The sequence below is a fragment of the Salicibibacter cibi genome, assembly GCF_016495865.1.
Classification (GTDB): domain Bacteria; phylum Bacillota; class Bacilli; order Bacillales; family Marinococcaceae; genus Salicibibacter; species Salicibibacter cibi.
This window is the reverse complement of sequence record NZ_CP054706.1, coordinates 977,428-1,035,098: the sequence shown is the minus strand read 5'-3', so window position 1 is coordinate 1,035,098 and position 57,671 is coordinate 977,428. Positions and strand designations below refer to the sequence as shown.

The 57,671-nt window shown below is 45.8% G+C and carries 58 protein-coding genes and 1 riboswitch (2 of these 59 only partly in view); of the genes, 16 read left to right on the top strand and 42 right to left on the bottom strand.

The genetic code is table 11. The annotated features are described in order from the left end of the window. Positions 1–465 carry the 3' portion of a GntR family transcriptional regulator gene (locus HUG20_RS05210; protein WP_246476545.1) on the top strand. Its footprint begins 168 nt before the window's first position, so 465 of the gene's 633 nt are visible here — the last part of the coding sequence; its start codon lies off the left edge, out of view; its stop codon occupies positions 463–465. 46 nt (positions 466–511) lie between these two features. On the opposite strand, the gene HUG20_RS05205 is transcribed toward HUG20_RS05210, so the two are convergent. From HUG20_RS05205 to HUG20_RS05185, 5 genes are all read right to left on the bottom strand, one after another. Further along, positions 512–1,120: a malonate decarboxylase holo-ACP synthase gene (locus HUG20_RS05205; RefSeq protein WP_246476655.1), complete on the bottom strand. Its 609-nt coding sequence runs from the start codon at positions 1,118–1,120 to the stop codon at positions 512–514. Between the two features lie 9 nt (positions 1,121–1,129). Further along, a complete protein-coding gene (rlmD, locus tag HUG20_RS05200; RefSeq protein WP_200088827.1) occupies positions 1,130–2,524 on the bottom strand; it encodes a 23S rRNA (uracil(1939)-C(5))-methyltransferase RlmD in 1,395 nt (464 codons plus the stop codon). Positions 2,525–2,602: 78 nt separating this feature from the next. After that, a complete protein-coding gene (locus tag HUG20_RS05195) occupies positions 2,603–3,736 on the bottom strand; it encodes a glycerate kinase (protein ID WP_200088825.1) in 1,134 nt (377 codons plus the stop codon). 390 nt (positions 3,737–4,126) lie between these two features. Then, a complete protein-coding gene (locus HUG20_RS05190; protein WP_200088823.1) occupies positions 4,127–5,398 on the bottom strand; it encodes an SLC13 family permease in 1,272 nt (423 codons plus the stop codon). Positions 5,399–5,625: 227 nt separating this feature from the next. Beyond that, positions 5,626–5,820, bottom strand: coding sequence for a hypothetical protein (locus HUG20_RS05185; protein ID WP_211200006.1), 195 nt, complete (start codon positions 5,818–5,820; stop codon positions 5,626–5,628). Positions 5,821–6,082: 262 nt separating this feature from the next. Between HUG20_RS05185 and HUG20_RS05180 the strand changes: the two genes are divergently transcribed. Together HUG20_RS05180 and HUG20_RS05175 are read left to right on the top strand one after the other, a co-directional pair. Continuing rightward, complete coding sequence (locus HUG20_RS05180) at positions 6,083–7,189, top strand: tartrate dehydrogenase (RefSeq protein ID WP_200088819.1); 1,107 nt, start codon at positions 6,083–6,085, stop codon at positions 7,187–7,189. Further along, on the top strand, positions 7,137–7,973 hold the full coding sequence (locus HUG20_RS05175; RefSeq protein ID WP_246476544.1) for a GntR family transcriptional regulator: 837 nt from the start codon (positions 7,137–7,139) through the stop codon (positions 7,971–7,973). The genes HUG20_RS05180 and HUG20_RS05175 overlap by 53 nt, the downstream gene beginning before the upstream one ends. Before the next feature lie 19 nt (positions 7,974–7,992). Here HUG20_RS05175 and HUG20_RS05170 read toward each other — a convergent pair whose 3' ends face one another. The 8 genes from HUG20_RS05170 to pcrB all read right to left on the bottom strand — a co-directional run bounded on the left by HUG20_RS05170 (position 7,993) and on the right by pcrB (position 18,565). Continuing rightward, positions 7,993–8,286, bottom strand: coding sequence for a hypothetical protein (locus HUG20_RS05170; RefSeq protein WP_200088817.1), 294 nt, complete (start codon positions 8,284–8,286; stop codon positions 7,993–7,995). A 658-nt stretch (positions 8,287–8,944) separates the two neighbouring features. Continuing rightward, positions 8,945–10,378: an Asp-tRNA(Asn)/Glu-tRNA(Gln) amidotransferase subunit GatB gene (gatB, locus tag HUG20_RS05165; RefSeq protein WP_200088815.1), complete on the bottom strand. Its 1,434-nt coding sequence runs from the start codon at positions 10,376–10,378 to the stop codon at positions 8,945–8,947. Between the two features lie 12 nt (positions 10,379–10,390). Next, positions 10,391–11,842, bottom strand: a complete 1,452-nt coding sequence (gene gatA / locus HUG20_RS05160) for an Asp-tRNA(Asn)/Glu-tRNA(Gln) amidotransferase subunit GatA (RefSeq protein WP_425504097.1) — start codon at positions 11,840–11,842, stop codon at positions 10,391–10,393. A gap of 13 nt (positions 11,843–11,855) precedes the next feature. Continuing rightward, positions 11,856–12,146: an Asp-tRNA(Asn)/Glu-tRNA(Gln) amidotransferase subunit GatC gene (gatC, locus tag HUG20_RS05155; protein WP_200088813.1), complete on the bottom strand. Its 291-nt coding sequence runs from the start codon at positions 12,144–12,146 to the stop codon at positions 11,856–11,858. A gap of 111 nt (positions 12,147–12,257) precedes the next feature. Next, positions 12,258–13,487, bottom strand: a complete 1,230-nt coding sequence (locus HUG20_RS05150) for a CamS family sex pheromone protein (RefSeq protein ID WP_200088811.1) — start codon at positions 13,485–13,487, stop codon at positions 12,258–12,260. A 40-nt stretch (positions 13,488–13,527) separates the two neighbouring features. Then, complete coding sequence (gene ligA / locus HUG20_RS05145; protein ID WP_200088809.1) at positions 13,528–15,525, bottom strand: NAD-dependent DNA ligase LigA; 1,998 nt, start codon at positions 15,523–15,525, stop codon at positions 13,528–13,530. 102 nt (positions 15,526–15,627) lie between these two features. Next, positions 15,628–17,841, bottom strand: a complete 2,214-nt coding sequence (pcrA, locus tag HUG20_RS05140; RefSeq protein WP_200088806.1) for a DNA helicase PcrA — start codon at positions 17,839–17,841, stop codon at positions 15,628–15,630. A 13-nt stretch (positions 17,842–17,854) separates the two neighbouring features. Beyond that, complete coding sequence (gene pcrB / locus HUG20_RS05135; protein ID WP_200090394.1) at positions 17,855–18,565, bottom strand: heptaprenylglyceryl phosphate synthase; 711 nt, start codon at positions 18,563–18,565, stop codon at positions 17,855–17,857. 264 nt (positions 18,566–18,829) lie between these two features. On the opposite strand from pcrB, the gene HUG20_RS05130 reads away from it, so the two are divergent. After that, positions 18,830–19,813 carry a GntG family PLP-dependent aldolase gene (locus HUG20_RS05130; protein ID WP_246476543.1) on the top strand — a complete coding sequence of 328 codons (984 nt, stop codon included), beginning with the start codon at positions 18,830–18,832 and terminating at the stop codon, positions 19,811–19,813. 255 nt (positions 19,814–20,068) lie between these two features. Here HUG20_RS05130 and HUG20_RS05125 read toward each other — a convergent pair whose 3' ends face one another. From HUG20_RS05125 to hisD, 5 genes are read right to left on the bottom strand one after another with little or no spacing between them, the layout of a single operon-like run. Further along, on the bottom strand, positions 20,069–20,830 hold the full coding sequence (locus HUG20_RS05125; protein WP_200090393.1) for an SDR family NAD(P)-dependent oxidoreductase: 762 nt from the start codon (positions 20,828–20,830) through the stop codon (positions 20,069–20,071). A gap of 23 nt (positions 20,831–20,853) precedes the next feature. Continuing rightward, on the bottom strand, positions 20,854–21,513 hold the full coding sequence (locus HUG20_RS05120) for an aspartate/glutamate racemase family protein (protein WP_200088796.1): 660 nt from the start codon (positions 21,511–21,513) through the stop codon (positions 20,854–20,856). Further along, positions 21,513–22,343 carry a sugar phosphate isomerase/epimerase family protein gene (locus tag HUG20_RS05115; protein ID WP_200088794.1) on the bottom strand — a complete coding sequence of 277 codons (831 nt, stop codon included), beginning with the start codon at positions 22,341–22,343 and terminating at the stop codon, positions 21,513–21,515. The genes HUG20_RS05120 and HUG20_RS05115 overlap by 1 nt, the downstream gene beginning before the upstream one ends. A gap of 14 nt (positions 22,344–22,357) precedes the next feature. Next, positions 22,358–23,413: an Ldh family oxidoreductase gene (locus HUG20_RS05110; RefSeq protein WP_200088792.1), complete on the bottom strand. Its 1,056-nt coding sequence runs from the start codon at positions 23,411–23,413 to the stop codon at positions 22,358–22,360. Between the two features lie 54 nt (positions 23,414–23,467). Then, the gene (gene hisD, locus HUG20_RS05105; RefSeq protein ID WP_200088790.1) at positions 23,468–24,742 is read right to left on the bottom strand and encodes a histidinol dehydrogenase; all 1,275 of its coding nucleotides are present in this window, start codon (positions 24,740–24,742) and stop codon (positions 23,468–23,470) included. A gap of 222 nt (positions 24,743–24,964) precedes the next feature. On the opposite strand from hisD, the gene HUG20_RS05100 reads away from it, so the two are divergent. Both HUG20_RS05100 and HUG20_RS05095 read left to right on the top strand, forming a co-directional pair. After that, positions 24,965–25,975 carry a LacI family DNA-binding transcriptional regulator gene (locus tag HUG20_RS05100; protein ID WP_200088788.1) on the top strand — a complete coding sequence of 337 codons (1,011 nt, stop codon included), beginning with the start codon at positions 24,965–24,967 and terminating at the stop codon, positions 25,973–25,975. Between the two features lie 335 nt (positions 25,976–26,310). After that, positions 26,311–27,663, top strand: coding sequence for a CitMHS family transporter (locus tag HUG20_RS05095; RefSeq protein WP_200088786.1), 1,353 nt, complete (start codon positions 26,311–26,313; stop codon positions 27,661–27,663). 24 nt (positions 27,664–27,687) lie between these two features. Here the strand turns inward: HUG20_RS05095 and HUG20_RS19380 are convergent, their stop codons facing one another. Then, complete coding sequence (locus HUG20_RS19380) at positions 27,688–27,819, bottom strand: hypothetical protein (protein WP_281392436.1); 132 nt, start codon at positions 27,817–27,819, stop codon at positions 27,688–27,690. Positions 27,820–28,064: 245 nt separating this feature from the next. On the opposite strand from HUG20_RS19380, the gene HUG20_RS05090 reads away from it, so the two are divergent. The 3 genes from HUG20_RS05090 to HUG20_RS05080 all read left to right on the top strand — a co-directional run bounded on the left by HUG20_RS05090 (position 28,065) and on the right by HUG20_RS05080 (position 30,805). After that, positions 28,065–28,934: an AEC family transporter gene (locus tag HUG20_RS05090; protein ID WP_200090392.1), complete on the top strand. Its 870-nt coding sequence runs from the start codon at positions 28,065–28,067 to the stop codon at positions 28,932–28,934. Between the two features lie 341 nt (positions 28,935–29,275). After that, a complete protein-coding gene (locus tag HUG20_RS05085) occupies positions 29,276–30,166 on the top strand; it encodes a YitT family protein (RefSeq protein WP_200088784.1) in 891 nt (296 codons plus the stop codon). 81 nt (positions 30,167–30,247) lie between these two features. Continuing rightward, positions 30,248–30,805: an NADPH-dependent FMN reductase gene (locus HUG20_RS05080; RefSeq protein WP_200088782.1), complete on the top strand. Its 558-nt coding sequence runs from the start codon at positions 30,248–30,250 to the stop codon at positions 30,803–30,805. A 49-nt stretch (positions 30,806–30,854) separates the two neighbouring features. Here HUG20_RS05080 and HUG20_RS05075 read toward each other — a convergent pair whose 3' ends face one another. The 3 genes from HUG20_RS05075 to HUG20_RS05065 all read right to left on the bottom strand — a co-directional run bounded on the left by HUG20_RS05075 (position 30,855) and on the right by HUG20_RS05065 (position 33,312). Then, on the bottom strand, positions 30,855–31,040 hold the full coding sequence (locus HUG20_RS05075; protein ID WP_200088780.1) for a CotD family spore coat protein: 186 nt from the start codon (positions 31,038–31,040) through the stop codon (positions 30,855–30,857). A gap of 217 nt (positions 31,041–31,257) precedes the next feature. Continuing rightward, a complete protein-coding gene (locus HUG20_RS05070; RefSeq protein WP_200088778.1) occupies positions 31,258–31,551 on the bottom strand; it encodes a YerC/YecD family TrpR-related protein in 294 nt (97 codons plus the stop codon). A 99-nt stretch (positions 31,552–31,650) separates the two neighbouring features. After that, on the bottom strand, positions 31,651–33,312 hold the full coding sequence (locus tag HUG20_RS05065) for an adenine deaminase C-terminal domain-containing protein (protein WP_246476541.1): 1,662 nt from the start codon (positions 33,310–33,312) through the stop codon (positions 31,651–31,653). A 449-nt stretch (positions 33,313–33,761) separates the two neighbouring features. Between HUG20_RS05065 and HUG20_RS05060 the strand changes: the two genes are divergently transcribed. Together HUG20_RS05060 and HUG20_RS05055 are read left to right on the top strand one after the other, a co-directional pair. Next, positions 33,762–35,171 (top strand): hypothetical protein, encoded by a 1,410-nt coding sequence (locus HUG20_RS05060; protein ID WP_246476540.1) that lies wholly within the window; start codon positions 33,762–33,764, stop codon positions 35,169–35,171. Positions 35,172–35,578: 407 nt separating this feature from the next. Beyond that, positions 35,579–37,168 (top strand): Vga family ABC-F type ribosomal protection protein, encoded by a 1,590-nt coding sequence (locus tag HUG20_RS05055; protein WP_425504096.1) that lies wholly within the window; start codon positions 35,579–35,581, stop codon positions 37,166–37,168. A gap of 100 nt (positions 37,169–37,268) precedes the next feature. On the opposite strand, the gene purD is transcribed toward HUG20_RS05055, so the two are convergent. From purD to purE, 12 genes are read right to left on the bottom strand one after another with little or no spacing between them, the layout of a single operon-like run. After that, positions 37,269–38,531 (bottom strand): phosphoribosylamine--glycine ligase, encoded by a 1,263-nt coding sequence (purD, locus tag HUG20_RS05050; RefSeq protein WP_200088774.1) that lies wholly within the window; start codon positions 38,529–38,531, stop codon positions 37,269–37,271. Positions 38,532–38,546: 15 nt separating this feature from the next. After that, complete coding sequence (gene purH / locus HUG20_RS05045) at positions 38,547–40,076, bottom strand: bifunctional phosphoribosylaminoimidazolecarboxamide formyltransferase/IMP cyclohydrolase (RefSeq protein WP_200088772.1); 1,530 nt, start codon at positions 40,074–40,076, stop codon at positions 38,547–38,549. Then, on the bottom strand, positions 40,077–40,646 hold the full coding sequence (purN, locus tag HUG20_RS05040) for a phosphoribosylglycinamide formyltransferase (protein WP_200088770.1): 570 nt from the start codon (positions 40,644–40,646) through the stop codon (positions 40,077–40,079). It lies immediately after the preceding gene. After that, a complete protein-coding gene (purM, locus tag HUG20_RS05035) occupies positions 40,643–41,665 on the bottom strand; it encodes a phosphoribosylformylglycinamidine cyclo-ligase (RefSeq protein ID WP_200088768.1) in 1,023 nt (340 codons plus the stop codon). The genes purN and purM overlap by 4 nt, the downstream gene beginning before the upstream one ends. Positions 41,666–41,677: 12 nt before the next feature. Further along, positions 41,678–43,096 (bottom strand): amidophosphoribosyltransferase, encoded by a 1,419-nt coding sequence (purF, locus tag HUG20_RS05030; RefSeq protein WP_200088766.1) that lies wholly within the window; start codon positions 43,094–43,096, stop codon positions 41,678–41,680. After that, positions 43,072–45,300, bottom strand: a complete 2,229-nt coding sequence (purL, locus tag HUG20_RS05025) for a phosphoribosylformylglycinamidine synthase subunit PurL (protein WP_200088763.1) — start codon at positions 45,298–45,300, stop codon at positions 43,072–43,074. Before purL ends, purF begins: the two co-directional genes overlap by 25 nt. Further along, positions 45,284–45,970 (bottom strand): phosphoribosylformylglycinamidine synthase subunit PurQ, encoded by a 687-nt coding sequence (gene purQ / locus HUG20_RS05020; protein WP_200088761.1) that lies wholly within the window; start codon positions 45,968–45,970, stop codon positions 45,284–45,286. The genes purL and purQ overlap by 17 nt, the downstream gene beginning before the upstream one ends. Further along, on the bottom strand, positions 45,967–46,218 hold the full coding sequence (gene purS, locus HUG20_RS05015; RefSeq protein WP_200088759.1) for a phosphoribosylformylglycinamidine synthase subunit PurS: 252 nt from the start codon (positions 46,216–46,218) through the stop codon (positions 45,967–45,969). The genes purQ and purS overlap by 4 nt, the downstream gene beginning before the upstream one ends. After that, the gene (purC, locus tag HUG20_RS05010; RefSeq protein ID WP_200088751.1) at positions 46,211–46,921 is read right to left on the bottom strand and encodes a phosphoribosylaminoimidazolesuccinocarboxamide synthase; all 711 of its coding nucleotides are present in this window, start codon (positions 46,919–46,921) and stop codon (positions 46,211–46,213) included. The genes purS and purC overlap by 8 nt, the downstream gene beginning before the upstream one ends. Positions 46,922–46,933: 12 nt before the next feature. Beyond that, positions 46,934–48,226 carry an adenylosuccinate lyase gene (gene purB, locus HUG20_RS05005; protein WP_200088749.1) on the bottom strand — a complete coding sequence of 431 codons (1,293 nt, stop codon included), beginning with the start codon at positions 48,224–48,226 and terminating at the stop codon, positions 46,934–46,936. A gap of 18 nt (positions 48,227–48,244) precedes the next feature. Continuing rightward, positions 48,245–49,360, bottom strand: a complete 1,116-nt coding sequence (gene purK, locus HUG20_RS05000) for a 5-(carboxyamino)imidazole ribonucleotide synthase (RefSeq protein ID WP_200088747.1) — start codon at positions 49,358–49,360, stop codon at positions 48,245–48,247. Further along, positions 49,357–49,848: a 5-(carboxyamino)imidazole ribonucleotide mutase gene (purE, locus tag HUG20_RS04995; protein ID WP_200088744.1), complete on the bottom strand. Its 492-nt coding sequence runs from the start codon at positions 49,846–49,848 to the stop codon at positions 49,357–49,359. The genes purK and purE overlap by 4 nt, the downstream gene beginning before the upstream one ends. Before the next feature lie 166 nt (positions 49,849–50,014). Continuing rightward, positions 50,015–50,116, bottom strand: a riboswitch (purine riboswitch). A gap of 252 nt (positions 50,117–50,368) precedes the next feature. Between purE and HUG20_RS04990 the strand changes: the two genes are divergently transcribed. From HUG20_RS04990 to HUG20_RS04975, 4 genes are all read left to right on the top strand, one after another. Further along, positions 50,369–50,578 (top strand): hypothetical protein, encoded by a 210-nt coding sequence (locus HUG20_RS04990; RefSeq protein WP_200088742.1) that lies wholly within the window; start codon positions 50,369–50,371, stop codon positions 50,576–50,578. Positions 50,579–50,643: 65 nt separating this feature from the next. Next, positions 50,644–51,171, top strand: a complete 528-nt coding sequence (locus HUG20_RS04985; protein WP_200088740.1) for a GNAT family N-acetyltransferase — start codon at positions 50,644–50,646, stop codon at positions 51,169–51,171. A gap of 184 nt (positions 51,172–51,355) precedes the next feature. Beyond that, on the top strand, positions 51,356–51,781 hold the full coding sequence (locus HUG20_RS04980) for a MarR family winged helix-turn-helix transcriptional regulator (RefSeq protein WP_200088738.1): 426 nt from the start codon (positions 51,356–51,358) through the stop codon (positions 51,779–51,781). Then, positions 51,766–52,095 carry a DUF3147 family protein gene (locus HUG20_RS04975; protein ID WP_200088727.1) on the top strand — a complete coding sequence of 110 codons (330 nt, stop codon included), beginning with the start codon at positions 51,766–51,768 and terminating at the stop codon, positions 52,093–52,095. Before HUG20_RS04980 ends, HUG20_RS04975 begins: the two co-directional genes overlap by 16 nt. A gap of 108 nt (positions 52,096–52,203) precedes the next feature. Here HUG20_RS04975 and HUG20_RS04970 read toward each other — a convergent pair whose 3' ends face one another. The 8 genes from HUG20_RS04970 to HUG20_RS04940 form a co-directional block, all read right to left on the bottom strand. After that, on the bottom strand, positions 52,204–52,782 hold the full coding sequence (locus HUG20_RS04970; RefSeq protein ID WP_200088725.1) for a histidine phosphatase family protein: 579 nt from the start codon (positions 52,780–52,782) through the stop codon (positions 52,204–52,206). A 151-nt stretch (positions 52,783–52,933) separates the two neighbouring features. Next, positions 52,934–53,302 (bottom strand): hypothetical protein, encoded by a 369-nt coding sequence (locus tag HUG20_RS04965; RefSeq protein WP_200088723.1) that lies wholly within the window; start codon positions 53,300–53,302, stop codon positions 52,934–52,936. Then, entirely contained in the window at positions 53,303–53,683 is a 381-nt protein-coding gene (locus HUG20_RS04960) for an alpha/beta fold hydrolase (RefSeq protein ID WP_200088721.1), read from the bottom strand. A 107-nt stretch (positions 53,684–53,790) separates the two neighbouring features. Then, the gene (locus HUG20_RS04955) at positions 53,791–54,162 is read right to left on the bottom strand and encodes an alpha/beta fold hydrolase (protein WP_200088719.1); all 372 of its coding nucleotides are present in this window, start codon (positions 54,160–54,162) and stop codon (positions 53,791–53,793) included. 198 nt (positions 54,163–54,360) lie between these two features. Continuing rightward, complete coding sequence (gene purU / locus HUG20_RS04950) at positions 54,361–55,260, bottom strand: formyltetrahydrofolate deformylase (protein WP_200088711.1); 900 nt, start codon at positions 55,258–55,260, stop codon at positions 54,361–54,363. 52 nt (positions 55,261–55,312) lie between these two features. Further along, a complete protein-coding gene (locus HUG20_RS19375) occupies positions 55,313–55,444 on the bottom strand; it encodes a hypothetical protein (protein ID WP_281392436.1) in 132 nt (43 codons plus the stop codon). Positions 55,445–55,621: 177 nt separating this feature from the next. Further along, positions 55,622–56,023: an RpnC/YadD family protein gene (locus HUG20_RS04945; RefSeq protein ID WP_211200005.1), complete on the bottom strand. Its 402-nt coding sequence runs from the start codon at positions 56,021–56,023 to the stop codon at positions 55,622–55,624. Continuing rightward, entirely contained in the window at positions 56,020–56,625 is a 606-nt protein-coding gene (locus HUG20_RS04940) for an Rpn family recombination-promoting nuclease/putative transposase (protein ID WP_200088707.1), read from the bottom strand. Before HUG20_RS04940 ends, HUG20_RS04945 begins: the two co-directional genes overlap by 4 nt. 295 nt (positions 56,626–56,920) lie before the next feature. On the opposite strand from HUG20_RS04940, the gene HUG20_RS04935 reads away from it, so the two are divergent. Then, a protein-coding gene (locus HUG20_RS04935; RefSeq protein WP_200088705.1) for a dicarboxylate/amino acid:cation symporter crosses the window boundary here: on the top strand, positions 56,921–57,671 show its 5' portion. The gene runs 464 nt beyond the window's last position; the window shows 751 of its 1,215 coding nt (coding positions 1–751); its start codon is at positions 56,921–56,923; its stop codon lies off the right edge, out of view.

Genomic DNA, 57,671 nt, shown 5'->3' with positions numbered 1-57,671 from the left:
AAGTTAGAGGGACTTGTAGAAAAAATGCCTAGGAAAGGCGCGATAGTGCGTGAATATACGCAGACTGAGATTTTTGATCTTTTAGAGATCAGGAACTTTTTAGAATCACTGGCGATGAATCGAATTGCTACTTTTGGCATCAATGATCATATTTTAAAACAGATGAATGAAAAGCTTGAAGATATGCAAAGTGAGCAGAATCCCGTTAAATACTCAAAGCTCAATCATTTATTTCACCAATCCATTATTGATATGAGTAAAAGTCAAATGATTCAAGATATGTACCGTCGTCTTGGTATACCATTATTAATGATACAAACCGCTTCTTTTTCCAAGGAGGGAAATATAGATAAATCTGTGGAAGAGCATCGTTTACTTGTTTCCTACTTATATAACGATAAATTAACTAATGCACATCAGCTGCTTGAACGGCATAACGCTGATGTTCTAGAAGGCTATAGGTGAAATTGCTTCGTATTTTCCGTTGAACACACATAAGAAATCCATTATCTTACCCTATACTCCACGGATCGTTTACAAGAAGTGGGCCATTTGTTGATTTGAGCATCACTTCTTTTCCTTTTGCCCACTCTCTAAGGGAAAAAGATCCACGTGATACTTTCACCTGTGTATCCACGTACATCGGAAAAAAATCCATTTTCTCGACCAAGGTTTGGGCTTCTTTTATTCCTAATGGTTTATGTGGGTCGATCACAATGTCAAAATCACTTTCTGCGTTCATTATTATTTGTCTAGATGCTATTTCATAACCTGCGCTTCCGGCTGGCCCCCAATTTAACTTTTGATCGAACAATGATTGTATTTTTTGAAATGTTACCCTTGCTTGAGGAAGATATAGGTATTCAGAACCCAGCTGTAGCAAATCAGAGGGGCGATAAAGAATTTTCACGCTCTGGGGTGATACATATGTTGCAAAACGCTCCCTTCTTTTGCAACCACGTACTCCAACTGGTATATTATTTGCAAATGTCTTCGCTCTTCTTACAACGACAATTGGTGCAGTATCCAAGGATGTTTTCACCCACATTGGGATTGGTTCATTTTTTTTAGTCTGTAGATCTTTCCAACTGGATATTACTAATAGGTCATGAGGCTCCATGGCAAACACCTATCTTTCTTTTATTTTACGCACCAACCGCGTCACACACTCGATGTGTGTCGTCTGCGGAAACATATCGACGGGTTGCACTTCTTGCACTTCATAACCGCCATCCGAAAGAATGCCGAGATCACGGGCTAGCGTTGCCGGGTTGCAGGAAACGTAAATGATGCGCTCAGGTTTCATTTCGATCATCGTCTGCAAGAGTTTTTCGTCACAACCTTTACGCGGGGGATCGACGACGATGACATCGGCTTCAACCCCAAGAGCTGCCCGCCACCAAGGCACGACTTCTTCCGCTTTTCCGACCGAAAATTCAACATTTGGGAAGTGGTTAAGTTTTGCGTTTTTACGCGCGTCACTGATCGCTTCCCCGATGACTTCGACTCCATAAACCTTCCTTGCTTCTTCAGCTAAAAACAACGAAATTGAGCCAATGCCACAATAGGCGTCGATGACTGTTTCATTTCCGCGCAATCCTGCGAATTGGCGTACTTTCTCATATAAAACTTCCGTTTGGACCGGATTCACTTGAAAAAAAGACCGGGGAGATAGGGCAAAACGCAGTTTGCCGATGCGTTCTTCAATATATTTTTCTCCCCAAAGAATTTCCGTACGCTCACCATAGACCACATTTGTTTTTTTCTTATTTATGTTTTGCACGATGGAATGAATGCCGGACACTTCACTGCGTATGGCTTCGACCAATTTCTTCTTATGGGGTAATTCTTCACCATTCGTAACGAGCATCACCATCGTCTCTCCGCTCAAACGTCCGTTACGGGCGACGATATGGCGAATGACACCGCGGCCGCTTGCTTCATCATAAGGTTCTATCTCGTAACGCTTTAGGATGTTTTTCACGACTTGTATCGCCGCGTCATTTTGATCGCCTTGAATCAAGCAGTGATCCATATCGACAATGTGATGGGAGCGTTTGGCAAAAAAACCGGCGATGAGCTCCCCGTCCCGCTCAGCCACCGGCACTTGCGCTTTATTGCGATACGCCCATGGCTCGTTCATTCCGATCGTTTCCTGGACGGGGATATCTTCTCTGCCCATATATTTATGGAGTGCATTTATGACTTGTTCACGTTTTAATGACAGTTGCGCTTCCTGATCCATGTGTTGCAACTGGCAACCGCCGCACCAATGATAAATCGGGCAGGGCGGGTCGACGCGGTGTGTGCTTGTCGTATGTCTCTCCATTAGACGCCCGAATCCAAAGTTTTTCCCCGTCTTTACGACTTTAACGTCTGCCTTTTCCCCTGGTAGGGCATCAGGGACGAATAACGGATACCCATCTACTTTCGCCACGCCAGCACCTTCATGAGTGAGATCTTGAAACGTGACCTCGAGCCGCTCATTTTTTTGTACGGGCAAGTGCGTTCGTTTTTTAGTCATGTGTATTCCCTCTAACGTGATTGATCGTAACTATGTATCGTACAGAACAGCTACAAATAAATAAAGAAGCAACGAAGCTCACTTCTCATTATAAACGTTAGCAATGTTCCGCGCCACTTTCCGTAAATACGTTCCGCCGTGCTCCATCGCATCCTGCACGCTTATTGCTCCAGGTACGAGGCTAAAGACTGCGTCAATGCCATGGTCATACACTTCCTCATAACCTTCTCCGAGCTGCCCACAAATCGCGATCACAAATGTACCGGTTTCTTTTCCTGCTTTCGCAACACCGACCGGTGTTTTTCCGTACACCGATTGACCGTCAATTTTTCCTTCGCCGGTAATAATCACATCGGCTTTTCGAGCGTAGGCACGGAAATTGCTCTCTTCCAACACGAGATCGATGCCGGGTTTGAGTTCGGCATTCAGATAAGCAAGTAGCGCATACCCCAAGCCACCTGCCGCCCCGGCGCCCGGTGTCTTTTGTTGTTCATTTCCGGTTGCTTCTACTGTTCGCGCGTGAAAATGGGCGAGCGCATGATCAAGCCGCTGCACCATTGCCGTGTCCGCCCCTTTTTGCGGACCGAAAATAGCACTGGCGCCCTTTTCGCCCAACAAAGGATTGGTTACATCGCACGCGACGACGATTTCCGTTTTTTGCAAGCGGGGATCTAATTCCGAAACATCAATGGTTGCCAAATGTTCAAGCCCCACGCCGCCTCGCGCAATCGGTCTCCCTTGATCATCCAAGAGTTTCGCACCAAGGGCCTCGATCATTCCTGCCCCGCCATCATTCGTTGCGCTCCCGCCGATTCCGAGGATGATTTTTTGTACACCTTGATCAAGGGCGGCACGTATCACTTCGCCCGTTCCATACGTTGACGCCGTCCCGACATCGCGATGCTGTGCCGCGACACGATCAAGTCCCGACGCCTGGGCCATTTCCATAATGGCCGTTTTTCCATCTTTCGATACCGCGTATGTTGCTTCGACTGGATGGATATTCGGCCCTTCCACTTGTAGCTTGTGGTATGTCCCATCGAGATTGGCGGTGAGTGCCTCCATCGTCCCTTCTCCGCCATCGCCCATTGGAATCAAATGATAGTCATGGTGGACGCCTGATTGTTGGAAGCCTGATTGAATCGCTTCTGCTGCCTGTCTCGCGCTCATACTTTCTTTGAAAGAATCCGGTGCGATGATGATGTTTGGCATTGGAATTTCTCCTTATTCGTTTTTATATAGAATGATATCTAAATATAATCGTCTATCGTAAAACATTAACGGACGAGGAACCCAAAAATAAAGACCACTGATTTTTCTTTGACTACTATTATAATACCAAATGTCAGAATAACACAGCCACATAAACTGAGTTTATGCTTTATGCTAAGAAAGTTTAATTATTTGTGCCACGACTTCCGAATACAAGACACTTCCTTTCTTAACCCGAGCGAGAGACAACCCTTTTTGCACATCGCACCGAGCACCTACCAAAATTGTATAAACAAGGCTACACTATTTCAGCATTAAACTAACGCTATCTTGTCAAATGTAATGAAGGTTCGTGTAGCAATACAAAACTATAAATTTTGGTGTTAATTCCTAGTAGAAAGGAAAGAAAATTGGTAACAAAATCATGCTTACTACTATAGCAACTATAATTAACGGAACTCCAGCTTTTACGTAATCATTAAACTTGAATCCACCTAAATAATACACCATTGTATTTGCCGGCATTCCTATTGGTGTTGCGTAAGCCAAAGAACCCCCAATGACTGTTGCCATTAAAACAGCTCTTGGATCAGCTCCAAGACTATTAGCAATGGAAAAAGTTATTGGCACCAATAGTGCAGTTGTTGCAGTATTGGATATAAAATTTGTCATTACTGCAGCGATGATTAATATCACAAACAGTAAAAGGTGTGGTGAAGGGTCACTGCCAAAAGCCCCGATCACCGTTTCTGCTATTAACAATCCCGCGCCAGATTCTTCGATTCCTCTCGCTAATGCAAGTGAACCCACAAATAAAAAAATCGTATTCATATCAATTGATTTCATTGCACTATTTCCTGAAATCACCCCAATAGCGACTAAAATCAACGCTCCTGTCCATGCAGAAATATGTAAATCTACTCCAATCTGATCTTCAAAGACCATTGCTAGAACAGTTAGTACAAGAACTACCACTGACATAATTTGTTTCCATTTTGGCACATTTGAATCATCAGTATTATCGTTAAAAACCGAGTCAGTATCCGGAAGGGAACCCTCTCCTTTTGGAAGAAGCTTATATCCAAACAAACTAAAATAAATAATACCGATAATTAGAATAGGCAATCCCACATATGCATATTCAAAAAAACCGAATGACATACCGTGTTCTTGAAGTTCTGATTGAGCGATCATATTCCCAGGTGCTCCAATCAGAGAAAGACTACCTCCCATTGCAGCCGCAAAAACTAAAGGTAAAAGCAGCCTTGGTCGTGCGAACCCTGATCTCGCAGCTATACCAATAATAACTGGTATTAAAACAGCTGCAGTCCCGGTATTAGAGAGAAGGCCGGACATTAAAGCAGTAATAACCATAATAGAAATGATTAACTGTCTCTCGGTTTTGGCAAATCTGGTAACCAATCCCCCAATTTTCTTAGCCATGCCCGTTTCAAAAACAGCTGCACCAATGATAAACATCGCCATAAAAAGAAGGACATTGTCGTCTACGAAACCAGCAAAAGCCTCTGGAGGGTCTAGAATACCTGTTAGCACAAGCCCAATAGCAACAATCATTGCTGTAATTGGAAGGGGTATTTTTTCCCAAGCAAACATAGTTATAGCAAATACTAAGAAAATCAAGGTTATAACTGCAGAACTCATGCAGCTTCATTCCTCCTTAAATAGTCACAGACCACACGTCCAACTTCCCATACATAGTTGGGGTGTTAAGTGCTATATGATTTAATTGATAGCGGTTTCAAAATGAAATTATATTATATAAATACAAAACAAATTTCTACATATATCAGGTATAGAAACCCAATATCTATAGCTTTTAATAATTTCAAATAGCACTAAGTTAGGGATTGCTGAACAACGTGCAGCTATCAGCTGAAGCCGGGATGCCGCTTCCATGGCTTCGCTTTCCGCGGACGAACGGTCAAGCCTCCTCGCGCAAAACCGGCGCTGCGGGGGCTTGACGCGTCCGTTTTTCCGCTGGAGTCTCGCCATTGCAGCACCATCCCTCCGTACGTTGCCAGAAGGGCAAGGGTTTTTTGCTTATAGGATGGAATTCCTTGCATCCAACTTTGACAACACCAACGGAAAATGCTTATGTGCCAGTCTTTTTCCATTATTAAGCAGTCCCTAAGTTAGTGACGTCATTTTCATACCTTCTTTCTTAATGATGATAAGGCTTTCAAAATCTACTAATAATAGATTAATCAATGTATACATAAAAGTCAAATATATGCCTTTAATTTATATTTTAAGCCTTTACATTGACAATAATGTATACGTAATTGATAATGGGTGAAGATCACAATTAAAATAGGAGGTATATTGATGAACGCCAAACAGCATTTTCGTTTAGCCGCCATACCAGGGGACGGAATAGGAAAAGAAGTCATTGACGAAGGATTACGAGTACTCGATTATTTAGAAAAAAAATCAAATGGAAAATTCTCATTTGAAACCGATTATTTTCCGTGGGGATGTGAATACTATCTGGAAAATGGAAAAATGATGGCTGAAGATGGACTGGAGCAGATTAAGAATCATGATGCCATTTACTTCGGCGCCGTGGGCTTCCCTAATGTACCGGACCATATAAGTCTTTGGGGATTACGTATCGCAATTTGCCAAGGGTTAGATCAATGGGCCAACATTCGCCCAGTTGACTTCTTACCTGGTGTGGAAAGTCCATTAAATCACCCAGACAGAGACCAATTAAACTGGGTTTTAATCCGTGAAAATACCGAGGGAGAGTATTCGGGAATTGGCGGCCGTAATTTCACAGGGAGAGGACCCGGAAAAGAAGTGGCTGTACAATCGTCTATCTTTACCGAAGAAGGGTGCGAACGAATTATTCGTCACGCGTTCGAACTCGCAAGAACGCGGAAAAGAAAAAAGGTTACTAGCGTCACCAAAAGTAACGCACAACAATATGGGATGGTGTTATGGGATGAAGTGTTCGAACGTGTGAGCAAAGATTATCCAGATGTTGAAACGGATCAGTGGCTCGTTGATGCAATGGCAGCGCAATTTGTTCTACATCCAGAGGATTTAGAAGTCGTTGTTGCTTCTAACTTATTAGCAGATATTTTATCTGATTTGGGTAGTGCTTTAGCCGGCAGTCTCGGAATAGCGGCGAGCGCTAATTTGAATCCTGATCGCAGGTATCCTAGCATGTTTGAATCCGTTCATGGCTCAGCACCCGACATTGCCGGTCAGGGCATTGCCAATCCCATCGGAGCGATTGGAAGTGCGGCGTTGATGCTCGAGAACCTAGGTCTTCAAAAAGAAGCTGATCTTATAAATAAAGCAATTAGAGAAACCACCAAAGAAGGGTTATTAACGGCAGATATCGGTGGTACAAATTCCACAAAAGAAGTTACCGATGGTATTATTAGCCATCTCAGCAAAATGCATGATAAGATTAAAGCTAACTAAGTATAAACTAAAGGATGAGAAGGAGTTCTCCTTCTCTCCATTCATTTCAGGGTCGGTGAACGTTATGAAAAAAAAGCCTAACTCAGAAGAGCTTACATTTATGCATGCGGATGACGTTAAAAATGCTACAAAGGGTTTGGAAAATGATGTATCCGAAACACGTTTACCGCAACAAGCTTATCAAATAATACGATTGGCGATTAGAAATCTGTATCTTCCACCCGGAAAAATGATTTTGGAACGAGAGATGGCAGAAGGTTTGCAAATGAGTAGAACTCCTGTCAGAGAAGCGTTAGTCCGTCTGCAAACAGAGGGATTGATTGAAGTAATCCCAAGGCGAGGTTTTATCATTAAGACCATTGCGAAAGAAGATTTGCAAGAGATCTATGAAATCGTTGAAGCTCTAGATGGTTTAGCGGCTGAAATAGTAACCACAAAAATTAGTGATAAAGAATTAGAAAAACTGGAAGATTTGGTTGCAAGCCAAGAAGAAACTTTACATGAGAAAAACTTATCCGAATGGGCCAGATTAGATGATAAGTTTCATACTGATATCATTACTTCAGCCGGCAACCTCAGGCTCTCAAGTGTCATTGAAACCCACGCAGACCAAATCTTTCGGGCTCGTTTATTTACCATTGAAAACAGGCCGCTACCATTCCGATCAATTATAGAACATAAAGCTATTCTTTCTTGTATGCGAGCACAGGATAAAAATGCAGCACGAATGCTTATGCAGTCACATCGAAAAAGAGCCCGAAATGAAATACTGGAAGCACTTTAATCCAAGCATACGAATTCTTTCACCATATAAAACTCCAAAAAATAAGCCCAAGCACAAGAACAATCGCCATCATAAGGAATGTGTGCCCCAATATTTTTCGATACGATGCCCCTGCTTTGATAATATAAGCATGGGCGGCAATGTTAAGCGCCGCCAGTAATAGAAAAAAGAACAAGAGTACAATAATCGTAACAATAATTGTTAGTGTAATATCCAAAATGAACAACCTTTCATATCCATTAGGACTTGTATCCTCATTATAAAAAGAAACCATACATATGTACAAACAAGCAAAATGTGATGAACCAATCATTCGAAAGGTTCCACCCTTGCATTAATCCCACTTTGGCTGATAAAGCGTTTGTTTTGGCTGATATATTGATTTTTTTGGCTGATATCGAGGCGGTTTCGGCTGATAAACGATACAGCGTAAAATCTTTGCATCTCTTGACGCAAACAAAAAAACAGCTTATCCTTTATTTAGTAGGTAAGAAAGTATAAATCAACTTTCTTGCCTACATAAGTGCAACTAAGGCTTTCGCCATAAACGCTTGGTGAAAAGCCAAGTTTTCTAAGATTTTGTTAAGGTGAACGCTGGCAGGAGGGACAAAACAGATGGACATTCATTGGATGGAACCATTGACGGTGATTATTGCAATTGGCATATTCGCCTGGTCCGCATTTTCGATGGTAACGGCAAAGAAAAAAGCTTAAGGCACGAGGGGACATTCCCTCGTGTTTTTTAGTTTGTTTAGTCTGTTTCCACATCCCGACTCTCGCATCATATCATGGAGTTCTCATAAAAACCGGCAAATCAATAGCACCTGGTTGATCGCATAAACAGCCAGATATCTATGCAAAACATGTTAAGCGTTGCGTTGGATTTGTCATCGCTCATTTGTTCCTGCAAAAAGCACGAGTCCTATAAGCAAAGCCAACCCGTCCCGGATAAAGGATAGGTTGGCCTTGCTTTATCGTGCGTCAATGCCTTCTTTAATCAGTTTATTCACGACTTGCGGATTGGCTTTCCCTTTTGTTTCTTTCATCGTTTGGCCAACGAGGAAACCGAAGGCTTTGTCTTTGCCGTTTTTATAGTCGTCAATGGATTGTTGATTTGCTTCCAAAATGCCTTCGACGATGGATTTTAGTTCACTTTCATCGGAAATTTGCACAAGCCCTTGATCTTTAACGATTTGCTCGGGACTTCCGCCCTCTTCAATCAACGTCTTGAACACTTTTTTGGCAATTTTACTGGAAATTGTTCCCTTTTCGATCAAATGGATCAACGCTGCGAGCCCCGACGGCGTCATGGCCACATCTTCAAGCTCCAAATGATTGGCGTTCAAATGGGCATTCACTTCGCCCATCATCCAGTTGGCGGCCTGCTTCGCATCCGCGCCCGCTGCCACGGTTTCTTCAAAAAAGTCCGCGCTTGCCTTCGCTTGCGTCAGCACGCCGGCATCATAAGCGGGGATTTCCCATTCGGATATATAGCGTCTTTGTCTTTCATCAGGGAGTTCAGGGATTTCTTCCGCAATTCTTCCTTGCCATTCTTCATCGATAAAAAGATTGACGAGATCCGGTTCCGGAAAATAGCGGTAATCATCGGATCCTTCTTTCACTCGCATGAGCGTCGTTTCTTTGCGCTCATCATTCCAACGCCGTGTTTCCTGCAAAAGTTCATTGCCATCGCGAAGTTCTTGTTCCTGACGCTTCTCTTCAAAAGCAAGCCCTTTTTGCACGTTGGCGAATGAGTTTAAATTTTTCAGTTCCGTCTTCGTCCCGAATTCCTCTTGCCCGCTCGGACGTAAGGAAATATTCGCGTCACACCGGAGCGAACCTTCTTCCATTTTACAATCGGACACTTCCGTATATTGAAGGATTGCCTTCAATTTTTCCAAATAAGCATACGCTTCTTCCGGCGTGCGAATATCCGGTTCGGAAACGATTTCGATGAGTGGCGTTCCCGCGCGGTTAAAATCAACGAGCGACGTATCCTCTTCGTCGTCATGGGTTAATTTTCCCGCGTCTTCCTCTATATGAATGCGAGTGATGCCGATCGATTTTTTCTTGCCGTCCACTTCAATCTCAATCGACCCATGCTCACCGAGAGGTTGATCGAATTGGGAGATTTGATATGCTTTCGGGTTATCTGGATAAAAATAATTTTTACGATCAAATTTTGTATGCTCCGAGACCGAACAATTTGTCGCCAGTGACGCTTTAATGGCAAAATCAACGGCACGTTTGTTAAGCACCGGCAAAACCCCCGGGTGCCCAAGGCAAACCGGGCACGTTTGTGTATTTGGCGACGCTCCAAACGATGTGGAACATCCGCAAAATATTTTCGTATCCGTTTTTAATTCGGCGTGCACTTCCAAGCCGATTATCGTATCGAATGTCATCGTTTTGCCCCCTTATAGTCCCGGTTTTTCTTTGTAATGTCCTGTTTCTTGTTCGTAAGCGTGGCCGACACGGTACAGAATGCGCTCTTCAAACGGTTTGCCGATCAACTGCAATCCGACGGGAAGTCCATTTGAAAAACCGCATGGGATGGATAGGGCCGGGTTTCCGGACAAGTTCACCGGGATGGTTAAGATATCATTTAGGTACATCGTAAGCGGATCATTTTTTTGTTCGTCGATTTTAAAAGCTGTCGTCGGTGCTGTCGGGCCAAGAATGACATCATAACTGTGCAACACTTGGTTAAAATCTTCACGAATCAGCGTTCGGACTTTTTGTGCTTTTTTATAATAAGCGTCGTAATATCCGGTACTAAGGGCGAACGTGCCCAACATAATACGGCGTTTCACTTCATCGCCAAAGCCTTCGCTTCTCGTCTTTTTATAGACATCCATTAAATCATCGCCGGCTTTTTGAACGCCGTAGCGGATACCGTCAAAGCGGGCGAGATTGGCGGATGCTTCCGAGGAAGCAAGCAAATAATAAGCGGCCACTGCATACCTTGAATTGGGCAATGATACTTCCTCACATGTCGCCCCCATTCCCTCCAATGTGCGGATCGCTGCTTGAATCCGTTCTTTAACGCCGGCATCGACCCCTTCATCCAAAAACTCTTTCGGAATGGCAATTCTTAAACCGTTAATGTTACCTTCAAGTGCTGAGTGATAATCGGGCACGGTCACATCCACGGATGTGGAGTCGCGCTCATCATGACCGGCAATTTCCTGAAGCACGTAGGCGTTGTCTTCGACCGTTCGGGTAATCGGGCCAATTTGATCCAATGAAGAAGCGAACGCCACAAGTCCGTAACGGGACACTCGTCCATATGTAGGCTTTAACCCAACTACCCCGCAAAAAGAAGCGGGCTGTCGAATGGAGCCACCGGTATCTGACCCTAACGCAAACGGCACTTCTCCTGCGGCTACCGCTGCAGCAGAACCCCCGCTTGAACCACCGGGGACGTGACTTGTATTCCAAGGATTTTTCGTACTGTGATATCCGGAATTCTCGTTGGAAGAGCCCATTGCAAACTCGTCCATGTTTAATTTCCCGACGGTTACGATATTTTGTTCACGCAAACGTTTCATAACGGTTGCATCATAGACGGGATTAAAATTATCCAGAAGCTGACTTCCGCATGTGGTTTTCAATCCCTCAGTCATGATATTGTCCTTAATACCCGCAGGAATTCCGAATAAAGGCTGTCTTTCACTTTGCTCCACTTGCTCATCAAGCGCCTTGGCTTGAGCCATCGCGCCTTCTTCATCCAAAGTGAGAAACGCCTGCACAGAATCATCGACATCCCGAATTCTTTCGTAGGCATTTTCTGTTAGCTCTGACACTTTTACTTCTTTATTTTTAATTTTGCTATGCATCGATGCTATCGTTTCATCCATGAATGACACGGCTTTCACTCCCTTAATCCAGGACAGATGGAACTTCAAATTGTCCATCTTTCGACGCTGGCGCATTTTTTAGCACATCTTCCCTTTTCATCGACGGACGCACTTCATCTTCACGCAAAACATTTCGTACGTCCATGACGTGCGTCGTCGGTACGACATCTTCGGTGTCAAGTTCATTGAGACGTTCTGCATATTGAATCACATCGTCCATTTGTTTGGCAAATGTTTCTAAGTCATCATCACTAAACGTTAGTCGTGCAAGGTCCGCCACATGTTTCACTTGTTCTTTTGTGATCTCGGCCACTGCTGTTCACCTCTCAATCATTGGACTCAGCAACACTATGATCATATCAAAACACAGGCACGCGAGCAAAAACTCCCCACGTGCCAAACGTTCGACACAACTTGCATCCCCTTATTCATAAATGTGCACATTCACCTCTTCTCCGCTCTCTCTCGTAATCAATGCTTCTGTCCGGTCATTCGTTGTGACGGTAAGGCTGATGTCAATGTCCGTCGGAAAATGTTCCTCTACCTCGCTTGCTGCCTGCTGGGTTACCGCGATTGTCTCCGTTTTGGTATGAAACCGGATTGGCACTTCGATAGAGAGACGATCGAGTTCATTGCTCTGATAATGACCCCGGGCGGTGACACCTATATGGTTTCTAAAATAACTGTTTAACGCTTCGGTGAATTGGTTAAAGCGCTCAGCATCTTCAGGCACATGATCAAATGCTCGATCGGATGGAAAAAAATAATGCTCCTCATTCAACGTCTCCCAGCTACCAAGGTCGCTTCCTGCTTCAGCGGTTGCTGTTGCGATGAATTCCCCCGGCGTGATTGAATTCCGCGGGGCTTCCCGGAAGAGGCTGATGACGATCGGAACGTCATTCAATATCCCTTCTTCCCGTTCATCCGAACGCAACCGGTTAACGACTTCCGCCGCCATTTCCTCGCCGGATTCGATCGCCTCTTCTTCTGAAATTTCTTCATCAAACCAGGAACCATACGACCCATCTTCGTCTTGCTCACGGAAATAATAGATGCTATTCAAAGATAACGCTACCCCTACGCCGCCCAATTGCAGGTCTCCATCGTCATTCTCGGTGTGATAGTTTTGTTCGACAACATGAGAAAGAACACATGGATGATTGCTATGTTGATCTTCAAAACCATCCCCCTCTTCGAGTTGCGGATTTAGCCCCAAGCCTGCATATTCCTCTTCATCATCCTCATCGGACTCTTCATAGCGGGCCAGCCAAGCATTCATCTCATCGCTTCCTATATACTGCCCTTCTTGAATAAAATAATCTTCAGGCGGAAACGTCTCCGAAACGATTTCACTAAGCCCTATTTCCAGCCTTTCCAAGTCCAAACGGTTATAGGCGGTGCCCGAATAGCAACCTTCTCCCGAAGTAAAGCCTCTGACTTCTCCGGCTTCATATTCTCCATCCGGGAAAATGCTTCGATAGTATTCCGACAAACTGGGAACCGGCTCCCCCACATCTGCCGCTGCTCGTTGTTGCTCCTCTTCGCCTTCCTCTGTCTCTGCCGTTTCCTCTGTTGCGCCCGGATCCAAAAAATCTGCACATCCGGAAAGGGCAAGAAGCAAAGCTAACCCTACCGCCAATACCCTTGTTTTCATCCAACTTCCCCCTCTCTCGGAAAGCGCCATCCCCGGGTCACTATATTTCTTCCCGCGCTCGATTCTCATCCCATATTTCCACACCCAACTGCTCGGCTTTGTCCCGTTTGGAACCGGCATCTTCACCGGCGATGAGCACGTCTGTGTTTTTGCTGACGCTTGAAGTCACTTTCCCGCCGTTGGCTTCTATGATTGTTTTTAATTCATTGCGTGTCCAATGTTCCAGCTTACCCGTAAGCACAAACGTTTGATCTTGAAACTTATCCGATTCGTTTCCGCCGCTTCCTTTAAACGTCATATTCACGCCTGATTCCTTTAAACGCTTGAGCATGTCCCCCACTTCGGGTTGCAGGAAATATTGCTCAATCGCCTCTGCCATTTTGTGGCCGATTTCCGGAACTGCCTGAACATCTTCCGATGACGTATTTTGCAAGGCTTCCATTGTTTTATAGTGGCGGGCAAGTGTATCTGCCGCTTTCACCCCAATAAAACGAATGCCCAATCCAAATAGTAATCGCTCCAATGAATTGTCTTTCGACGCTTCAATCGCTGCCAGTAAATTGTTCACCGATTTATCGGCCATCCGTTCAAGCTTGATTAGTTCTTCATATTGAAGGGTGTATAAATCGGAAATATCAGCAACGAGTCGATGGTGAAAAAGTTGTGTAATCACTCGTTCCCCGAGCCCATCGATATTCATGGCGTTTCTAGAGACAAAATGAATCAATCCTTCCCGAATTTGCGCGGGGCACCGTGGGTTGATACAACGTAGAGCGACTTCCTCTTCCAAATGGACGAGCTCGCTCCCGCATTCAGGACACGACGATGGCATCAAAAAATCAGTTTCTTCACCCGTGCGCGCCTCTTCCACTACACGTACAACTTCCGGAATAATGTCTCCTGCTTTTTTTATCACTACTTGGTCTCCGATTTTAATGTCTTTTTCCCTGATAAGTTCCTCATTGTGAAGCGAGGCTCGTTGGACCGTCGTCCCGGCAACTGTCACCGGGGCAAGATGAGCGGTCGGTGTAACAACTCCGGTCCGCCCCACCGACAGTTCAATATCGGTTAACGTCGTCATTTTTTCTTCCGCCGGAAATTTGTAGGCGGTTGCCCAACGAGGGTTTTTGGCCGTAAAGCCAAGTTCATCTTGCTGCCTTAAGCTATCCACCTTAATGACGATGCCGTCAATTTCATACCGGAGGTCTTTGCGCTTCTCGATCCAGTGCTGAACATAAGCGATGACTTCTTCCATCGAACCGACGTGCCGGTTTTCGGGGTTCACTTTTAATCCTAACTTCTTCATATAAGCAATCGCCTCATGATGAAATGCTAAACCGGCACCGCGATCGTCACCGATGGCATAGAGAAAAATATCGAGGTTCCGGGCAGCCGCAATTTTGGGATCCAACTGTCTAAGGGAACCTGCCGCCGCGTTACGTGGATTAGCGAATAACGCTTCTCCGCTTTCCCCTTTTGCTTCGTTTAAACGTTGAAACGAATGTTCCGGCATGAAAACTTCTCCGCGAACCTCAAGGCTCACCGCTTCATTGAGATGCAGGGGGATCGAACCGACCGTTTTCAGATTTGACGTAATATCTTCGCCGATTTGCCCATCGCCTCTTGTCGCGCCGCGGACGAGGCGTCCTTCCTCATACGTAAGGGCGACCGCGAGGCCATCGATCTTTAATTCACAGCTATACGTCACATCGTCTTCTGCCGACAATCCTTGGCGCACACGACGGTCAAAATCCCATAATTCCTGTTCATTAAACGCATTCCCGAGGCTTAACATCGGCCGCTCATGACGAACTTTTTGGAACCCGGAGAGCACTTCCCCGCCAACACGCATGGTCGGAGAATCATCACGTTTCAAAGCAGGGGACTTTGCTTCAAGCTGTATTAGTTCCCGTATGTCTTCATCATAATTCGCATCAGGAACGATGGGATCATCGAGGACATGATAATGGTAATTGTAGCGATGGAGCCGTTCACGCAGTTCCGCCGCACGCGTTTCTGTATCTTGATCTATAGCCATAGCCGGTCTTCCTTTCCTGCTAAAGGTTAGAGGTTTTTTCTTGCCGGTTGCTACTCTCCCCTTCCAAGTCGGATCTTCTCTTTTTTTGAACACAACACGCACTTATTGGCGTGTGATTGGGGCGAATTTGGCAACGAGGCGTTTAATGCCCTCAGCGGGAAATGCAATATCCAATTCCTGGTTTTCATCCTCCCCGTTGACAGCGACCACCGTGCCTGTCCCCCATTTTCGATGATCCGCTTTGTCTCCAACCTTCCAAGCATGCGTCTCTCCGCCCGTCCGGGTCGTCGTAGTCCCCTTCCGATGTTTTCGAGCGCTTTTCGTTTCGCCGGCGTCGATGGAAACATTTCCGGCTGCTTCCGGTTCGGATTCAAATAAATGGCCCGGCACTTCGTTGATAAACCGCGAACCCGGATTCATTTGCGCTCGCCCGTAGAGGCGCCGTGATAAAGCTTTTGTCAAATGCAACTGTTCTTCCGCTCGCGTCATCCCCACATACGCGAGCCGGCGCTCTTCTTGCATTTCTTCTTCCTCGAATAAAGAACGGTTATGAGGAAAAATTCCTTCCTCCATCCCGATTAAAAAAACAATAGGAAACTCTAACCCCTTGGCGGCATGCAATGTCATCATCGTTACCGTCCCTTGCTCGTGACCTTCCTCTTCATCATCGAGGCGATCAATATCTGCGACCAATGCAAGGTCCGTCAAAAAGGTAATCAAAGATTTGTCATCGTCCTGCCTTTTTTCAAACTCTTGGGCGACGGTGAGAAGCTCGTCAATATTTTCGAGACGGCTTTGTGCCTCCAATGTGTTTTCGTCGTTGAGTGCGTCCCGATAGCCGGATGTTTCCAACACTTCCTCGAGGAGATTAAGCACCGATAAATATTCTTGTTGGCGTATCCAGTTGTTCAAATGTTCCGCGAAGCCGAGAAGCTTCTTCGTCACCGTTGCCGAAAGGCCGATCTCCTCGGCTTCCAGAAGGGCGCCATACAAGCTTATATCCTGATTATTCGCATAGGCAGCCACTTTATCCACTGTTGTCGCTCCAATTCCTCTTTTAGGGACATTAATTATCCGCGACAAACTAATATCGTCATCCGGATTGGCAATCACCCTTAGATAGGCAAGCACATCTTTAATTTCTTTACGGTCATAAAATTTTGTGCCGCCGACCATTTGATAAGGGATATTCGACTTGACGAACAATTCTTCCATCACACGGGACTGGGCGTTCGTTCGATAGAGGATCGCGAAATTTTGATAGCCTATCTGTTGCGTTTGTGTCGCTTTTTTAATCTGATCAATGACGTAAAACGCTTCCTCCCGTTCATCCATGGCTTCATGAAAATGAATGCGCGTTCCTTCCTCATTTTCAGTCCATAGATTTTTCGGTTTGCGTCCGCTGTTATTTTTGATCACTTCATTGGCCGCCAATAAAATCGTTTTCGTCGAGCGGTAATTTTGTTCCAGTAAAATTACTTCGGCTTCTTCATAATCTCCTTCAAAAGAAAGGATATTGCCGATATCCGCTCCGCGCCATTTATAAATGGACTGATCCGAGTCACCGACGACACAGATGTTGCGAAAACGATCAGCGAGTTGCTTTACAAGCATATATTGCGCCTTGTTCGTATCCTGATACTCGTCCACATGGATGTATTGGAACTTGCGTTGATAGTATTCCAACACCTCGGGCACCTCGCGGAAAAGACGGATCGACATCATAATCAGATCGTCGAAATCGAGCGCGTGATTAATCCGAAGGCGCCGCTTATATTCTTTATAAACATCGGCAGCCACTTCCTCAAATGGGCCGCTTGCATTTTTGGCGTATGCTTCGGCGGTGATCAACTCATTTTTGGCACCGCTGATCATGCCGAGCAATGCGCGTGGCGGGAACTTTTTAGCGTCCAAATTTTGGTCTTTTAAGATCTGTTTGATGACCGATTGCTGATCGGTAGCGTCCAAGATGGAAAAATTGCGGTTAATCCCGATGCGATCGGCATCTCGCCGCAATATCCGCACGCATAAGGCGTGAAAGGTGGACATCCAAATGCTGTCGGCCACACCGCTGATTTGCTGTCCCACACGTTCTTTCATTTCTCGCGCTGCTTTATTCGTAAAGGTAATCGCGAGAATATTCCAAGGCGCCACCCCTTTTTCCCGGACCAAGTAAGCGATCCGACAGGTGAGCACACGTGTTTTTCCGCTTCCGGCACCGGCCATGATCAAGAGCGGACCTTCCGTCGTCTTCACCGCTCGCTGTTGTTCCGGGTTTAACCCCTCGAGTAATTGTTCCATCCTATTTCGTTGCATGACACGCACATCCTTAGCGCTTGTTGATTTGCCTTTTTGTCTCTTTCACTGCTTTAACAGTCTTCAATGCTTCTTCTGTATTTTCATAGAGGGCGTTGCCAACGACAACTGTATCCGCCCATGCGGCCATTTCCGTCGCTTGTTCCGCCGTTTGTATCCCCCCGCCGTAAAATAGTCGGGCATGCGCAAGCGTTTGGCTTACTTTTTTTACAACTTCAATGTCGCCATATGTACCGCTGTATTCAAGATAAAAGATTGGCATGCGCAAAACGCTTTCGGAAAATCGGGAAAAAGCGACGATATCTTCCATATCCATTGCCGCATCCGCAGCTGTTCGTCTCGCCGCGCTGGAATGTCGATTCAAAATGCAGTATCCTTCGCCCCAGACTTCGGCCGATTTCAGGAACTGGCCGTGGGCTTTCAATGCTTGTTGGTGCAGGCCGCTAATAAATGCCGAGTGATGAGCATTTAAAACAACCGGAATCAAGTAAGCGTCAAATCCGGGCGTAAGTGCTTCCAATTCTGTCACTTCCAACACACACGGTACTGAAAAACGCCTGACAGCTGCTAAACATTCCGTTACATTGTCGATGGTCGTTCCTTCTGTGCCCCCAACGATAACCACATCTGTTCCCGACTCACAAATCTCTTCAAGCCACTTTTCCGAGTGTGGTCTCGCCGGATCCACTTTAAACGCGTGACGCCAAGCTTTCATTTCTTCGATCATTTTAAGAGCGCCTCCACTTCAGATTGATGAGGGGACCCTACAACCTCAATCATTTTTCACGTTCATTCGACCCCGGGATAAATTCTCCGGCACTTGTAAACTGCTCCTCAAGCTTATATTATAGCAGATATTCACTATTTTCTTAAGCTGGAAAGGAAAAATTACTTAAACGGAAAACTCGGCCAAATTGGAGGAGGAAATCAGATCATAGATTTAAGAAGTGACACATTAACGCAACCGACCGAAAAAATGAGAAAGGCGATGTATGATGCGGAAGTAGGGGATGATGGCAGAACAGATAAATTAGGAAGAGGGGAAGATCCGTCCGTTAATAATCTGGAAGACGTTGCTGCTGAAGTAATGGGCAAGGAAGCTGCTCTTTTTTGTAATAGCGGAACGATGGCCAATCTCATTTCGTTATTAACGCATGGCACCAGAGGAGACAACGTTCTGGCAGGAGAAACATGCCATATAAATAAAAGCGAGAAAGCGCCTTTTATGGAAAACATAGGAGGCTTAATTCCGCGCTTTTTCGAAACAGACGTATTTGGAGCCCCTGACATGGATAGTATTCATCAGTTGATGAACGATTATGAGATTAAGCTTCTTTGTTTGGAAAACACGAATAATTTTATGGGCGGAACTTGTCTTTCAAAAGAACAGATGAATACGCTCTGTAACGTTGCCCATGAAAACGGCATTCCCGTTCATTTAGATGGAGCAAGAATCTTTAATGCATCCGTCTATTACGATATTCCGGTCAAAAAATTAGTCAAGCCAGCGGACTCTGTGATGTTTTCTCTTTCCAAGGGATTAGGAGCTCCGATGGGGTCTGTGCTTTGCGGACAAAAAGCATTTATCACACGCGCAAGAAAAATAAGAAAGTTGTTGGGAGGATCCATGCGGCAATCAGGCGTAGTCGCGGCTACAGGAATTACTGCAATTCAACAAGAAGTGGATAGATTAAAGGAAGATCATGAGAATGCTTATCTATTGGCAGGTATGATCAAGGACAACGCTAAAATAAATATTCGCATGGATGCAGTTCAAACAAATATCGTCAATGTTGACGTTTCTTCAAGTGGCCGATCGGCAAAAACCATTGAATCTGATCTTTTAAATAAAGGACTCAAGGTGAAGAGCATTTCCGACTATAAAGTTAGAATAACAACGTACCGAGGAGTAACGAGGGATGACATCATAAGAGCGGCAACGATTATTAATGCGTATTTTAGGGAATGCTGAACAACTTGCAGTTATCAGCTGAAGCCGGGATGCCGCTTCCATGGCTTCGCTTTCCGCGGACGAACGGAAAATTCTTATGTGCCAGTCTTTTTCCGTTATTCAGCAGTCCCTGTTTTAACGAATTTTAATGGAAAAAATATTAGAAAAATTGGATTTTCACCAAGCTTTTATGGCGAAAGCCTTCGTTGCACTTATCTACCCAAAAAGTTAAATCCCGCGGTATAAAATTTTGCGGGATTTACACGTATATCATTTTTACCAAGCCGTCCATCCTCCATCAACGAATAATGTTTGGCCTGTTACCATATTCGAAGCGTGGGAACTTAAATAAAGCACTGCTCCAAATAAATCATCCGTTTTTGCCAACCGTCCAAGTGGGATCCTGCTGTATACGTCTGCTTTAAAATCTTGATCCTCGAACATTTTCTCTGTTAACGGCGTTTCAATAAAAGTTGGCGCCACTGCATTTATATTGATCTGATCTTTTGCCCACTCAATCGCCAAAGATTTGGTTAACTGTTTTATTCCTCCTTTACTGGAACAATATGCCGAACGTTTGTAATAACCAACCTCTTCCATCTGAGAAGACATATGAATGATTTTTCCGGATCCCTGCGCCTTCATAAAAGGATAGACGGCCTGATTAAAGAAAAAAGCACTTTTTAAATTGATGTCATGGACCGTATCCCAATCGTTCTCAGTAATTTCTGTTGCAGGTTTGGTTATATTGGTCCCGGCATTATTGATAAGGACATCAATCCTGCCAAACGTTTGGTATATCCGGCTGGCTAAATCCGGGAGGTTCTTTTTTTCGGTAATGTCGCATGGGAAAATCTCGACATATTTGGAGGAAAGACCTACATCTGCTTTCACTTGATTCAATTTTTCCTTGTTTCGTGCCACAAGCGCAATTTTTGCTCCGTTTTCGGCAAAGGTACGTGCGAGGTCCTTCCCAATTCCTTGGCTTGCCCCTGTGATAATCACCACTTTTTCTTTTACCGAGAATAAATTTTCTATTTTCACGCTTTATTCCCCTCTTTTCATTTGTTCTCAAGTGCTTTTTGAATAATCGATTGGGCGCTGATGTGCGGACCTGTTAAAACGTTTGGAAGGTCGAAAGATTCAACGGCACGCGCCATGGAATATTGGGCCAGAACGATCGTTTTATCATCTTTATGCTCATGTATTTTTTCTTGGATGATTTGATCATGTGCCAAAACGTCCCCTTTTTGCAATGCTTGAAATGCTTCCGGCAAAACAAAAATTTTAATACGGACAGTTTTATTCCTTTCAGCCGCGATATCCTTTAGCATCCTTTCCGTCGTCGGACCCGCTGCTTTTACCGTTGCGATTACCGTGATATCCGAACTATGATCAACGGCTTTCTCCAACATGCTCATGTCGGAGCTTAATACAGGCACAGGCATAAGTTCGGCAATTTTAGCTACATAAGGGGTAAAAGATGAACAGGTAAATAAAATAGCATCGACATGGCTTTCAACCGCCTTGCCCGCTAACGCACTCAACCGCATAATCATTCGGTTTGTAACGGTATTTGTCTCATTCAACTCGTAAATTAATCCTTCATCCATAAAGTTCACAAGGTCAGCCTTTTCATCCAATTGCGAGAACGCGTGAAGAATCGGTGACACTGAATTCATTGTAGCGTGAACGAGCCCAATTCGGATGTTACCGGACATCAATATCCCTCATTTTCTGCATAGATGGATTTTACACGTTCAAGCGCTTGTTTCGACACCGCCATTGATGAATCTTGTTGTTTAATTTCAAAGCTTACAAAAGGCGTCCGTGGCATTTGACGAATAGCATTTATGATTTCATTCATATCAAACGTTCCTTCTCCGGGCATCAAACGGTCGCTATCCGTGAGATGAATGAAGCCTAATTTATCGATCGCTTCATGAAACAGATGAACAAAATAAGGCTCACGGCTTTCTGCCTCCATATGAAGACAATCGAGCATAATGCCAAAATTGGCAGACGTAAATGATTGAATAAAAGTCATTGTCTCCTTTGTGCGATTTAAGTTATTCATCTGATTTTTATTTTGTGGTTCGATTAAAATGGTTACGTTCCTTTTTTCAGCAGCTTCAAGCACACGATCGCAAGACTGTCTCATATGTTCCCAAGATAAAGCAGGGTGTTCATCACTCATTTGTCCGCGCAGCTTCCCTATTGTAACGGAGCAATCAAACACTTCCGCCCATTCAATCAGGTGAATGGTTCGTTTTATCGCTTCATCTCGGCAGCTTTTATCCAAAGATGAAAATGACAGTCGATCGTCTGCAGCCATAGGACCTGTTCCAAACGAGGCTACCTTTAACCCTTCATCAGTGACTATTTTGGATACATAAGGCAAATTGGCTTCACGTCCATCCCGTACTAACAATTCAACTCCATCATAACCAAAGGATGCCAGGGAAGGAATGATTTCTTTTGCGGAACCTTTTGCACTAAACATTGGTTTGATCGTTTCTTCTGTTTGGTAAGGATAAGCAAATGGAAACATACAATCACCCTTTATCATATAGACGCGTGTACGCCACTTTCTTTTATTTCTTTGCGTAGGCCGGCAACGACGTTCTCGCTAATCGGAATACCTGTACGAAGACGTTCTTGTACTTTTTTTTCTTCCGGCTCGCCGGGGATTAGAATGTCATCAAAACCTTCGGCCCGAGGAAGTGATTTCGTCTTCTTCACAAAATCATCCATCCGATTCTCAAATTCTTCTTTTGATACGAATAAGTCAGGACGGATAGCAATGAACAAGTGACCTGCATTTTGAGGTTCTGAATGATCAAAATATAAACTTTTTACATCTCCGCCATAGTTGGCCCCCGTCAAAACACCGGATAAAAGTTCCACAAGCATGGCAAGGGCTGATCCTTTCGCTTCCCCAAATGGAAGGCACACGCCCTCAAACGCTTCATTCGCATCCGTTGTTGGCACCCCGTCTTTATTCAACGCCAACCCTTCTGCAATTGACTCGTTATTCGTAGCAGCTAACCTAATTTTGCCCCTCGCAATGACTGTCATCGCCATATCTAACACGTAAGGAGATTCATTGCCGCCAGGAACAGCGGCAGCGAATGGATTCGCACCCAAATATGCCGTTCTCCCACCCCAAGGCGGAATTGCAGGGGAAGAATTCGTATACGCCATTGATATAAAGCCTTCTCTCATTGCTTGCATAACGTATAAGGCTGCCATCCCATAATGGGTACTATTATGAATGCCTACTAAGCCAATGCCGCTCTCACGAGCCAGGTTCATCGCTTCATCCATGGCACGATGACCGGCTAAGAATCCCATGCCAGCATCTCCATTTATTTTTGATACCGCACTCGTTATTTTTTCAACCTTTATCTCCGGTTTCGGATTGACGACTTCTTTTCGAATACGTTTTAGATACATCGGGATGCGTGACACACCGTGAGAATCCAAACCTCTTAAATTAGCAGCTACCAAGTCTTTTGCAATGGTATCGGCATCTTCTTTTTTCATTCCCTCATTCTCGAATAATAGAGAGGAAATTTCAGTTAAATGAGAGGCTTCTATATAAGTGAAACTGTCTGACATCATGATACCCCCTTGAGTATACATCGTTTAGTGAAGGTTATTGGGTTGCGTTCTTTACCTTTCGTACCTCTCAACACGCAGAGAAGCTTGTCGTTTGTGCCCCATAAACCCTTCTAGTTCACATAGCCTTTCTGCATATTTTCCTATCTCGACGCTTGCTTCCTTCGTGACTTTCTGATAGGTGCAGTTTTTCAGGAATTTACCAACCCAGAGCCCTCCTGTATATTTCGCCGCTTGTTTGGTAGGCAAGGTATGGTTGGTACCGATCACTTTATCCCCGTAAGCAACGTTCGTCTCAGGGCCAAGGAATAATGCGCCGTAGTTTTTCAGATTATCCAAGAAATAATCCGGATCATTTGCAAGCACTTCAACGTGTTCAAATGCTAGTTTATCCGCTTCACGTACTGCTTCTTTTTTATTTTCTGCGACTATGATGATCCCGTTATCTCTCCAAGCGATTTCTGCAACTTCTGCAGTTGGCAAGATTTGTAACTGGCGAGAAATTTCACCCTCCAATGATTCGGCCAACGCTTGGGACGTTGTAATCAATGCACCGGGAGAGGTAGGCCCATGCTCAGCTTGCCCAAGTATATCGGTTGCAACCATTTCTACGTCAGCTGTCTCATCAGCGATAACGAGGGTTTCTGTCGGCCCTGCCAACAAATCAATGCCTACACGACCGAAGAGTTGCCGTTTCGCTTCCGCGACAAAGGCGTTTCCGGGTCCGACGATCATGTCGACCTGATCCATGGTTTCTGTTCCAATTCCCATTGCTGCCATGGCTTGCACACCACCTAACAGATAAATTTCATCTGCGCCTGCCATATGCATGGCCGCAACCGTTGCTTTCGGAATTTCACCATTTGCGGGAGGCGTGCACGCAACCACACGTTCAACACCGGCCACTTTCGCAGTAACAATACTCATATGAGCGGATGCCACCATTGGATAGCGACCGCCGGGAACGTAGCAGCCAACGCTGTTTACGGGGATATTTCTATGCCCAAGAATGACGCCCGGTCGGGTTTCTACTTCAATATCTTGAATGGATGCCCGTTGATGGCGAGCAAAATTTTCAATTTGACTTTGCGCAAATTTAATATCTTGAACCACATCGTCCGACAGTGCATCAATTGCAGCTTCGATCTCCTCCTTGGAGAGACGAAAGCTTTGCGGAGACCACTGATCAAACTTTTCCGAAAGATCTCGGACAGCTTCATCGCCTCGATCTTCTATACTTTGAATGATTTCGCCTACCGACTGTTGAACTTTTAGGTCAGCTGTTTGTTTTTCTTCATTTGTCTTTCCTTTTTTTAGAAAACTCGCCACTATACGACACTCCCTAGATAATAGTTGTTTTTGAATACGTATTCATCATAGTATAAAATTTCTCTCTTGTAAACGTTTTCTCAACATAATAAGTTAATGTTTTCATATTAGTGCTTTAGCAACACAAATCATACGTATAAAGAACAGAAATTCATATTGACGTCGGATATAAAACCGCTTACAATGAATACGTATTAGTCACATGGAAGAGGGTTGGGAACAATGGTATCGTCTAAAGATGTCGCTCGCGAAGCCGGCGTCTCGCAGCCAACGGTTTCAAGAGTGTTAAATACGCCGGAACAAGTAAAAAAAGAAACAGTCGATAAAGTTCAAAAGGCAATCGAAAAACTAAACTATCGGCCGAACGTCGTGGCACGCAGTTTAAAACAAAAAAAAACCAAATACATTGCTTTAATCTCCGGTCCTTTACACAATCCATTTTTTGTCGATTCAACGACAACCATTGTGAATGATGCCAAAAAGCACGGGTACCATACGCTTGTCTATTTTGAAGATCAGGGGGACAATCTCGCTATTTATGAGGAGGTGCTGAAGCAACAAGTAGATGGAATTATTCTGTCTTCTATTTTTATTGATGATCCGATTTATCAAGATCTCGTAAATGCTCAAGTGCCTTTCGTTATGTTCAACCGTCGACATCAATCAGGCGGGAACTATGTGGAAATAGATAATGAAAAAGCTGGCCAATTGGCCACCAATCATTTATTGAAACTTGGGCATACAAAAATTGCTTGGATTGGGGGGGCGACGTATACCTCAACGTTTAATGGGAGGTTATCCGGATACCGAACAGCCATGAAAGCCACCAACCACACTATCGAACCCGGATGGATTAAAGAAACGGATACGACAGAACGATCGGTGGTTCAAGCAGTGGATGAGTTGTTGCTGTTACCTGACAGGCCGACTGCCATATTTGCCGCTACAGATTCAATGGCATTATTTTGTCAAAACTATTTAATGCACATGGGGTTTCAAATTCCGGAAGATTTCAGTATATGCGGGATGGACAATATTGATATGACCGCGCACGCCGCTATTCAAATGACCACGTTGACCCATCATTCCGACAAGCCGATGGGGCTATATGCGATTGAACATCTTATTCATATGATGGAGGTGGATGCACATGAACACAAAGACCTGCAATTAACGTTGGAACCTAAACTCATGATTCGAAAGACAACAGATTTAAATCGTTCTACCATATAAGGAACAGAAAGCAGCAACTAGAAGAACGGCAACCCCGTTCTTGTCCCTCTAAGGGAAGAATAACACTGACAGTGCTTCATTCCTCCAATTGGATGGATCTGCCTTGGACGAGCCGGTATGATCGCTTGATAGGAGTAAATCCGATCCGCTTTTTGCCCATGCTTGCATAGATTTATGAAGTCAAATCGGATTTAATCATCTTGCCACGCAACTAGAAAAGCTATCAGAACTTTTGAAACATGGCACTATCGATATCCCATCAGTATTCATTGATATCAACGATAGATTTGGGCAAAGAGCCACTATATAATTTAAATTTTAAGGAGGTTCCATAAATGGACCCATATTTAGCTATTAGCGGATTTTTAATCATTTTAGCGGTTATTGGCCTCCTAATGTGGGGAAAGGTTCATCCAGTAGTTGCGATGGTCCTTATTCCGGTTATTGGGGTACTCATAGCCGGTTTTGGATTTGACGACCTCGCGGAATTTTTTAGCGGCGGGATTGATCAAGTCATGGACGTCGCCGTCATGTTTATTTTTGCCATTATTTTCTTTGGCATCATGAACGATGTCGGTTTATTTAATCCGATTATAAAAAATATGATTATCCTCACAAAAGGGAATGTGATTGTTGTTACTATCGTTACCATTATCATCGGAGCGATCGCCCACCTCGACGGTGCCGGCGCAACCACGTATTTGTTGACGGTTCCTGCCCTTATTGGCTTATACAGGGCACTAAATATGAGTCCAATGTTACTTTTAATGCTTGCCACTTTTAGTCTCGGGTTTATGAACGTCGTCCCCTGGGCCGGACCGGTAGGGAGACTTGCTTCGGTACTTGGTTATGATAATCCTGCCGACCTATGGTTTCCATTGATTCCTTGGCAAATAGCCGCGTTCGTCGTGGCCATTGGTTTCGCGGTAGTCCTTGGACTGAGGGAAAAGAAACGCATTGAGAAACGCATAAATAATGGAGAAATTGAAGCCCAAAAAAATGTCAACGCGAGAGCACTGGCTGATGACTTCATGAAACAGCAAAAAGATAATGAAGCAGCAGCCGAGGAGACGCCCAGAAAACACCCTGCCATGCTTTGGCTCAATGCTGCCGTGTTACTCGGGGTTTTGCTCTTAATGCTTTTGGATATCGCACCTCCGGGGCTTGCCTTTATGATCGGGTTGGCGATCGTTTTACCTTTGAACTACCATAGTGTGAATGATCAAATGGGACGTATTCGCGCGCATGCGCCTGCCGCGCTCATGATGGCTTCGATCATCCTTGCCGCCGGACTCTTTTTGGGCGTGATGACTGAATCAGGTATGTTGGACTCGCTTGCTATGTCTATCGTAGGGATCGTCCCTGATGCTGTTGGCCCTTATACGCACGTGATCGTGGCATTTTTTGGAATTCCCTTGGATATCATCATGAGTACAGATGCTTATTATTTCGGTATCTTTCCGGTTGTTGAGAGTGTTGCCGCCAACTTTGGCGTCGCTTCGGAATCTACCGCTTTTATGATGTTAGTTTCAAGTACTTTTTCACAAGGGTTTTTATCCCCAGCTATGTGGTTGGGCGTTGGGCTCGCCGGTGTACAAATAGGCCGATTCATGAAATACGCTTTCTTCTGGTTCTGGGGTTTCGGTATCATTGGATTAATTTTAGGTTTCATCCTCGGTATATATTAGGGAATGCTGAACAACTTGCAGCTATCAGCTGAAGCCGGGATGCCGCTTCCATGGCTTCGCTTTCCGCGGACGAACGGTCAAGCCTCCTCGCGCAAAACCGGCGCTTCGGGGGCTTGACGCGTCCGTTTTTCCGCTGGAGTCTCGCCATTGCAGCACCGTCCCTCCGTGTGTTGCCAGACGTGCAAGGGTTTTCTGCTTTTAGGATAGATTTTCTTGCATCTAGCTTTGACAACACCAACGAAAAATGCTTATGTGCCAGTCTTTTTCCGTTATTCAGCAGTCTCTATATTAGATTTAAAAATTCATCCTCCGGTGCCGGGGGATGATTCCTAGAATGGAGTCTTTATGTGAATTTAATCAGCGTTGTATTTCTGGACGTTATTCTTCCTATTTTAATTGTGATGACCATTGGAGTGCTGTTGCAGAAGAAGTTTAACTTTCAACTTACTCCGATCGTAAAACTTATTACCTATTGTTTTATGCCAGCAGCCGTTTTCTTAAATATTTATCAGGCTGAGTTTGATTATGGACTGTTGGGTCAACTTCTTCTTTATTTGTTTTTATTTACTTGCAGTACCATTCTACTTGGCAATTTTTTGTCCAAGTTATTAAACCTTAAGCGGCAAGAAAGCGCAGCTTTGAAAAACAGTATTTCCCTTATGAACTCAGGCAATTACGGTTTACCTGTCAGTCAATTGATTTTTAGTGCGAATCCTTTAGGGGTTTCCATTCAAATTATCATGATTGTTTTCCAAAATTTACTTACCTATACATATGGCCTTTATAATTTAGTCTCTGCATCAAAGTCAGCCGTTGATATTCTAAAAGCTATTTTTCGGTTGCCCATTGTTCATGCTTTACTCTTTGGAATCATCTTTCAATTTTTCGATATTCCGTTGCCCAATTTTGCACTTGTGCCACTAGAACAACTTGCCAATGCTTTTTTTGCCTTAGCGCTTTTCCTATTGGGCGCTCAACTGGCCCACATAAATATCAAGTCATTTCATAGCGTCATTGTCTGGAGTATTCTCGGAAGGTTAGTTGTCGGTCCTGTGTTTGCTTTCCTTATTATATTCATCCTTGGCATTGATGGGGTAATGGCGCAATCGTTACTCATCGCAAGTTCGTTTCCGACGTCAAGAAATACAGCGACCATCGCACTTGACAATCAGGTAGCGCCGGAATTGCACGCACAGATTGTCCTGTATTCAACGGTTCTAAGTGGTATAACTGTAACGATCGTTATCTATGTGGCAATGATCCTTTTTTAAATAGGGATTGCTGAACAACTTGCAGCTATCAGCTGAAGCCATTGCAGCGTCGTCCCTCCGTATGTTGCCAGAAGTGCAAGGGTTTTTTTGCTTATAGGATGGATTTCCTTGCATCTAGCTTTGGCAACACCAAAGGAAATGCTTATGTGCCAGTCTTTTTCCGTTATTCAGCAATCCCTAAATACCTTTTGTCCTCATTCTCCTTGGATGAGGACAAAATCACGTTTTCGGCCTGTTTTTATCTTTTTACCTTCCCACTTTTCTTGTGTCCCATTTAAAAATATGGTATTGGTGAGATTATCGCACAGAAAAAAAGGACATAACGGTAAGGGGGGCTTACTTTGAAAAATCTATTGTTTTTAACGTTCGGGACGTTTTTATTTGCCTTGTCGATCACACAATTTGCCATGCCCAACAACTTGGCGGAAGGGGGCATCGCCGGGCTTGCTTTATTGCTTTTCTATGCACTAGGATTTTCCCCAGCGATCGTCACCTTCATTTTTAATGCTATATTGCTGGCAATTGGCTACCGGGTATTGCCGAAGCATATGATTTATAAATCTCTATTAAATGTACCGTTATTTTCCTTATTTGTTTATCTGATGGAAGACTGGGGCCAACCGATGGCAGATCCGTTATTGGCTGCAATTTTCACCGGTGTGTTCACCGGCGCCGGTTTCGGGTTCATCTTTCAGGCAGGAAGCACAACCGGTGGCACCTCAACCGTTGCCCGCATGCTTAATCATAAGTTCGGTTGGGAACTCACAGGTTCGAACTTCGTCCTCGATGCAACGATTGTGGGAATCGGAATTTTTATCATCGGTCCGCTCCATACGATGTACACCATTGTTGCGCTATACATCGGCAAAAAAATCACCGATTACGTATTGGAAGGTTTTCAATCAAGGAAAGCCCTCAACGTCATTTCCACAGAAGGAAACGACATCGCAGATGCTGTCATTCGTTTAATGAATTCAAGCGCGACCATATATGAAGCGTATGGAAGTTTTTCGCAAAAGAAAAATCAAATGGTTTATATCGTCATTGAAAAACAACGATTGTTCCATCTAAAACAAATGATCTACGATATTGACCCAAACGCCTTTATCGTCGTGTACACGGTCAAAGACGTCTCCGGGGGAACGTTTTTAAATCAATACCATCCTTCCCAAAAAACTTTTCCTACGAAGGACACTTTTGAGAATGAAAATTTTGGTGAATCAAATGACTAGCGATCTTCACCTTCATTTGATTATAATGGGACGTATGGTTTTTAATTAATATTTATTCACATCACGACGGAGGGATTTTTAATGAACATCGTTGCCATTGTCGGAAGCACACGGCAAGACTCGTATAACTACAAAATCGCAAAACATATGGAAAAACGGTATGCCAATCGATTTAACCTGGAAATTCTAAACATCGGGAGCCTTCCGTTTTACAATCAAGATATCGAGAACAACCCATCACAGGAAGTCACAGCATTTAAGAAAAAAGTGGAGGAAGCAGACGGCGTTCTGTGGGTGACGCCCGAATACAACGCGACGATTCCCGGTGCGCTGAAAAACGCCATCGATTGGCTTTCACGTGTTGATAAAGTAATGATCGGAAAACCGTCATGGATCGTGGGCGCTTCCATGGGAACGCTCGGCACGGCAAAAGCCCAATCTCACTTGCGTGATATTCTTTTTGCTCCGGGCCTCTCTTCGCCTCTCCTCCCCGGGAATGAAGTTTGCATCGGACAAGTGCACACGAAGCTTGACGAGGATGGCAATCTCGTTGACGAAGGCACTATCGCGTTTCTGGATACCGTCACCGATGCCGTCATCCCTTGGATCGAAAACCAACAGGCGACCGTCAAGATTTAATTCTTGAAAACCCATGGAGGACCGCCATCCTTCTATGGGTTTTTTCGTATCAATTAAATCGATTCTTTTTATTTTGATGTGAATACGTGTGTGGATAATAATGGACAAATTTGTAAACATGGTGCTTAATAAAATGTGTTTGGACCGTTTGAACTTCCGGGACCACATACGTTTGCACAAATGGTGCCGAATATGGAGAATACGGGCCAAATGATTTCGGATGCCTTCCAAACATCGTATAGCCTCCTTTAAACCGATTACCTATATTTTATGTGAAAATAAGTTGCGTCGTACTGGTTCTTTCGCCTATGAGGACAAACAATGTCAGCTAGACACGGACACTGGCCAATAATGTCTGATACTAATCTTTCATTTTTGGGATGTCATCAGCATAGCAATGATCGGACGAACGAAGCCCCGGGCAGACAGGTGTCTGTTCCCGGGGCTTCTCATTATTCGCCGTGCACGCGGCTGAGTGCCAATTGATAACTATCGTTTCCGTAATTAAGGCAACGCTTCACGCGGCTGATGGTAGCGGTACTTGCTCCCGTTTCCACTTCAATTTTATGATAGGTTTTTCCATCCTGCAGCATACGAGCCACTTCCAGCCGCTGAGCAAGCGATTGGACTTCGTTAATAGTACAAAGATCATCAAAAAATTGATAACATTCCTCGATATCTTTTAAGGATAGAATTGCATTAAATAGTTGATCCATTTCTTTGCCGCGTAATTTATCGATTTGCATGGCAATCCTCTCTTTCACAAAAAGTGAAACTTCCATCAAAGGAGGTTTTTCATCTTCGATGAGATACGGCTTACGCCCGCAAAATCATCCTTTTCTATTTTAACGCATTATCGTAGGAAAGAGAACGCTTTTTTTGTGAACGTCATAAATCCCTTTTGCTGTCGTGCGTACATAAGGCAAGTGGGTTGATGAAAAGAAAAAAATGCTGTACAAAGGATCGTCATACGGATAGCCACATGCTTTCATAACATCATCGAAAGCTGCATGCCTCTCCATGACCTCCTCCATTGACAAATCAGCCATTATGCCGAAGTAAGGGAGCGGGAGGTGAAAGCGACGATCTTCCCGATCATTTTCAATAAATATTCCGCCGCCGGCAGCCTTTAAGTGTTCAAACGCTTTTTTCATGGCCGATTTCTTTTTCCCAATCATAATGACATCGCCGGTAATCGAAACTGTCGTTGCCAATCCATCCAATTGGGTGGCAAACCCTTTCAAAATCGTGTTCATTCGCCATTTTCCTTCTTTATCAATCATGGCAAAGTAACATTGATCGTGTCCCTCATCGAGGCTGTCTTTCGTTGCGTCAATATCAATATGATAAGGCTTCAATAGAACATTATTGACAAGATGAATGCCCATCGGCATAGAAAAATGCATGTCTTCTTCTACCAATCGCCAAGAGATGCCCTTTTGTTCAGAGACGTACGGACTCCAATCGAAAGGCTTCAGATCATTCACGACACGTCCTTCTTGAACAATCCACTCGCCTTTTGCCATAACCGAAATTGGGGTGGGGTCTTGCACGTCCATCAGAAAATTGAGATGCGCCACTCTCCCGGGGGCGATCATGCCATGCATGTCTTCGATCCCGTAATGACGGGCGACGTTATACGAGACCATTTCATATGCTGCTAATGGATCAATGCCGGCTTCAAGGACAATTTTTAAGAGCGAATCTATGACACCCGGTTCATAAAACGTCGGGCTTCCTCCATCAGTTGTGAGGAGAAAACGGCTGAAATCTGTAATCCCCGCTTCTTTCAAATCATTGATCAAATGTGGCAAATCAGGACGTAATGAAGAATGCCGAAGCGTCGTTATATAGCCGGCATCAAGCCTGCGCAACACTTCCTCTCCCGTTATCGCCTCATGGTCACTCATAACGCCGAGTAATGCGAGCTGGGCCAATGTTTTTTCCGAGGCTCCCGGCAAATGCCCTTCCATTGGTTTATTTGCTTTTTTCAATTGTTCAACCCAATGAAGCATGGTGTCATCCCCTGCGATGACGCGGGGCCAGCCGCTGAACTCCCCACCCTGGACAACAAGTGGATGATTCACCCATTCATCAATGTTTTGCGGGCTGAACAAACGGTTTTCATCATTGGTTTCCGTTTGTGCGTCCACCCGAGTAGACCAATACAGTGAGGAAGGCCCTTCTCCCATATCACTGATAAAAGAAAGCGCTTTCTTTTTTTCCAAGTGGATTAACAGGATTAGATTATCATTAAAGATTGTGCTCGTTCCGCGTTTCAACGCATAATCCGCAAAAGCACGAGGATGGTATAACATAAATGGGTGCGCGTGATGTTCGATATATCCGGGAACGATAAATTGTCCACGGGCATCGTACCAATTTATTTTCGGAGATTTCGCCGGTAAAGCGTCTCCGACATAGACGATGCGATCATGGTAAATCCATATGTTTGCTTTCATCCATTGTTTGCGGCCGCTGTTAAGATACGTGGCATTTGTGATCACTTGCGTCGGGGCTTTTTCGCCGCGAACGACACTGATTTGTCTTCGTTTTGATTGCTTGTTCCATAGCGAAAATGAAGGATGGATGGTTCATCACCTGCTCTTTTCTATTCAAACGATCCTTATTTTTTAATTCTAATCTTATCCTAACATATTTTCGGTATTTCATGGGAAAAGCGGGGTGACAAGAATGCAACAAGTTTTCCTTGAATAAAAGGAAATACCACAAAAGGAGAAAGCAATGAGCAACACTTCCATGGGGGTGTTGCTTTTTTTAGTAGGTAAGAAAGTATAAATCAACTTTCTTACCTACATAAGTGCAACTAAGGCTTTCGCCATAGAAGCTTGGCGAAAAGCCAAGTTTTCTAATGACCGTAACATACCCAACCTCCTCAATCATACATTATCGTATAGACGCGGAATGGTGAACTCGTCTGCTGAGGGGGTTTATATTGGGTTTCACACACGTATTTTTTCTTATTGTCATTGTCACGGTGTTTATTTTTATTCTTTGGAGAAAAAATGTTGTTTTTCCGGTCGTGCTCGGGACGTTTTTACTTGCCTTCTTTTACTATACAGACTTGGGCGTTATCGATCGTTTGATTTCATCTGCGCAAGCTGTCTTTCTAGCTTTTATGAACGCAGGCATTGAGCTGTTTGACATCATGTTGATTATTACGTTAATGGTCGCGATGTTGCAAGCGTTGCGAGCGGTCGGTGCCGCTGAATTGATGTTTTCCCCTCTGAAAAAGTTGATGCTTAATCCAACGACTTCCTTTTTTGTTCTTGGAATCACGATGTACATCGCCTCGTTATTCTTTTGGCCGACGCCTGCAATTGCCCTCGTCGGCACAGTTTTGATCCCCATTGCCGTCAAATCCGGGTTACCCGCCATCGGGGCAGCAGTCGCCGTTAACTTATTCGGACACGGGATGGCGTTATCAGGCGATCTCGTCGTTCAAGGCGCAGGAAATTTAACAGCTACTGCCGCCGGGTTGGGGATAGGTGAAATTTTACCCTATACAGCATTATTTTCTTTCGTGGTCGGTTTGGTCGCGATTCCTATCGCGTTTTTCACGATTATAAGAGGGATGAAAAAAGGGAAATGGAAAGCGGATGAGACAGCACTCGATCTCAAGACGACGGATACGTATCGAGGGCGTCCAAAAACCTCGAAAACGATGGCCCTGGTCGTCCCACTCATGTTGCTGACGGTTATCGGTCTCATGCTGTATCGTGCCGTCTTTCATCCGGAAGAAGCAATTCAAGGCCAAGAAGCAACCGCCCTTCTTGGCGGAACCGCTGTCTTTCTCATGATGATTGCGACGTTTGCCAAAAGCGGAATTCAAGGAATGAGCAACATTGTAGAGTATATGAAAGAAGGCTTTTTCTTTGCACTGAAAATCTTCGCACCAATTATTCCATTAGCCGGTTTCTTCTTTCTGGGTCATCCGGATCATGCGGAAGCCGTCTTGGGAGAAGGAGCACCGGGGTTTCTCTTCGACATCGGCGAATCACTCGCGCAATATATTGACGGCAGTCCTGCCATGCTTGTTGTAGGCATTGGGCTGATCGCCATACTTGCCGGTTTAGATGGATCCGGATTTTCGGGATTGCCGCTCGTCGGAAGCCTATCGGCAGCACTCGGGCAAGCAACAGGGGTTGATGTTGCCATTCTCGCTTCCTTGGGGCAAGTGATTACGATCTTCGTTGGTGGCGGAACACTCGCTGCCTGGGCATTTGGTGCTGCGGCAGATGCCGGAATCGCCGGTGTGAAACCCGCTGAACTCGTAAGACAAAATTTTATTCCCGTATTGATCGGGATTGTCGTCGCTTCGATTGTGGCTGTTTGGATGCTTTGACGCCAGGCAGCCTCTAGCCACTGTTGACTTATCTTATCCATAAGATATATGATAAGAGTAACCATTTAAAAAAGAGGGTGAACTGTAGGACGATGAAGTACTAATCCTATTTTTGCGGAACAGACGAACATAGTGTAATGATCGACCTTCAATGGGAAGGTTTATTTTGCATGTTTTTCGTCATCGTTCAGAATAGGGTTGGTCTGCTATTATTATGTAGCCTGCGGTTTATATAGCTATTTGGCCTCCTATTCTGAACGTCTGTCTATGAATAGGGGGCTATTTTTGGTAGGTAAGAAAGTATAAATCAACTTTCTTACCTACATAAGTTGGGCGAAGGCTTTCGCCATAAAAGCTTGGCGAAAAGCCAAGTTTTCTCATAGTCTCCATCTTTAAAAGAAATGGAGATGATCGACTTGGCATTGGTTCAATTACAAAACGTCCATTTTAACGTAAAAGATCGAACGTTATTCCATATCAATGATTTAACCATCCACCAAGGAGACCGGATCGGCTTAATCGGTCGCAACGGTTCGGGAAAAACGTCTTTGTTGCAGGTGATTAACGGAGAAATTCCACCTGCTTCCGGAACGATAACGAAAAATGCCTCCGTCGCCCTGCTTCCACAGATTAAGCCGCGGATGGAACAAAAAAGCGGCGGTGAAATTTCTCAGGCCGTCATTAATCAAACACTCGCTCAAGCGCCTGAACTGCTATTAGCTGATGAACCCACGACACACCTTGATACAGCGCACATGGAAAAACTGGAGAAACAATTGCAACGGCGCCAGGAAGCGTTGGTATTGGTCTCCCACGACCGTGCTTTCATGGATGCGCTTTGCACAAAAATATGGGAAATCGAAGATGGACAGATTCGTGAATTTACCGGAAATTATTCGGATTACGCCCAGCAAAAAAAAGAAGCGCGTCAGCATCACGAAAAAGAATACGAAAAATACGCGCAGAAGAAAAAACAATTGGAAGAAGCGATGCAACAAAAAGAACAGAAAGCCCAACGTGCCACTAAAAAACCTAAAAACGTCTCGAAATCGGAGGCGAAAATCACCGGCGCAAAACCCTATTTTGCCAAAAAGCAAAAGAAATTAAACCAAGGCGTAACCTCCATTCAATCACGGATTGACCAACTGGATAAAGTGGAAAAAATAAAAGAGCTGCCTCCCATCAAGATGCAAACAACCCACGAAGAATCTCTTCGTAATCGCACGATCATACGCGGCGAACAAGTGACCGGAACCGTAGGAGACCACCTTTTATGGAAGGCTTTTAATTTCTCCGTGATTGGGGCCGATAAAATTGCCGTGATTGGTCCAAACGGCAGTGGGAAAACCACTTTCCTTCGGATGATGATGGATGGGCATCCTTCCATTCAAGTCTCGCCATCTGTTTCTTTTGGCTATTTCAGCCAAACATTGGATGTCTTGGAAACAGACATTTCCATACTGGAGAACGTAAGCTCTACCTCGCCGCATGACGAATCGCTGATCCGCACGGTATTGGCCCGCCTAAGCTTTTTACAGGACGATGTCTTTAAACCTGTTCATGTCTTAAGCGGAGGAGAACGCGTAAAGGTTGCTTTCGCCAAGTTATTTGTGAGTAATGCGAACACATTGGTCCTTGACGAACCTACCAATTATTTGGACATCGACGCCATGGAAGCGCTCGAATCTTTACTCGTCGATTACTCGGGAACCGTCCTTTTTGTATCTCATGACCGACATTTCTTGCAAAACGTAGCAACAAGAATTTTCGCTATCAACAACACGGCAATCCATACGTTTGACGGCTCCTATAATGATTATATGCAAACGACGCCGCAGAAAAATCACGACCCACTGCAAGACGAATTGCTTAAGGTAGAAACCAGAATTTCCGACGTATTAAGCCGTCTAAGTATCACGCCAACGGACGCGTTAGAAGCAGAATTCCAACAGTTGCTCCGTCAAAAAAAAGAAATAAATGAACGATTACAGCATTGAGTTAGGAAAATTATCTCCCCAAAACGAAATAGACTTTTAAACCGCATTTTCCATGGAAAATGCGGTTGCTGAAAATGGTCATTTCGTTGTTTATGGAACGCTATTCTTTTTCAATCCCACGGTTGCCAATATCGTTGCGATAATGGTAGCCTTCAAGATTCAAAGTATTCATCTTTTTATACACACGCTTTTGTGCTTTCGCGACCGTATCTCCGTATGAGGCTAGTAAAAACACACGGCCGCCGTTGCTGTGCAGCTGCTTCACATCGCCATCAACCCCGGCGTAAAACATCAGGCTGTCTTCCGGGTCGAACGAGAGGTTGCCCGGCACTTCCAGTCCTTTTTGGTAAGGTCCGGGATATCCAACTGCAGCCCCTACCACCCCGACCAACACTTGCGGTTTCCAGGAAAGCATAGGCATGCGGTCGTCGAGTACTTCCAAAAGCAATTCGGCCAAGTCATTGTCCAGGCGCGGCAAAATTACCTGGGCTTCCGGATCACCGAAACGGGCGTTAAACTCAATCACTTTCGGCCCGTCTTCGGTTACCATTAAACCGGCGTACAATACGCCCGTAAACGGGACACCTTCCGTCACCATCGCCGCTGCCGCCGGTTGAAGAATCGAATCGACTGCTTCTGCAACCATGTCCGCCCTGACGTGAGAAACGGGGGAATAGGCGCCCATCCCTCCGGTATTCGGTCCCCGGTCATTATCATAAACACGTTTGTGATCCTGGGATTCCGCGAGCGGTACGACCGTGTCCCCATTTACAAGCGCCATCAAAGAAATCTCTTCTCCTTGCAAATATTCCTCGAGCACAACTTTCGCACCTGACCCGAAAGCATCGTCCAATAAAACATCTGCCAACGCATCAAATGCTTCCTGCATCGTCATGGCGACCGTCACCCCTTTCCCGGCCGCCAAGCCATCCGCTTTGACAACGATCGGCGCTCCTTTGTCTGCCACATAGGCACGTGCCTCTTCATAATCGCTAAATACTGCATATCCTGCCGTAGGGATGCCGTACCTTTTCATTATATCTTTTGCGAAGGATTTACTCCCTTCGATGCGGGCGGCATCCTTTTTTGGTCCGAATACATTTAACCCTTCCCGTTCGAAAACATCGGCAACACCCGCAAGCAACGCCGCTTCCGGGCCGATGACGGTCAGTTCCGCCTCGTGTTTTTTCGCAGCTTCCACCAAGGCTTCTCCATCTGTGGCATCGATGGGCAGCCGCTCAGCCACATGCTCCATTCCCGGATTTCCCGGTGCAACATATACACACTCCACATTCGGACTGTCACTTAATTTCCAAGCAAGCACATGCTCGCGGCCACCGCTGCCAACGACTAAAACGTTCATCTTATCGTTTCCCCCTCAGGCGTGTCTGAAATGCCGCATGCCGGTGAACACCATCGTGATCCCTGCTTCATCGGCGACGTCGATCGATTCTTGGTCTCGCTTGGAGCCGCCGGGTTGAATAACCGCCGTTACGCCTGCTTTCACCGCGGCTTCCACCGTATCTTTCATGGGAAAAAATGCATCGGAAGCAAGCGCACTTCCTTGCGTCTCGGATTCGGCTTGCGCAATCGCAATTTCCGCGGCGCCTACCCGATTCATCTGTCCTGCTCCCACACCGACGGTGCGGTTGCCTTTCGTTAACACAATGGCATTGGATTTCACATGTTTCACAACGCGCCATGCAAATTCCAGGCTACGCCATTCTTCAGATGTGGGCGTTCGTTTCGTCGCCACGTTTACATCTGCATCCGCGAGCTCTTTCACATCTGCATCTTGCACGAGCACCCCGCCACTCACCGACGTCAGGACATGGGAACCTTTCCGGTCTCCGGCCATGTCCACTTTCAAAAGACGGATGTTTTTCTTTTTTTGCAAGATTGCAAGCGCTTTATCGCTAAAATCCGGCGCAATAACGACTTCCAGAAATATCTTCGCCAACTGCTCTGCCGTATCGGCGTCCACCGTGTCATTAACAGCGACAATCCCTCCGAAAATAGAGACAGGGTCGGCGGCATAAGCCTCTTCGAAAGCGGACGGCAACGTATCGGCAATCCCTACCCCGCACGGGTTCGTATGCTTTACTGCGACTGCTGCCTTCGTATCGCTGAATTCGGAAATAAGAGCGAACGCGGCATTCACATCATTGATATTGTTGTAGGAAAGTTCCTTTCCGTGCAACTGCTCGGCAGCCGCCATCGATGAAGCCATCGGCAACGGATGTTGATAAAACGAAGCGCCTTGATGAGGGTTTTCTCCGTAACGCAATGCCTGTTTTTTCTCGTACGTAAGCGTCATCGTTTCCGGAAACGCTTCTTCCGTCATATAATCGGCGACTAATGCATCATACGCCGCGGTATGCCGGAAGGCTTTAGCCGCCAAATGCCTGCGGGTATCAAAACGGATGCCGCTGCCACGGGCTTCTTCCAACACCCGGGTGTAGTCATCGGGATCCGTCACGACCGCTACATGGGCATGGTTTTTTGCGGCCGCCCGCAACATGGCCGGACCGCCGATATCAATATTTTCAATCGCGTCCGCGTCCTCCACGCCCTTTTTACTGATCGTTTCTTTAAAGGGATAGAGGTTCACGACAACGAGATCAATCGGGTTAATCGCTTGTGCTTGCAATGCTTCGCGATGTGCTTCCTTCGCCCGGTCAGCCAGCAGGCCGCCGTGAATCGCCGGATGCAACGTCTTCACCCGTCCGTCCAAAATTTCCGGGAAGTTCGTCACTTCGGAAATGCCGATAACCCGTACACCTGCCTCTTCCAGCGCACGTTGAGTCCCACCCGTCGAAACAATCTCAAAATCCATTTCTATTAGTCCTTTTGCAAAGTCGGATATTCCGCTTTTATCACTGACACTTATCAAAGCCCGCCGTTTCATCTAGAACCCCTTCCTGAACAATTGTTGCAACGTTTCCGGATATAATTGATGTTCGGCCTGTTTTATTTTTTCTCCCAATGATTTTTTCGTATCATCCGTTGTGATTGACACGGTTTTCTGTCGAATGACCGTTCCCGTGTCCATGCCAGCATCTACGTAATGAATCGTTACACCAGTTTCTTTCGCCCCTGCATCCAATGCTTGTCCGACCGCATCGAGTCCCGGATACGCCGGCAACAGGGACGGGTGAATATTTACGATTTGATGGGCGTAAGGCTCGACGATCGTTGCTCCCAAGAGGCGCATATAGCCGGCCAAAATAACCCATTGCACATCGTTTTTTTCCAGAAGCTGCAGCAACGACTCTTCATATTGCTGCTTGCTGTCAAAATCCCGGGGCTGAAACGTATGTGTAAGCACTTCATAACGCTTCGCTTTTTCCAACACGGACGCGTCCGGACGGTCGCTAAACACGAACACAGGGACTGCATCGATTTTCTGCTCCCGGATCGCTTTTAGAATTGATTCCACGTTGCTTCCCGTCCCCGAGGCAAATAGGGCGATCCTCATACCGACACCCCTTCAAGGCTCAATGTTCCGGTCCGATTCACCGTACCGATCGCATACGCATTGCCGAGAACCTCAAGCGCTTCCTGTTCCCGTTCCGGTCGAACCGCGATGACATAGCCAATGCCCATGTTGAAGGTCCCGTACATGTCCCGATCACTCAATTGTCCTTCCCGCTGTAAAAAAGGAAAAATGGGCGCTTTTTCCCAACGGGCGGGATCGATGTGTGCACCAAGCCCATTCGGCAACAGCCTCGGAACGTTCTCCAAAAGACCGCCGCCGGTAATATGTGCCATTCCGCTAACCGGAAGTGTCGAAAGCAATTTCCGTATTTCCTGCGCGTAAATCTTCGTCGGCGCTAACAACGTTGATCCGAGGGGCATCTCCATGGACGCATATGTTTTTTCCAAATCCAATCCTTGATCATTAATGATTTTCCGAACGAGGGAAAACCCGTTGCTGTGCACACCTGAAGATGACAATCCGAGCAAGCGATCTCCCGCCCGCACTTCATTCCCCGTGATGAGCGCATCCTTCTCCACAGCTCCGACGACAAAGCCGGCCACGTCATAGTCATCTTCGCCATACATCCCCGGCATCTCCGCCGTTTCCCCACCGATCAAGGCGCACCCCGCTAGTTGGCAACCATTGCTAATGCCCTTGACGATCGCTTCCATGCGTGCAGGGTCGGTCTGGCCGGCAGCGATATAATCAAGAAAATAAAGCGGTTCCGCACCTTGAACGAGGATATCATTGACACACATGGCGACGGCATCTTCACCGATCGTATCGTGTTGATCGGCAGCAATAGCAAGGAGCAGTTTCGTGCCAACACCATCGGTTCCGGAAACGAGCACCGGCTGTTTATAATCGAGAGAAGAAAGGTCAAACGTTCCGCCAAAACCGCCAAGCGCGCCAAGTACGCCGGGGCGTTTCGTCCGATCCACGTGTTTTTTCATGCGAGAGACAGCTTCATAACCGGCCTCCACATCTACGCCTGCTTCTTTGTATGCATCACGCACGTCGTTTTCCCCCTATCTTTTTCCCGATCCGACAAGTTCTTTTTTTCCATTTGGGATCGCCGTTGGATATTGGCCTGTATAGCAACCTAGGCACTGCCCGCAATTAGGCTGCGAATCATCCCGGCCAATGCCCGTCTTCAAGCCGTCGATCGATAGGAAGCGCAAGGAATCCGCGCCCATTTTCTCGCGCATTTCCTCCGTCGTGTAATTAGCAGCAATTAATTCATCGGTTGTTGACGTATCTATGCCATAAAAACACGGACGTATAATCGGCGGAGCGCTAATACGAACGTGCACTTCCTTTGCGCCTGCGTCTTTCAACAACTTCACGATTCGTTGGCTCGTCGTCCCGCGCACGATGGAATCATCAACCATCACGACCCGTTTTCCTTCCACGACTCCGCGCACGGCGGAAAGCTTCATTTTCACGCCTTGTTCCCGCAACGCTTGCGACGGTTGAATAAACGTGCGGCCGACGTAACGATTTTTTATTAAGCCGAGTTCATAAGGGATGTTTGTTTGTTCGGCGAAACCGATCGCGGCTGATATCGAAGAGTCCGGCACACCGGTGACGACATCCGCTTCCACATCCGCTTCACGGGCGAGTTGTTTTCCCAATTGTTTTCTCGCGGTATGCACGTTAATTTGTTCAAGGTTGGAATCGGGTCTGGCAAGATACACGTATTCCATGCTGCAAAGCGCTCGTTCTTTTGCCTCCGTAAATCGTTCGGAGAACATGCCGTCGCGGTTAAAAACGAGCATTTCACCCGGTTCGACATCACGAACATAATCGGCCCCAATAAGATCAAACGCGCAAGTTTCTGACGCGACGACGTACGCGTCTCCCAGTTGTCCAAGAGATAACGGACGCAGCCCGTGGGGATCGAGCGCGACAATGAGCTCCTCTTCGGTCATCACAGCAAATGAATAAGCGCCGATTAACTGTGGAAGCGCCTCTTTGAGTTGATTTCGGAGTTCATCGGAACGGTGGCGTTTCATCAAGTGAGCTAAAATTTCCGTATCGGTCGTCGTTTGAAAAATGCTTCCGCTCCGTTCGAGCTCACTTTTTAATCCTTGATAATTGACGAGATTGCCGTTATGAGCCATGGCGAGACTTCCATCTTCGGATTTAAAATGAAGCGGCTGAACATTTTCATACCCGCTAGTGCCGGCGGTGGCATAGCGCACATGTCCCAGTGCTTGGCGACCCGGAAGACGATCCAAATCACCTGCTTGAAAGGCTTCGGTCAATAGGCCCGTGTTTTTATGAATGTGAAGTTCCTCTCCGTCACTCGTGACGATGCCGGCCCCTTCCTGCCCGCGATGCTGCAAACTGTGCAGGCCGTAATACGTCAGTTGCGCCGCTTCCGAATGCCCCCAAATCGCAAATAGTCCGCATTCTTCATTTATGCCTTTGACTTCAGGAAACACGGAATCGCTCCCTTCCATACGTGATTCAAATGATCCGTCGGTTGATCGATCAACGTAACTGCTGCTTCCGTCTTTATCCGCAACGCTTTTTCTTTTGTCACGGTACCGTAGCGTTTAGCGTCAGGGATCGCTTGTTCTAATTTCTCGGCATGTTCCGGCGCGACACTGATGACATACCGCGATTGCGCCTCAGCAAAAAGATCGGTGGCATCGTCGGCCATCGTCAGCTCCGCGCCCAAATCCGTTTCCATCACACATTCAGCAAGCGCTACCGCTAGTCCGCCTTCGGCAAGGTCATGGGCGGAGGTAATCCACCCGCCGCGTATCGCATCCAACACTTGGCGTTGGCGTTTTAGTTCCAGGTCAAGATCCAAGTGTGGCACTTGACCACTGAATCGGCCATCTTCAAGGTATTGCCGTTCACTTCCGCCCCATGCCGGCTCCGCGTCGCCGATGACATAAATATAGTCGCCGGCCGTTTTGAAATGCTGCGTCGTTATATGGTCGAGATTTTCCACAAGTCCGACCATCCCGACCACCGGCGTTGGATAGATGGCTTCTCCGTTCGTTTCATTATAGAGCGAAACGTTCCCGCTCACCACCGGCGTGTCAAAGGCGCTGCACGCTTCACTCATGCCGGCGGTTGATTGCTCTAATTGCCAGTATATACTCGGCTGTTCCGGACTTCCGTAATTGAGGCAATCGGTAAGCGCAAGTGGCTGTGCACCGGAGCAGACGATGTTGCGCGCGGCTTCGGCGACGGCAATTTTCCCGCCTGTATACGGATCGAGGGCAATGTAGCGGCTATTGCCGTCCATCGACATGGCGAGTGCCTTCTCCGTTCCGCGCACCCGCAATACGGCTGCATCCGAACCGGGCATGACGGCCGTGTTCGTCTGTACCATATGGTCGTACTGGTCATAAACCCATTCTTTGCTCGCAATCGTCGGTTGCGAAAGCAACTGTACCACCGTCTCGTTATGATCGGAGTTCGGCGGTTGCCAAGCGGGCAATTGTTGATGCTCGTGAAAATCTTCCGGTTCTTTCGATGGCATATTGTCGTAGACAGGCGCTTCATCGGTGAGGGCGGTTACCGGTACGTCGGCGACCGTCTCACCTTGAAACGTTAAGGTGAGCTGCATTTCTTCTTTCACGGTGCCGATCGACGCAACCTCTAGGTCCCATTTTTTACAAATGGCTTCTATTTCGGATTCCCGTCCTTTTTCCGCAACGATAAGCATACGCTCTTGCGATTCGGAAAGCATCATTTCATAAGGGGTCATACCCGTCTCCCGTTGAGGGACGAGATCCAAGTTCATGTCGATCCCCGTACCGGCTTTACTCGCCATTTCCGCCGCTGAGGATGTGAGCCCGGCAGCACCCATATCCTGAATCCCAACGAGAGCGTCCGATTGTGCGATTTCCAAACACGCTTCCATCACCCGTTTTTCCGTAAACGGATCGCCCACTTGCACGGATGGCCGTTTTTCCGCAGACGCTTCACTCAATTCTTCGGAAGCAAACGTTGCACCGTGAATGCCATCGCGCCCGGTAGAGGCGCCCACATACATGACTGTATTTCCGGCGCCGGAAGCGATCCCTTTTTGTAAATGTTCGCTGTCAATCAATCCGACGCACATGGCATTGACAAGAGGATTGCCGTCATACGTCTCATCGAACTGAATCTCGCCTCCGACCGTCGGCACCCCGATACAATTGCCATACCCGGCAATGCCGGCCACCACTTCTTCGAACAAGTAACGCGTACGCGGTGTTGTCAACGGGCCAAAGCGCAATGAATTCAGCAAAGCCACCGGGCGCGCGCCCATGGAAAAGACATCTCGCAATATCCCGCCAACACCGGTCGCGGCCCCTTGGTATGGTTCAACCGCCGACGGATGGTTGTGGCTTTCCACTTTAAAGACAACTGCCTGCCCGTCGCCGATGTCCACAACACCGGCACCTTCGCCGGGGCCTTGTAACACATGGGAACCGGAGGACGGAAATTGTTTCAGCAAAGGCTTCGAATGTTTATAGCTGCAATGTTCCGACCACAACACCGAAAACATCCCGACTTCCGTAAAGTTAGGTTTTTTGTCCAAGAGGGAAACAATCCGGTCATATTCGTCGTCTTTCACCCCCATGTCCGCATATAAACGTTGAGCGTGTATATCTTCGGCTGTTGGTTCAAGTCGTAACGGCATGTGTGTCCCTCCAATGGCGATACACGCTCGTAAACAAACGGCGTCCATCCTCGCTTCCAAGGAGCTTCTCCATCGCACGCTCCGGATGGGGCATCATTCCGAGCACATTGCCCGCCTCATTTGTAATCCCCGCGATGTTCCCGATCGACCCGTTCACATCGGATGCATAGGTGAACGCAATGCGGTTGTTCGCTTTCAATGTTTCATAGGTCGTCTCGTCACATTCATAGTTTCCTTCGCCATGGGCGATGGGAATTCGCAAACGTTCGCCCTGTTCATACGCGCGCGTAAAACAAGTATCGGCATTTTCAACGTTCACATCCACCGTTCGGCACATGTACTTCAAATGCTTATTTCTTTTCATGGCTCCGGGTAGCAAATCCGCTTCCAATAAAATTTGAAAACCATTGCAGACGCCGAGAACCGGTTTTCCTTTCTTAGCTTCGGTGATTACGCTTGGTATCACCGGCGCAAAACGGGCGATCGCCCCTGAGCGCAAGTAATCCCCGTAAGAAAATCCGCCCGGCAGGAAAATGGCGTCATAAGCTGCAACGGACGCCGCAGTATGCGGGACAAGGTCAACGGTTTCCGCGTCGATAAAATCAGTTAGCGCGTGATACATATCCATGTCGCAATTCGAGCCCGGAAAAACAATGACTGCCGCTTTCATACTTTTTCCTCCCGCTCGAGCGTGTACGTATAGTTTTCAATCACCGGGTTGGCAAGCAACTGTTCACACATCTGCTCTACACGCGCTTCCACATCCGGACCATCAGCAATTTCTAACTTTAACCATTTACCGACATTCACCGTCTCAACCTCATCATAGCCAAGCGCGACCAATGACCGTTGCACGGCTTGCCCTTGCGGGTCGAGCACACCTTCTTTTAATGTAATGTACACATGAACGTTAATCATGAACGACGCCTCCTATACGGGAGAGAATGTTTTCATAACCGGCTTGCAGTGAACCGAGGCCATAGCGATAGATATCCTTATCCATCTTCTCTTTCGTTTTCGCATCCCAGAACCGGCACGTGTCCGGCGAAACTTCATCGGCCAGCAACAACGTGCCGTCTTCTTGCAAACCAAATTCCAATTTAAAATCAACAAGCAAAAGATTCGCCTTCCGGCAAAGGTCAAGCACAACGTTGTTGACATCCAAAGCCCGTTTGCGCATTTCTTCCAGTTCTTCCACTTTGGCTACTCCTAAAGCGGCAATATGATCATCGTTCACGAGCGGATCTCCAAGGGCGTCGTCTTTGTAGTACCATTCGACAATCGGTTTGGAAAGCGCTTTGCCTTCCTCCCACCCGAGTCGCCTCGCCAAACTGCCGGCGGTGATGTTGCGAACAACAACCTCAAGCGGTATGATCTCTGTCGGGCGCACGAGTTGCTCTGTGTCGCTGATTTGTTCTATAAAATGCGTCTGTACACCTTCCGCCTCCAACACACCGAAAAAGAGCGCGGAAATCGCATTGTTCAGTTGTCCTTTTCCATCGAGAACATCATGCTTTTCGCCGTTAAACGCCGTCGCGTCATTTTTGTACACGAGCCGCAGAACGTTATCGTCGTCGGTCGTAAACAGTTGTTTCGCTTTCCCTTCATATAAAAGTGTCATACAGACATCCTTTCATAGGCCAACTCTGGAAAATAATACATCAACGTTTTTTAAATGGTGCCGTTCATCGAAACAGGCATCAAGGGTTTCTTTATCAAGCACTTCCCTAATCTTTTCTTCTGTTTCCACAAGCCCTCGAAAGGACACTTTTTTCTCCCAAGCTTCCATCGCTTTCGGCTGCACGAGGTCATAAGCTTCTTCCCTTGTCATGCCACGATCGATGAGTGCAAGCAAAACTTGTTGGGAATGAACAAGACCGAAGGTTTTGTTTATATTTTCCTTCATATTCTCAGGGTACACGGTGAGTTGATCAATGATGTTCGTAAAACGGTTCAGCATATAATTGAGTAAAATCGTACTGTCCGGGAAAATAATCCGTTCGGAAGAAGAATGGGAAATATCCCGTTCATGCCAAAGCGGAACATTTTCAAAGGCGGTTTGTACATGCCCACGAATAACTCGGGACAAGCCGGTCATATTTTCCGAACCGACCGGGTTGCGTTTGTGCGGCATCGCGGATGAACCTTTTTGCCCTTTACCGAAGGCTTCTTCGACTTCCCGGCTTTCCGTTTTTTGCAAGTTGCGAATCTCGACTGCCATTTTTTCAATCGACGTCGCGATAAGCGCGAGCGTGGAGATGTAGTGGGCATGGCGGTCGCGTTGCAACGTTTGTGTTGAAATCGGTGCCGCCGCAAGTCCTAACCGTTCGCAAACGGACGCTTCGATTTCAGGAGGAATGTTCGCAAACGTGCCGACTGCTCCCGACATTTTTCCGACGCGGACGCCTTCAGCGGCAGCTTCAAAGCGTTCGATCTGCCGCTTCACTTCCGCGTACCAAAGGGCGAGTTTGACCCCGAACGTTGTCGGTTCGGCGTGCACGCCATGGGTCCGGCCCATCATCAATGTATAGCGATGTTCATTCGCCTTAACCGCAAGCACGTCTTTAAAACGATGCAAGTCATTGCGAAGGATATCATTTGCTTGTTTTAACAAGTAAGACTGAGCAGTATCGACCACATCTGTGGACGTCAAGCCGTAGTGCACCCATTTCCGTTCTTCTCCAAGCGTTTCGGATACAGCTCGTGTAAATGCGACGACATCATGGCGGGTCGTTGCTTCAATGTCTAGGATGCGTTCAATGTCAAACCCTGCATTTTCGCTAATTTTTGCAACATCTTCGTTCGGAATGACCCCTTGTTCCGCCCAAGCCTCACAGGCTGCGATTTCCACTTCCAGCCACGCTTGAAAACGGTTTTCATCCGTCCAAACCTGCCCCATCTCCGGGCGTGTGTATCGATCAATCATCGTCGGTCTCCTCTGCTCTTAAGATCGAATCGCCAATTTTTTAACGGTAGTCAATACTTCTTCTCTCGTCTTTCCAGTGCTATTCACATGTCCCATTTTCCGGCCCGGCCGAGCTTCTGCTTTCCCATATAAATGAAGAAATGCGTTTTGATACGCCGGGATTGTTTCTACGGCTTTTTCTACATGTTCACCGAGGACATTATCCATCACCACCGGCGTCGTTAATTTCGGTTTGACTAGCGGCCATCCGCAGATGGCACGTACGTGCAAGTGAAATTGCGACACGTTGCAAGCATCAATCGAGTAGTGTCCCGAATTATGGGGTCGCGGTGCGAGCTCATTGACGTATAGGCTTCCATCTTCGAGATAAAACATTTCCATTGCCAGCGTTCCCACGAGAGCTATATTTTCCGCGAATGTTTCAGCCATCTCCCGTGCAAATTGTTCGGCTTTTTCATCCACACGAGCAGGGACAATCGTTCGTTTTAAGATGTTGTCTTCGTGGTCATTTTCGGCCACCGGAAACGTAACGATCTCACCTGCTTTTGTTCTCGTAACGATGACGGAGATTTCTTTGGCAAATGCCACCCATTGTTCCAATACGAGATCCCCTGTATCTTTCAATTGCGCAAAAACCGCAGGAGCTTCGTCCTTATCTTTGATCACCACTTGCCCTTTGCCATCGTAGCCGCCACGGCATGTTTTAAGCACCGAGGGGGTACCCAGCTTTTCAATGCCTTGCCTTAAATCTTCCTCCGATGTGACTTCTGCATAAGGAGCGACGGTAAGACCTGCCGCGGCGAGTGCCTCTTTTTCGCGTAAACGATGCTGGCATATGCGCAAAAGGTCAACGCCCTGCGGCAATTTCTGTTCTTCCGCTAAAATAGCTGCAGTCGTCGCATCGACATTTTCGAATTCAAAGGTGACGACATCACTGATCGCTGCCAGTTTTCGAATAGCTTTTTCATCATCGTAAGCAGCGACGATTTCCTCATCCGCCACTTGCGCGGTCGGAGAGTCTGGCTTTGGTTCAAGAACGGCGATACGATACCCCATCGCCTTAGCTTCCAGCGCCATCATTCGCCCGAGCTGCCCGCCGCCGAGAATGCCAATCGTTTTTCCGGGAGTAATCATGCCTCTTCTCTTCCCCCTTGCGCCAATACTTCGCTTGCTTTTTTATCCCTACGCGCTTGTAATTTTTGTGTCAAAGCCTGATCAAACACCGATAATTGTTGTACGGCAAGCAGTCCTGCATTTTCCGCTCCGGCTTCTCCGATCGCGACGGTGGCTACCGGAACCCCTTTTGGCATTTGAACGATCGAAAGCAGCGAATCCCAACCATTCAACACTTTCGACCGGATAGGAACACCGATCACCGGAAGGGTCGTCTTGGCCGCAATCATCCCCGGGAGGTGAGCGGCGCCGCCCGCGCCCGCGATAATCACTTTCAAACCTCGCGCACGCGCGTCTTCCGCGTATTGAAACATCACATCAGGCGTGCGATGCGCCGATACGATTTTTTTTTCATAAGGAACTTCAAATTCTTCTAAAATCCGACATGCATAGTCCATCGTCGCTTCATCTGACGTGCTTCCCATAATGACGCCAACCTCAACAGCCATCATTTAACCTCCATTTTAGAAAACTTGGCTTTTCGCCAAGCTTTTATGGCAAAAGCCTTCGCCCAACTTATGTAGGTAAGAAAGTTGAGTTATACTTTCTTACCAACTAAATAAAGATAGCCCACTGTCCAGGAGGAAGCCTGAAGTCACAGTGGGCCAATTCTGCGCACATCTAAAGCTCCCTCATAGACCGGACGTTTACGGCGACCAGGTAGAAACGTTCGAGCCGTATTCTCGAATTTATATGAGGATTATTTACGATCGTTTATCTCTATCATTATCGTAGTATGTGTAAGAAAAAATGTCAATGTAAAAGTCGAATGTTTGTGATATATGTATATGTAATTGTTCGGGAATTGGGCATATATCTCATAACAGCATTTTCTTTTCCCAATTTAAATGTGTTTTTTACAGAATTTCAAGGTCTTCTTAGGGAACTTATCACCACCGGGATTTTATTGTATGCTTATAGGGACTGCTGAATAACGGAAAAAGACTGGCACATAAGCATTGTCCGTTGGTGTTGTCAAAGCTGGATGCAAGGAAATCCATCTATAAACAAAAAACCCTTGCACTTCTGGCAACGTATGGTGGGACGGTGCTGCAATGGCGAGACTCCAGCGGAAAAACGGACGCGTCAAGACCCCACAGCGCCGGTTTTGCGCGAGGAGGCTTGACCGTTCGTCCGCGGAAAGCGATGCCATGGAAGCGGCATCCCAGCTTCAGTTGATAGCTGCAAGTTGTTCAGCAATCCCTAATATACGAATTATCTCCAAAGAATAGAGGCGTTTAGCTATGATTACATTACAACCTTTTCAACGAACACATATGAAAAAATTGATCGAATGGATCGATTCACCCGAATTCCTCTTGCAATGGGGCGGTCCTATCTTCACTTATCCTTTGGATGAAAAACAAATCGAACGTTATATGGAAGAGCCTGACCGCTACATTTATAGCGTCGTGGATCAAGAAACAGAGACGATCATCGGGCATATCTCATTGGGAAGAATCGACAGAGCAAACCGTTCGGCAAGGGTCGGCAAAGTGCTTGTCGGTGATCCGAGTGCCAGAGGAAAAGGGGTTGGGGAGCGCATGATGCGCGAAATCCTCGCGATTGCTTTTGATGATATGAAACTTCACAGAGTCAGCCTCGGGGTTTTTTCTTTCAATGAACCGGCGATTGCTTGCTATGAGAAAGTGAGTTTTAAAAGGGATGGTTTGCTGAGAGACCTACGGAAGATGGGCGACGACTATTGGAGTCTGTGGGAAATGAGCATGTTGGAAGACGAGTGGAAGGAGAATCGTTCTTCTGAACGATGATTCCCATGAGTTTTTGGCAAATGTGGAGAGGGATTACACACTCAAGATTGCCACTGAAACAATCCCGATCACCATTGTTATACCATCAGAGGAATATTTGTTATGCACGTAAATGACTTCTTTCCACCAATTACATCTTATGGTATGATTTTATCGTATAAAACGATGTAAAGGTGGCGTTTTTATGGATAAGCCCTCAAGTCAACGCATTAATCAATACTGGACGGATATTTATTATCATCTTCACTATCGACACACCGAACAAATCTCCCACCAAGCGATTCGTCTCCTGCAACATTTAGATTTTCAAGGAAAAGCAACCGTTGGAGAGCTGGCTGATTTTTTATCCGTGGGCCATAACACAGCTTCTGAACACATAAAACGTCTCATTGAAAAAGGATGGCTTAAAAAATTGAGGAGTGCCGAAGATGAGCGGAGAGTTTTCGTGGAGATTACAGCAAGCGGAAAGGGTGTTTTGCAATATAACACCCAATTAAATGAAGAAAAACTCGCGACCATTCTCGCTCGACTTACAGAGGAAGAAGCAGCAACAATCGGATACGCCCTTTCGATTTTAAGCCGGGAGGCACAAGCATGTTCACAGTTCTAAAAATCACCATATCGGCGTTGGTAATTGGTGTAATTACGGAAATCGCCCGCCGATACCCAACGGTTGGCGGGGTTATTGCTGCTCTCCCTCTCGTCAGTTTATTAAGCATGGTCTGGCTTTCATTTCAGGGAACAAATCCCGCTGATATCAGTAAATTTGCCATGGGTGTCCTATGGGGATTTCCGGCGACGGCGGTTATGGTATTCATCATCGCCTTTATGTTAAAACATACATTTCCGCTTTCTATCGCCATTCTTGTAGGAGTGGGCGGTTGGTTTTTGTGTTTGAAAATCCAGGAAACGGTGTTTGGATAGGTACTATAATTTCTGTAATGATCCATTATAATCTCCGAGAGCCTACCTTTCTCCCGTTCCAATAATTTCCTCCAAAAAAAGCTGTTCTTTTATCGACGTCAGGTTCAATTATACCCCCAAATGTTTCGTGCAATTATACAATGTACAATCCCAGTTGTTTTCCAGCTTTCTAAGATTGGTTACAGATGTGTTTTCAAGCCGTGCAAATGGAAAATTTTCCGGTAACAATCGACGGGTCGTGTGGCTGATTAATCCTCCGTGACTGACGACCAATACCCGCTTATTCTCATTTGCAGCCACGGTCTCTTCCAAAAATTCATACCCCCGCTGCGATAGTTGTTCCGCCGTTTCAATCCCCAAATCTAACTGACGCCAATGTTCCCCCCATTTTTGTACCCTTTCTTCTTCAGTAGTGCCTTCAATCTCTCCGCAATTCATTTCCCGTATTCGCGTGTCGTTGCTAACCGGCAGTTTTAATTTGGCTGCGATGATTTCCGCCGTTTCCTTGGCCCGAGACAAATCACTGGCAACGATCACGTCCCATGTTTCTTCCAATGATAGCCTATTGGCGACCGCGGCTGCTTGTTGTTTTCCCGTCATATTAAGCGGAATATCCGTGATGCCCTGTGCTCTGCCGTTCTCGTTCCAATCCGTAATCCCGTGCCTGATCATTCCAATTGTCGTCAAGTGAAGTCAACTCCCTTTGCAATTACTTACCATTCATTATGCAAGAAGTCCGGAGCATTTTCCAGCCATTGAATTCCGTTAACGTTTACTCCGCCTCCCCTTTGTTGCCATAACAAGGGCTGCACACATAATGTGAACAGCCTGATTTTTTTTACTTTCCTATTTCTTCATCAACCTCAACATTCACAGGCTCCTCATAGCGTTCATTATCTTCATCACGCCAATGAATAATGACTTCATAACTTGGTTTTTCCGATAGGTCGCGGATGGTCACTGAAGTGTCTTCTTCAGAATCCGGACGAATCCTAAATCCTTCATATTCGACCTGTAAACGTTCGATTTCTTCGTCGCCAATGTAAGTGACGGTTAATCTACGCTCTTCTTCTTCGCCTACATCCTCAATCTCCACCTGCCACTCTTTTGTGCTCTCTTCTTCATAAAACACTTCCTCTGACTCAGCTTCTTGTGCACACCCTGCCATCAACAGAGTTAACATCAGCAACGAACCCATCTGCTTCACTCATTTCCCCTCCGCTTCTCTATTGTCAAAAAAATCTATCAAAAGTTCATTGATCGTTTCCGGTTGATCCAGTTGCAACCAATGACTGGCATTCTCTACTCTTTCATAACGCCATGATCCTGTCACGTGTTCAGCAGAACTTTGCATTTGTTCCTCGGTTAAAAAAACGTCATTATCGCTCCAAATGCCCAGTGTCAGCACCTTGATATCCGGGGCTTTCAATGGCAACGATGGCAAGGTTTCCGGAGCCATGTTTGCCCGGCACCAATTTATTCCGGCTGTTAAAGCCCCAGGTCGTGACAATTCTTTGATCTGTTTTTTTGTCTCCTCATGATGGCGTGTCCATTGTTTAAATAAAGCCCAATCGTTTTTCTTTAACATCTTTTCCGCTACGTCTTCAAACTGGAATAAAAATATATACCATGATTTCTCTAATTGATTGATCGAAAACTCAGTTAATTTCGTCGGATTGCCCACAGATAATGCGGCTAACGTTTAACTTTTTTTGGATACATGCCGGCAAGCATCCACCCGACGATGGCTCCCCAGTCATGGGCAGCTATATAGGTTTGTTTAACATCTAATTCATCAAGGACGCCTAATATGTCATCAAGCAAAGCGGGCATGAGATAAGCACCTTTTTCCGCGGGTTTATCCGATTCACCAAAACCGCGTTGATCCGGTGCGATTACCCTGTATCCCGCTTCTGCCAACACGGGGATTTGATGACGCCATAGGTACCATGAGTCTGGAAAGCCATGCAGCAATAGAACAGCTGGACCTTCTCCCTGTTCAACAACATGAATATCTGAGCCATTAACATCAAGTATCCTTTCCTTAACATTCAAGTTGATATTCATCACCTCCGAAAGTGTTTAATGTCAGTAGAGTAACACAATAAACGCTTTTTGCGTTATTAATTTAAAAAAATTTTGACATAATATTCTCGACCGCATCCAATTGATGCGGCGTCAGCTACCCCTGTTGCCAAAATTCTCTGATGGTTCGTTGAACCAATCGGGGTTTAGAAAAAAGAACCTGCCGTGTTGACAAGCCCTTCAAAAGACAATCGTTTTATTTTCGTGGACAATGATTCTGTCGTCGATATGCCATTTGACCGCCCGAACGAGGACGCTTCTTTCGATGATCTTGCCGTTCTTTTTCAAATCTTCCACTTGGTCGCGATGGTTCACCCGTTTAACATCTTGCTCGATGATCGGGCCTTCATCCAGATCATTGGTGACATAGTGCGATGTGGCTCCAATAATTTTCACCCCTCGTTCGAATGCGCGGTCATACGGCTTCGCGCCTACGAATGCCGGCAAAAAGGAATGATGGATATTGATGATTTTTTCAGCGTAAGCTTCGACAAATCCCGATGTCAAAATTTGCATATAGCGCGCGAGAATGATGACATCAATATCATATTCTTCCAATAGCCTGAGTTGCTGTTGTTCAGCCTCTTGTCGATTGTTTTTGTTTGCCGGAATATGTACGAAAGGAACACCAAACGACTCCACAAAATCTTTGGCATCCGGGTGATTGCTGATAACTAGGGGGATGTCTGCCATGAGATCCCCACTTTCCCATTCCAAAAGGAGTTCGCGCAGGCAATGAAGTTCCTTCGACACAAAAATGGCCGCCCGTTTTAATTCTTTTACAAAGAATAGCTTCCAATCCATGGAAAAGTTCTGCGCAATGTCATCGAACGATGCTTGCAGCAATTCTCTTTTCGACTCAAGATCCGGGCATTCGAATTCAATTCGAATAAAGAACACGCCCCCTTCCGGATTAGTCGAATATTGGCTGGATTCAATAATATTTGCCCGGTGAGAGGATAGAAATTGAGAAACAGCTGCCACAATTCCCGGCTGATCAGGGCACGTAATGAGCAATCGACCCCGGTTTTCACGGTCCTTTTGAAAAGCTTGTTGGCGATTTTGCTTTATTGGTTTCATGATGGCTCCTTGTATGCTTTTTAGTTAGGGATTGCTGAACAACTTGCGGCTATCAGCTGAAGCCGGGATGCCGCTTCCATGGCTTCGCTTTCCGCGGACGAACGGTCAAGCCTCCTCGCGCAAAACCGGCGCTGCGGGGGCTTGACGCGTCCGTTTTTCCGCTGGAGTCTCGCCATTGCAGCACCGTCCCTCCGTACGTTGCCAGAAGTGCAAGGGTTTTTTTGTTTATAGGATGGATTTCCTTGCATCCAGCTTTAACAACACCAATGGAAAATAATCGTCTATGAGGATGACTGGACCATTATTAACATAGCAGGTTTACCCCAGTATTAGAACAAGCCTGCCTGTTATAGAGACAGAATTACACCCGATCTTTTATTTCATCCAACTCCTTTTCAGTCAAACCTGTTATTTCAATAATTTCTTCATCCGAAAAAACCTTTTTAAGCATCTCCTCGGCTATTTCTATTGTCCTCTCGCTTTTTCCTTCTGTTTTTCCTTCTGTTCTTCCTTCTGCTCTTCCCTCTGCTTTTCCCAACTCTTTCCCTTCCTCCCGCAGCTCATCAAAAATAGGTTTCAATGTCGGTGGGTCGGGATATGTCTGTTCATCCATCATATCGTTCGCCCCCTTTCCTATCATCGGCTTGATGTCTTTTTGCAATTTCTCTGCCATTTCCTTTGGAATTTCCATTAAATAGTCAATAAAATATAACAAGGCATTAACATATTCCCGAGCGTTTTTTTCCTGATCTTTTAGTATCAATTCAAACAAACGACGCTTGAATTGATAGCGTTGGCTGGCATTTTTTTGCTCTTTAACGTATATATACCGGCCAAAACAACATATGCAAACGGGTTATCCGATTGTAATAGTTCCTCTTCATCTTGATCAAGAAACTTATACGTATTATAGATATAGGTTAGTGTCGTTCCGTGAAAATGATAGTCGTAGACCGTTGGTTTAAAAGAACGATCGGGATCAGCGAGGAGGGCAATGGTGAAAATCTTTTGCTGGTATTTGTCAAATATACGATAAAAATATTGAAACATGCGTTCGGAAAAGTCGTCATCTTTGTATCCTTGCACTTCAATGTGGGCGAGAATCCATTGCTCTTTTCCATCTTTCAAATGAATCTTCATCAACTTATCAGTGTACCTTTTCCCTTCGATCACCGGAAAAGTGCGATGAAGTTCCTGCTCAAGTGAGTCAGGCATTCTACTCCAATCCAGCTTATCATATAGATCAGGCGCAAAAAATAACATGAATGGTTTGAACAGGTCCGTAATCACCTTTTTCCAAAGACCGTCTTGATCCAAGTACTGGGCCGGTTTTTCTTGAACAAGAGCTAACGTTTCATTTGCCATTATTTTATCACATCCTGTTTGTAGGAGAAAATCTATTATAGAAAGAATAGCACATACTATTAATAAAAACAAGTGTTCCTGTTTGAATGTTTTATTCATAAATCCTCATATAAAGTAAAAAGATAAAGCTGCTGAAGATCAACGGTTTCAGAAATTCTGGATAAGAAAACTGCGGATTTCGAATTTCCCTTTATTAAAAAGAACCGATTAAATTCATATTAAACAAATATGATTTATGTATTTACTTTATACTCTTGCCTTTGTAAAATGGAATAATAAAAAAGGGAGGCCTCCCATGTCTTTATCAACTAGAATCTTCCTTGCTTTAGGTGCAGGGATATTATTTGGTGGCTTCATCAACCTTTACTTTCCGGGTTGGGTAGAGCCGCTTGATGAAAATCTATTGCAACCTGTGGGCGATATTTTCTTAAGGGCAATCCAATTAATCGTTGTTCCGCTTGTTTTTGTGGCTTTAATTATGGGCTTAACGCAATTAAGGGGAACCGGAAATGTTGCCCGTTATACATCAAAGTTGATGAGCCTATATATTGTAACTTCTGCGATTGCTATTTTCTTTGGCTTGGTCGTTGCATTTATTGTCCGCCCGGGGGATAGTGCTGAACCGATCGCTACCGGAGAAGGAGAGACGGAGGAAGGGCAATCATTACTCGACTGGCTTGTGAGTATTGTACCTGAAAATCCATTCGAGGCTTTGGTTTCAGGGAATCTTTTACAAGTTATCGTTCTGGCAGCTCTTGTCGGCACAGCCATTAATTTGTTGAGCGATGATAAAACGCACCCTTTTATCGATGTTATCGAGAGTGTATACGAGATTGTACAAAAAGTTCTGGAGCTTGTCTTAAAAATTGCACCGTTTGGTGTTTTTGCCTTAATTGCTTCAATGGTAGCTTCCCAAGGGTTTAATATTATTGCGAACCTAGCCGTTTACGTGCTCGGATTAATTTTAGCCATCATCCTGATGATCGGTTTGTATGCGTTGTTTCTTTTTATCGCAGGCGCTAAGCCAAGAACATTTTTCAAAGGAT

Bases quoted from the DNA above. Each gene is read 5' to 3' on its own strand.
- HUG20_RS04980 (WP_200088738.1), top strand. From the start codon at position 51,356: ATGGATAAGCCCTCAAGTCAACGCATTAATCAATACTGGACGGATATT.
- HUG20_RS05130 (WP_246476543.1), top strand. From the start codon at position 18,830: ATGTATGATGCGGAAGTAGGGGATGATGGCAGAACAGATAAATTAGGA.
- purN (WP_200088770.1), bottom strand. From the start codon at position 40,646: ATGAGGATCGCCCTATTTGCCTCGGGGACGGGAAGCAACGTGGAATCA.
- ligA (WP_200088809.1), bottom strand. From the start codon at position 15,525: ATGGCTATAGATCAAGATACAGAAACGCGTGCGGCGGAACTGCGTGAA.
- HUG20_RS04940 (WP_200088707.1), bottom strand. From the start codon at position 56,625: ATGGCAAATGAAACGTTAGCTCTTGTTCAAGAAAAACCGGCCCAGTAC.
- HUG20_RS05090 (WP_200090392.1), top strand. From the start codon at position 28,065: ATGACCATTGGAGTGCTGTTGCAGAAGAAGTTTAACTTTCAACTTACT.
- gatB (WP_200088815.1), bottom strand. From the start codon at position 10,378: ATGACATTCGATACGATAATCGGCTTGGAAGTGCACGCCGAATTAAAA.
- HUG20_RS05100 (WP_200088788.1), top strand. From the start codon at position 24,965: ATGGTATCGTCTAAAGATGTCGCTCGCGAAGCCGGCGTCTCGCAGCCA.
- HUG20_RS05190 (WP_200088823.1), bottom strand. From the start codon at position 5,398: ATGAGTTCTGCAGTTATAACCTTGATTTTCTTAGTATTTGCTATAACT.
- HUG20_RS05055 (WP_425504096.1), top strand. From the start codon at position 35,579: ATGATCGACTTGGCATTGGTTCAATTACAAAACGTCCATTTTAACGTA.
- purC (WP_200088751.1), bottom strand. From the start codon at position 46,921: ATGACACTTTTATATGAAGGGAAAGCGAAACAACTGTTTACGACCGAC.
- HUG20_RS05175 (WP_246476544.1), top strand. From the start codon at position 7,137: ATGGTATTATTAGCCATCTCAGCAAAATGCATGATAAGATTAAAGCTA.
- HUG20_RS05095 (WP_200088786.1), top strand. From the start codon at position 26,311: ATGGACCCATATTTAGCTATTAGCGGATTTTTAATCATTTTAGCGGTT.
- HUG20_RS05115 (WP_200088794.1), bottom strand. From the start codon at position 22,343: ATGTTTCCATTTGCTTATCCTTACCAAACAGAAGAAACGATCAAACCA.
- HUG20_RS05195 (WP_200088825.1), bottom strand. From the start codon at position 3,736: ATGCCAAACATCATCATCGCACCGGATTCTTTCAAAGAAAGTATGAGC.
- purL (WP_200088763.1), bottom strand. From the start codon at position 45,300: ATGCCGTTACGACTTGAACCAACAGCCGAAGATATACACGCTCAACGT.
- purD (WP_200088774.1), bottom strand. From the start codon at position 38,531: ATGAACGTTTTAGTCGTTGGCAGCGGTGGCCGCGAGCATGTGCTTGCT.
- HUG20_RS05120 (WP_200088796.1), bottom strand. From the start codon at position 21,513: ATGTCCGGTAACATCCGAATTGGGCTCGTTCACGCTACAATGAATTCA.
- HUG20_RS05180 (WP_200088819.1), top strand. From the start codon at position 6,083: ATGAACGCCAAACAGCATTTTCGTTTAGCCGCCATACCAGGGGACGGA.
- HUG20_RS05080 (WP_200088782.1), top strand. From the start codon at position 30,248: ATGAACATCGTTGCCATTGTCGGAAGCACACGGCAAGACTCGTATAAC.
- purS (WP_200088759.1), bottom strand. From the start codon at position 46,218: ATGATTAACGTTCATGTGTACATTACATTAAAAGAAGGTGTGCTCGAC.
- pcrA (WP_200088806.1), bottom strand. From the start codon at position 17,841: ATGCAACGAAATAGGATGGAACAATTACTCGAGGGGTTAAACCCGGAA.
- HUG20_RS05185 (WP_211200006.1), bottom strand. From the start codon at position 5,820: ATGCAAGGAATTCCATCCTATAAGCAAAAAACCCTTGCCCTTCTGGCA.
- HUG20_RS05205 (WP_246476655.1), bottom strand. From the start codon at position 1,120: ATGGAGCCTCATGACCTATTAGTAATATCCAGTTGGAAAGATCTACAG.
- purU (WP_200088711.1), bottom strand. From the start codon at position 55,260: ATGAAACCAATAAAGCAAAATCGCCAACAAGCTTTTCAAAAGGACCGT.
- HUG20_RS05150 (WP_200088811.1), bottom strand. From the start codon at position 13,487: ATGAAAACAAGGGTATTGGCGGTAGGGTTAGCTTTGCTTCTTGCCCTT.
- HUG20_RS05075 (WP_200088780.1), bottom strand. From the start codon at position 31,040: ATGTTTGGAAGGCATCCGAAATCATTTGGCCCGTATTCTCCATATTCG.
- HUG20_RS04955 (WP_200088719.1), bottom strand. From the start codon at position 54,162: ATGAATATCAACTTGAATGTTAAGGAAAGGATACTTGATGTTAATGGC.
- HUG20_RS04985 (WP_200088740.1), top strand. From the start codon at position 50,644: ATGATTACATTACAACCTTTTCAACGAACACATATGAAAAAATTGATC.
- HUG20_RS05170 (WP_200088817.1), bottom strand. From the start codon at position 8,286: ATGATTGGTTCATCACATTTTGCTTGTTTGTACATATGTATGGTTTCT.
- HUG20_RS04960 (WP_200088721.1), bottom strand. From the start codon at position 53,683: ATGTTAAAGAAAAACGATTGGGCTTTATTTAAACAATGGACACGCCAT.
- HUG20_RS04975 (WP_200088727.1), top strand. From the start codon at position 51,766: ATGTTCACAGTTCTAAAAATCACCATATCGGCGTTGGTAATTGGTGTA.
- purH (WP_200088772.1), bottom strand. From the start codon at position 40,076: ATGAAACGGCGGGCTTTGATAAGTGTCAGTGATAAAAGCGGAATATCC.
- purE (WP_200088744.1), bottom strand. From the start codon at position 49,848: ATGGCTGTTGAGGTTGGCGTCATTATGGGAAGCACGTCAGATGAAGCG.
- purQ (WP_200088761.1), bottom strand. From the start codon at position 45,970: ATGAAAGCGGCAGTCATTGTTTTTCCGGGCTCGAATTGCGACATGGAT.
- purK (WP_200088747.1), bottom strand. From the start codon at position 49,360: ATGATTACTCCCGGAAAAACGATTGGCATTCTCGGCGGCGGGCAGCTC.
- rlmD (WP_200088827.1), bottom strand. From the start codon at position 2,524: ATGACTAAAAAACGAACGCACTTGCCCGTACAAAAAAATGAGCGGCTC.
- HUG20_RS05070 (WP_200088778.1), bottom strand. From the start codon at position 31,551: ATGCAAATCGATAAATTACGCGGCAAAGAAATGGATCAACTATTTAAT.
- HUG20_RS05110 (WP_200088792.1), bottom strand. From the start codon at position 23,413: ATGTCAGACAGTTTCACTTATATAGAAGCCTCTCATTTAACTGAAATT.
- purB (WP_200088749.1), bottom strand. From the start codon at position 48,226: ATGATTGATCGATACACACGCCCGGAGATGGGGCAGGTTTGGACGGAT.